Here is a 55,762-nt window from a genome sequence, read left to right on the forward strand (position 1 = left end):
CCGCGCCCACGCGCATCAGGGCAATCGCGCCGATCGCCTGCGACGGGGCGGTGACGATCGACATCGGCAGCATCGTCAGGTCGCCGTCGCGCGCAATGATGTCGGCGGCCGACACCACCTCGCCGGGCGCGAGCGTATGGGTGGCCACGTAGTAGGTCGCGTGAATCGACACGTGCGCCTGCAGCCAGACGGTCCACGGATGCGCGCCCGAGCAGCGCACGCCGACCGTGGTCTGTCCCCACAGACGCGCGCCATTCGGCATGAACGGCTGCAGCGCGTCGCAGGCGGCAAGGCCGCGCGGGAAGGCGGGCCTCACCGAGATATCGACCTGGCCGGGCAGACCGACCGCCTGCTGTTGCAAGAAGGCGAGCGCGGCGGCACGGATCGCGTCGCCGTCTTCCTGGCCGGCCGGCGCGGCCGACCATACCTGTGCGCCCGTTTGCACTCCGGCTTGCGCCGGCCGCGCCGCGGCGACGCGCGTGGGGACGGCGACGCGCTGCGCTGCGGCGGGCGTTGCGTGCGCCTGCATGGCCTGCAGCGCCTGGACCAGTTTCGCGCGCTGGTTGGCCTGTTCGAGATCGCGTGCCTGAAACGGCACGGCGGGCGCAGCTCCGCTGGGGACGCCCGGCGCGGCGGCGGCCGTCAGGCGCGGCGTGGCGGCCGGGCGCGGGGGGCTCGCCCCGCTGGCGGCCAGCATGGGCGGCTCGCCGCGCGACGTGAGGCTGTCGAGTTCCGCGCTGGCCGCCTGCGGGGCGGCGGCCGTCGACGGAATCGCATAGGCGGCGCGGCGCACGGTGGCCGGCGCGCCCGCGTTGACGATCACCGGCGTCACCTGGCTTGCGACCATCTGCTGATCGAGATTGACGCGTGTCAACCCCGGGTTGTTCGCGGCGCCGGCCGGCCGCTCGCCGGGGCCGGGGATCACGATCGCGCCGTTCTGGTTCGCCATTGCGCTGAAGCGGTCGGGCGCGCCTTGCGGGCTCACCGCGCCGAACGTCACATGCGGGTTCGCGCTGGCTGCCGCGTGCGCGCCGCCCGAGGTGGCCATGGCCGTCATCCGCGCGAGGTCGGCGGGATTCTGTTCGCCCGGTCCGGGAATCACGATCGCGCCGCCGCTGTCGGCGAACGCGGCCGGCGTCGTCCATGCGCCGGCCGCCGCGCACGCCAGCCAGAAGGCAGCGTGCCGCGCAACGATGCGGCGCAGTAGCTGGCGCACATCGGATTGGGCTCGGGACATCGACGATCTCCAGCGTAAGGCAACGGTACGAATCGCATTCTAGAGAGCACCCGCACTTCGCAAACGCCGAATAGAGGCGACCTTCCCCGGTTATTCCGACGATTGCCGGTTGCAGGCCGACCCTAAGATGCGTCTCATGCAAAAGGCCCTTCGCGGGGTGCGCAGCCAGAGCGCGCGGCGTTTGCGAAGGGTGCGGCGGAACCGCTTTCGGAGAATTTCATGCTCGACAAACTCGATGCCGAACTTGCCTTTGGCCGCCAGGCGCTCGATGTCCGTTCGTACCGGCAGGAGTTGCTGTCGTCGAACATCGCGAACGCGGACACGCCGGGCTACAAGGCGCGCGATGTCGATTTCGCCTCGTCGCTCGCCGGGGCGCTGAAGAAGACCGACGGCACGGGCGGCACCGCCGCCTCGAACAGCTCGACGCTGCCGCTGACGCAGCCGGCCGGCGTCACGTCCGGCATGTCGATGGCGACCACCGACGCGCGCGACATGGCGGGCCGCGCGACGCTCGCGGCGACCGGCGGCACGAGCGACGACTACGGCCAGCTGCAGTACCGCATCCCGGCGCAGCCGGCGCTCGACGGCAACACGGTGGACCTCGACACCGAACGCGTGCAGTTTGCCGACAACACGCTGCATTACGAATCGACGATGACCGAGGTATCGACGCAGATCAAGATGCTGCAGTCGGCCATTACATCGGGATCCTGACGAATTCATGACGACAGCCTGACGGGCAGAAAACGCAGGCCGCACGCACCGCCATCCATCACCGCTACAGGCAGTCATTACGCCGGCGCCGCCGGCACGAGAGGTCAGAGAAGCCATGCCATCCCTGATGAACATATTCAACGTCGCGGGCTCGGCGATGTCGGCCGAGTCGGAGCGGCTGAACGTCACCGCGTCGAACCTCGCGAACGTCGACAGTACGACCGGTCCCGACGGCAAGCCCTACGTGGCCAAGCAGGTGGTGTTCGCGGTCGACCCGCTGGGCGGGGCGCGCACCGCGTCCGGCCAGCAGGTGGGCGGCGTGAAGGTGACCGGCGTGGTCGACGACCCGACGCCGATGAAGACCGTCTACGACCCGGGCAACCCGGCTGCCAATCCGGAAGGCTACGTGACGATGCCGAACGTCGACCCGGTGGAAGAAATGGTGAACATGATCTCGGCCTCGCGCGCCTACCAGGCGAACGTCGAGACGCTGAACACCGCCAAGCAACTGATGCTCAAAGCACTCACGATCGGTACCTGAGGAGCCCCCCCGTGACCAGCTCAACCACAATCGGCAACAACGGAACGACCGTTTCGCAGACGCTGCTCGACACGATGAACGGCACGAGTTCGTCGACGAGCGCGACCGGCAGCTCGTCGACGAGCTCCACGACGTCGGGCGCGAACCTGCAGTCCACCTTCCTGCAATTGCTGATCACGCAAATGCAGAACCAGGATCCGACCAATCCGATGGACAGCTCGCAGATGACCTCGCAGCTCGCCCAGATCGATACGGTGACCGGCATCAGCCAGCTGAACACGTCGCTGTCGTCGCTGTCGACGCAGCTGAACGCGGGCCAGACCTCGCAGGCCGCGATGCTGATCGGCTCGACCGTGCTCGCCCCCGGCAGTTCGATCACCGTGACGAGCGGCAAGACCTCGGACTTCGGCGTGCAGCTCGCGGCCGCCGCGTCGGACATGAAGATCAACGTCGTCAATTCGTCCGGCAAGATCGTCAACACGATCGACCTCGGCGCGCAGCCGGCCGGCACGGTGCCGGTGTCGTGGACGCCGGTCGATTCGAGCGGCAACGCGCTGCCGGACGGCACTTACACGATCACCGCGACGGGCACCGTCAACGGCGCGGCCGGCACCGGCACCACGCTGACCGCGGGCACCGTCGAAAGCGTCGTGCAGGGGTCGAGCGGCGCGCCGAGCCTCGTGCTGTCGAACGGCAGCACGGCCGCGCTGACCTCGGTCGCCGCGGTGCTCTGACGGACCACGCAACCAGATTAGGACTTACCCGCTACGGAGAGCGTCATGGGTTATCAACAAGGGTTGAGCGGCCTGTCGGCTGCATCGAATGATCTGGACGTGATTGGCAACAACATCGCCAACTCGGACACGATCGGCTTCAAGAGCGGAACCGCCGTGTTCGCCGATCTGTATGCGAACTCGGTGGCGACGGCCGTGAACAACCAGATCGGCATCGGCACGCAGCTCGCCGAAGTGCAGCAGCAGTTTTCGCAAGGCACGATCAACACGACCGGCCAGGCGCTCGACGTGGCGATCAACGGCAACGGCTTCTTCCAGCTGTCGGACAACGGCTCGATGGTCTACTCGCGCAACGGCGTGTTCCAGCTGAACAGCAGCGGCCAGATCGTCAACGCGGAAGGCCTGCAGCTGATGGGCTACGCGGCCAACTCGGGCGGCATCATCAACACCGCGCAGACCGTGCCGCTCACGGTGCCCACCACCAATATCGCGCCGACGCCGACCACTGCGATCACCGCGCAGCTGAACCTCGACGCGCAGGACGGGCTGATGCTCGGCACGCCGTCCGTCAACGTGACGACCACCGGCTCGCTGACGAGCGACGGCGCGACGATCACCACCGCGTCGGCCGGCACCAACAACGACACGTATGTGGTCAACTTCACGTCGCCGACCGCCTACACGGTGACCGACCAGACGGCCGGCACGACCTCCGCCTCGCAGACCTTCACCGCGGGCGACGCGATCACGCTCGGCAACGGCGAGAGCGTCACGCTGTCGGGCACGCCCGCGAGCGGCGACGCGGTGACGGTCACGCCGAACCCGACCACGTTCAACGCGAGCAGCTCGTCCACCTACAACTACTCGACCTCGGTCCAGGCCTACGACTCGCTCGGCGGCTCGCAGACGGTCAACATGTACTTCGCGAAGACCGCGTCGGGCACGTGGAACATCTACGCGGGCGTGGCGGGCGGCACGGTGCAGCAGGTCGGCGAGGCGACGTTCTCGTCGAACGGCACGCTCAACAGCGTGCAGCAGGCCACCGTCAATCCGGTCACCGGCGCGGTCACGCTGAGCGCGGCGGCTTCCCCGGGCACGCTCAGCTTCACGATTCCGAACACCGACGGCTCGGGCACGCCGCAGACGCTCTCGCTCGACCTGACCGGCACGACCCAGTACGGCAGCACGGACGGCACCAACAACCTGACGCAGAACGGCTATGCGGCCGGCCAGCTGACGAACTTCACGATCGGCACGAACGGCGTGCTGACCGGCAACTACTCGAACGGCCAGACCGCGTCGCTCGGCCAGATCGTGCTCGCGAACTTCAACAATCCGAATGGCCTCGTCGATCTCGGCAACAACGAGTTCCAGGAGACCTCGCAGTCGGGCGTCGCGCAGATCTCGACGCCGGGCAGCACCAACCACGGCTCGCTGCAGGGCGGCGCGGTCGAGGAGTCGAACGTCGACCTGACCAACGAGCTGGTCAACCTGATCACCGCGCAGCGCAACTATCAGGCGAACGCGCAGACGATCAAGACCCAGCAGACGGTCGACCAGACGCTGATCAACATGTAAGAGCCGCCGGAGCCGAACGCATGACCGACCGTCTGATTTACACCGCGATGTCGGGCGCCGCCCAGGCGCTCGATCAGCAGGCCATCGTCGCGAACAATCTCGCGAACGCGTCGACCACCGGGTTTCGCGCCCAGCTGGAGACGTTTCGCGCGGTACCGTTGTCGTTCGGTGACGGCAGCTCGATCAACGACGACACGACCCGCACCTTCGTGCTGTCGTCCACGCCCGGGGCCGACTATACGCCCGGACCGATCCAGCGCACGGGCAATCCGCTCGATGTCGCGATCGAGGGCGACGGCTGGCTCGCGGTGCAGACGGCCGACGGCAACGAGGCCTACACGCGCGCCGGCAACCTGCACATCGACCAGAACGGCCAGCTCGTCACCGCGACGAACCTGCCGGTGCTCGGCACGGGCGGCCCGATTTCGGTGCCGCCCGGCGCGCAGATCACGATCGGCAAGGACGGCACGGTGTCCGCGCTCGCGGCGGGCGATCCCGCTACCGCGATCGCGCAGGTCGGCCAGCTGAAACTGGTCAATCCGCCGGCGGCCTCGCTCGTGCGCGGCGACGACGGCCTCTTTCGCACCAGCGACGGCAACCCGGCGGACGCCGACCCGAGCGTGACGCTCGTGCCGGATTCGCTCGAAGGCAGCAACGTGAACCCGGTGGCCGCGATGGTCTCGATGATCGACAACGCCCGGCAGTTCCAGATGCAGACGAAGATGCTCGAAAACGCGGACCAGAACGACCAGAGCGCCAACCAGTTGCTCAGTTTCAGCTAACCGGGCGCGCCGTCGCGTACCCAGGAGGACTCACGAAGTGAACCGCTCACTGTATATCGCCGCTACCGGCATGAACGCGCAGCAGTCCGAGATGGACGTCATCTCGAACAACCTCGCGAACGTCAGCACCAACGGCTTCAAGGGCTCGCGCGCGGTGTTCGAGGACCTGCTGTACCAGACGGTGCGCCAGCCCGGCGCCGATTCGACCCAGCAGACGCAGATTCCGTCGGGCATCCAGCTCGGCACCGGCGTGCAGCAGATCGCCACCGAACGCCTGTACACGCAGGGCAACCTGCAGCAGACCGGCAACTCGAAGGATCTCGCGATCAACGGCAACGGCTTCTTCCAGGTGCAGATGCCCGACGGCACGATCGCCTATACGCGCGACGGCTCGTTTCAGACCAACGCGCAGGGGCAGCTCGTCACGTCGAGCGGTTATCCGGTGATCCCGTCGATCACGATTCCGCCGAACGCGACGTCGCTCACGGTCGGCTCGGACGGCGCCGTGACGATCACGCAGCCGGGCACGAGCAATACGCCGCAGATCGGCTCGCTGCAGCTCGCGACCTTCATCAATCCGCCCGGTCTGAACGCGCTCGGCGAAAACCTGTTCGCGGAGACCGCGTCGTCGGGCACGCCGAACGTCACGCAGCCGGGCCTGAACGGCGCGGGCTCGCTCGAACAGGGCTACGTCGAGACGTCGAACGTGAACGTCGTGCAGGAACTGGTGAACATGATCCAGACGCAGCGCGCGTACGAAATCAACAGCAAGGCGGTGACCACATCCGACCAGATGCTGCAGACGCTCTCGCAGATGCAGATCTGAGCGGACGGACCAACCGGCGGTAGGGAAACACGATGTCGCAATTCCATTTCAATCCGGCTATCGGCGAGGCGCGCAGCGCGCTTCTCGCCACCGCCAGCGTGCTCGCGCTGGCGCTGGGCGGCTGTGCGCTCGCCCCGCGCCAGCCGATCGTGCAGCAGCCGATGACGGCCGTGCCGCCGATTCCGCCGCACGACCAGACACCCGGCTCGATCTACAACCCGGGCTATGCCGGCCGGCCGCTGTTCGAGGACCAGCGACCGCGCAATGTCGGCGACATCCTGACCATCGTCATTTCGGAAAACATCAACGCGACCAAGTCGTCGGGCGCCAACACGAACCGCTCGTCGGGCACCGCGTTCTCGACGACGAGCGCCGGCTTCCTCGGCGGCCTGTTCGGCAAGATGAACCTGAATTCGACGGGCTCCAACGTGTTTTCGGGCACCGGCGGCGCGAACGCGTCGAACACGTTCAACGGCGTGATCACCGTCACCGTGACCAACGTGCTGCCCAACGGCAACCTCGTCGTGAGCGGCCAGAAGCAGATGCTGATCAACCAGGGTAACGAATTCGTGCGCTTCTCGGGCGTGGTAAATCCGAACACGATTTCAGGGCTCAATTCCGTGTACTCGACCCAGGTCGCCGACGCGAAAATCGAGTATTCCGCGAAGGGCTATATCAACGAGGCGGAGACGATGGGCTGGCTGCAGCGTTTCTTCCTCAACGTCGCGCCGTGGTGATCATGCGTTCCGCTCTCCTGCGCCGCTTCGGCTTCGCCTGCCTGATCGCCGTGCTTGCATGCGGCGTGCTGCCGCGCACCGCGCGCGCCGAACGGCTGAAAGATCTGGTGGCGATCATGGGCGTGCGCGACAACCCGCTGATCGGCTACGGGCTCGTCGTCGGCCTCGACGGCACGGGCGACCAGACCACGCAGACGCCGTTCACGACGCAATCGCTCGCGAACATGCTCGCGAACCTCGGCATCTCGATCAACAACCAGTCGGCGGGCGCGGGCAACAACGCGACGTCCTCGCTCACCAGCATCCAGCTGAAAAACGTCGCGGCGGTGATGGTGACCGCGACGCTGCCGCCGTTCGCGCGTCCCGGCGAAGCGATCGACGTCACCGTGTCGTCGCTCGGCAACGCGCAAAGCCTGCGCGGCGGCACGCTGCTGCTCACGCCGCTCAAGGGCGCGGACGGCGCCGTCTACGCGCTCGCGCAGGGCAACGTGGTGGTGGGCGGCGCGGGCGCCTCGGCCAACGGCAGCCGGGTGCAGGTCAACCAGCTTGCGGCCGGACGCATCAGCGACGGCGCGCTCGTCGAGCGCTCGGTGCCGACCAGCGTGATGCAGAACGGCACGATGCAGCTCGAACTGAACGACATGGATTACGACACCGTGCAGCGCGTCGTGTCCGCGATCAACAGCGCGTTCGGCGAGGGTGTCGCGACGCCGCTCGACGGCCGCACGATCCAGCTGCGCGCGCCGACCGACCCGGCGCAGCAGGTGCAGTTCATGGCGCAGCTCGAAGACCTGCAGGTGACGCCGGCGCAGCAGGCGGCCAAGGTGATCCTGAACGCGCGCACCGGCTCGATCGTGATGAACCAGATGGTCACGCTCGACAACTGCGCGGTCGCGCACGGCAACCTGTCGGTGGTGGTCAACACGCAGCCGGTGGTCAGCCAGCCGGGCGCGTTTTCAAACGGCCGCACCGTGGTGGCGCGGCAATCCCAGATCCAGCTGAAGCAGGACAGCGGCGCGGTGAAGTACGTGCACGCCGGCGCGAATCTGGCTGACGTCGTGAAGGCGCTCAACGCGCTCGGCGCGACGCCGGCCGATCTGATGTCGATCCTGCAGGCGATGAAGGCGGCGGGCGCCTTGCGCGCCGACCTCGAAATCATCTAAGGAGCCGCGATGACGGGCGATCCCATTTCCGGTGGCAACGATCTCACGCAGCGCTTCGCGCTCGACGTCGACGGCTTCGACAGCCTGCGGGCCAAGGTCGCGGCATCGCCCGCCCAGGGCGCGAAAGTCGCGGCCCGCCAGTTCGACGCGACGTTCATCTCGATGATGCTCAAGAGCATGCGCGATGCGACGCCGCAGGACAGTCCGCTCGACTCGCGCGACACCGCGCAGTACACGTCGATGCTCGACGAGCAGCTCGCGCAGCAGATGTCGAACAAGGGGATCGGCGTGGCCGACGCGATGCTCAAGCAGCTGCTGAACAACGCGGACATCAAGGCGGGCGCCGGCGGCACCAGCGGCAGCGGTACCGGCGCGACGCTCGATGCGCTCGCGCGTGCTTACGACAATCCCGAAGCGAACGGCGAGCTCGCCGACGGCGTCGGCTTTTCCCGCAACAGCGCGCTCACGCCGCCGCTGCACGGCAACGGCTCCGCCAACGTCGACGCGTTCGTCGACAAGCTCGCCGCATCCGCGCAGGCCGCCAGTGAAAAGACTGGCGTGCCGGCGCGCTTCATCATCGGCCAGGCGGCGCTCGAATCGGGCTGGGGCAAGCGCGAAATCATGCGCCCGAACGGCAAGACCAGCTACAACGTGTTCGGCATCAAGGCGACCCCGGACTGGACCGGCAAGACGGTCGAGACGCTCACGACCGAATACCGCAACGGCCGCCCGCACCGCGTGGTCGAGAAGTTTCGCGCGTACGACTCGTATGACGAAGCGATGGCCGATTACGCGTCGATGCTGAAGAACAATCCGCGCTACGCGCAGGTGCTCAACAACTCGCACGATGCAGCCGGCTTCGCGATGGGCATGCAGCGCGCGGGCTACGCAACCGATCCGCATTACGCGCGCAAGCTGATGTCGATCATGCAGCGCATGAGCTGAAGGCGTGCCCGGGCCTGCGCATCGCGCAGGTCCGGGCCGGATGCGACGGGGCCATGTCGCACAAGAAGACGGTGCCGCCGGCAGCCCGCAGGCTGCCGGCGAAGCCGCCCAGGCCACTTCGCCGGGTGGTCCCGATGCCGCTTCTCGCGGCCCTTTTTCTCCGCCCGGATCGCGGTGCGAGCCCTTGCCGCACGGCGATTTAACGTTTGCGTCAAAAAAAACCCCCGGGATACCCTAAACTTTGGGTTCCGACTGCCGCTATTCAGTCAGATCTTAATACCGGGGTCACAGTCCCGGCCAGACGCGCGTCACGGGCCCGGCGCAGATCCTCGGGCGCGGGGCCGCGAGAAACATGCTTACCGGCAAGCCCATGGATACCTCAGAGACGAACGGCCAGACGGATGGCTCTTCCGAGCCCGGCAATGATTTCGGACGCCGCAACCCGCTCGAAATCGGTGTCCAGTTGCGCAACCTCGTCAATCGCGGCGATTTCCTGACGGCGCAGTACAAGGGGGGGCAGCTCGTTACCCGGATCCTCGACGTCGACGTGCGCGGGCGCACCTTCACGTTCGACTGGGGCGCGCTTGCCGACCAGAACCGCGGCCTCGTTGCGTCGCCGCGCTGCACGTTCCATGCGCAACCCGAGGGCGTGCGGGTCGAGTTCACCACCGCCTCGCCGCGCGAAACCCGCTTCGAGGGCCGCTCCGCGTTCGAGGCGGACTTTCCCGAGGTGCTGTACTACGTGCAGCGGCGCGAGTTCTTCCGCGTCGATGCGCCGCTGCTCGATCCGTACACGTGTACCGGCCGCCTGCCCGACGGCGAGCGTTTCCGCTTCGAAGTGCACGACCTGTCGCTCGGCGGCGTCGGCATGCGCACGACCGACACGCGCGCGGCCGAACTGCCGACCGGCTGCGTGCTGGAGGACTGCGAGCTCACGCTTGGCGCGCAGGGAACGTTGTCGCTCGATCTGGAGCTCGTGTCGTTTCGCGCGGTCGAATTGCCGAACGGCACGCAGCGCTACCAGCTCGGCATGCGCTTCGTGAGGCTGCCGGGCAGCGCCGAAAACACGCTGCAGCGGCTCATCACCCAGCTCGAAATGAAACGGCGCGCGCTCGCGCGTCCGTGATCCGCGCGGCGGGGCTTTGCGCGCCGCCGCCCGCTGTGCGTCAACCCTCAATTTTGCGGCGGCTGCGCCGTTATACAGGATGTGATGGCAACTCGGCGGGCGCGTTGCCAGTTCTTCAGGATGACGCATGTCCAGCAACCTCATCAATATCGGTCTCAGCGGGCTCAATGCCGCCCAGTGGGGACTGACGACGACCAGCGAGAACATCAGCAACGCGACCACGCCGGGCTACGATGTCGAGCGGCCCGTCTATGAAGAGAGCGCGGGCCAGTACACGGGATCCGGATATCTGGCCCAGGGCGTGTCGACCACGACGATCCAGCGTGCGTACAGCCAGTATCTGAACACCGAGCTGAACAACGCGCAGTCGCAAAGCGGCGCGCTGAGCGCAAACTACACGATGCTCTCGCAGCTGAACAACCTGGTCGGCAGCCCGACCTCGGGTATTTCCACTGCGATCACGAGCTATTTCACCGGGCTGCAGAACGTGGCCACCGGCGCGGCGAACAGCGCGACGCGGCAAACGGCGATCAGCGACGCGCAGACGCTCGCGAGCGAGCTGAACAGCGTCGGCGCGCAGTACGACCAGATGGGCCAGAGCGTGAACACGCAGATCTCGTCGACGGTGGCGCAGATCAATACGTACACCGCGCAGATCGCGACGCTGAACCAGCAGATCGCCGCCGCCAGCTCGCAGGGCCAGCCGCCGAACCAGCTGCTCGACCAGCGCGACGAGGCGCTGTCGAACCTGTCGTCGCTCGTCGGCGTGCAGGTCGTGCAGAATTCGAGCGGGGACAACGTGTTCCTCGCCAACGGCCAGCCGCTCGTCGCCGGCACGACGAGCTACAACCTCGGCAGCGCGCCGTCGCCGTCGAATCCGGCCGAGACCTCGGTGACTTACCTGGGCGCGGCGGGCACCACGCCGTCGGCCGCGACGACGCAGTACCTGTCGGACTCGGTGATGCAGAACGCGGGCGGCACGCTCGGCGGCCTGATCCAGTTCCGCACGCAGTCGCTCGATCCGGCGCAGGCGCAACTCGGCGCGATCGCCACCAGTTTCGCGTCGCAGGTGAACAGCCAGAACGAACTCGGCCTCGACCTGAACGGCAATCCGGGAACCGCGCTGTTCTCGGTGGGCACGCCGCAGACGATCGCGAACACGCAGAACACGGGCACGGCGTCGCTCAGCGTATCGTTTGCCAATGCGTCGTCGCCGACCACCGGCACCTACACGCTCTCTTACGAAAGCGGCACGTATACGCTCACCGACAACCAGACCGGCGACGTCGTCGGTTCGGCGGCCAACCTGTCCCAGCCGATCGACGGCCTGAACTTTTCGTTGTCCGGCACGATGAATTCCGGCGACTCGTTCACCGTGCTGCCGACGAGCGGCGCGCTCGACAGTTTCGCGCTCACCACCACCAGCGGCTCGGCCATCGCCGCCGCCTCGCCGGTGCTGGCGACGGCCAGTTCGAGCAACACGGGTAGCGCCACGATCAGCGAAGGCGCCGTGTCGGCCGGCTATTCGCTGCCGTCCGGCACGACCACGCTCACGTACAGCTCGACCTCGGGCGGACTGACGGGCTTCCCGGTTGGCTCGACGGTGACCGTGAACGGCACCAGCACGTCGATCACGTCGGCCACGACGGTGGTGCCGTATTCGCCGTCGAGCGGCGCGGCGATGACGATCTCGACCACGCCCGCGACCGCCGGCTCGATGAACGGCATCAGCCTGACGCTGAGCGGCACGCCGGCCAACGGCGATACGTTCACGATCGCGGCGAACAGCGGCGCGCAGAGCGACGGCCGCAATGCGACGATCATGTCGAACCTCGTCAGCGCAACCGCGTATGGCGGCGGCACGACGACGCTCACCACCGCGTATGCGAACTACGTGAATACGGTGGGCAACGAAACGAATGCCGTGAACGCGTCGAATACCACGCAGACTGCGCTCGTGTCGCAGATCACCTCGGCGCAGCAGTCGGTCTCGGGCGTGAACATCAACGAGGAAGCGGCGAACCTGCTGCAGTACCAGCAGCTTTATCAGGCCAACAGCAAGGTGATCCAGACGGCCGATACGCTGTTCCAGACCATTCTCGGCATCTTCCAGTGAGGCGTTGAGCCATGCGCATCTCCACTTCCCAGTACCTGAGCATGAATGTCCAGACGATGGACAATCAGCAGGCCGAACTGAGTCAGCTGTATGGCGAGATTTCGAGCGGCGTGGCGCTCTCGACGCCGTCGGACAATCCGGCCGGCGCGGCGCAGGCCGTGCAGCTGAGCATGCAGGGCGCGACGCTGTCGCAGTTCTCGACCAACCAGAGTTCCGCGCTCACCGAACTGGGCTCGGAAGACTCGACGCTGTCGAGCGTCGTGCAGAACCTGCAAAGCGTGAACACGCAACTGCTGAGCGCCGGCGACGGCACGCTGAACGACACGAACCGCAGTGCGATTGCCGCGACGCTGCAACAGCTGAACGAATCGCTCGTCACGCTCGCGAACACGAAGTCGCCGTCGGGCAACTATCTGTTCGGCGGCTTCCAGGGCGACGCGCAGCCGTTCACGCAGAACACCGCCGGGCAGATCGTCTATAACGGCGACAACGGCGTGTCGACGACGCAGATTTCGGAGTCCACGTCGGTGGCGACCGGCGATACCGGCGCGTCGGTGTTCCTGAGCGTGACGCCGGAAACCGCCAGCCCGGTCGCGTATGCGGCGTCGGCCAACACCGGTACCGGGGTCATCGGCTCGGTGAGCACCAGCAACGCGGCGAGCGCGGCCAATGGCGACACTTATGCGATCAACTTCACGGTGGCGGCCGGCGTGACCACCTACACGGTGTCCGATACGACGCCCGCGGGCGTGACGACCACGTCGACCGCGCAGCCGTACACCAGCGGCGCATCGATCGCGCTCGGCACGAGCGGGGAAAGCGTGACGATCACCGGCGCGCCGGCCAACGGCGACGCATTCACCGCGCAGCCGGCGACCCAGGTGCCGTCGACGATCGGCGGCACCAACATCTTCAGCACGATCCAGAACATGATCACCGCGCTGCAGACGCCGGCCGACACGCCGGCCGCGCTCGCGGCGCTGCAGAACTCGCTGGCCACGGGGCTCACGCAGGTGCAGAACACGCTGTCGAACGTGACGACGATCCAGGCGACCGTCGGCGGCCGCGAACAGCAGATCCAGGCGATGCAGACCGTCAACCAGAACCAGTCGCTGGCAAACACGACGTCGCTCGACGACCTGACGTCGGCCGATCTCGCATCGACGATCAGCAAGTACACGCAGACGCAATATTCGCTGCAGGCGTCGCAGCAGGCATTCGTGCAGGTGCAGCAGATGTCGCTGTTCCAGTACATCAACAGCTGACGCAGCGCGGCCCCGCAGAACGGCGGGGGCGGCGCAAGCGGCGGGGGCGGCAGGCAGCGCCCCCGTTTTTCGTGGCGCGCGTCGCGCTCGTACCGCGCCGCGCTAGTGCAGCGCCGCGGCCACGCGGCCCATTTCGTCAATGCCGCTGTCGAACAGCCGCGCGAAGAACGGAATCATGTTGGGAATCATCAGCTGGACGAGCAGCATGCCGACCAGCAGCGTGAGCGGAAAGCCGATCTGGAACACGCCGATTTGCGGCGCCGCGCGGTTCAGGATGCCGAGCGCGAGGTTCGCGATCAGCAACGCGGCCACCACCGGCAACGACAGCAGCAGCCCTGCCCAGAAGATCGTGCCGCCCCACTCGACGAGCGCGCGCCAGCCGTTCGCGCCGAACAGGTCGGCCGACACCGGCGCGCTCTGGAACGTCGCGATCAGCGCGCTCACGACCTGCAGATGGCCGTCGAACGCGAGAAACGCCAGCGTGGCGAACACATTCATGAAGCTCGATACGACCGCGCTCGACCCGTCCGCCTGCTGGTCGAAGAAGGTCGCGAAGCCGAGCCCCATGCCGAGCCCGATGAATTCGCCGGTCGCCTCGATCGCGTTGAAGATCACCTGCATCGTCAGCCCGAGCGCCGTGCCGATCAGCACCTGGTTTGCGATGATCCACACGCCGGCGCCCGAGTAGACCGGCACCTGCGGCATCGCGCCGAGCGTCGGCGCGACGATCAGCGTGATGAACGCGGACAGGCCGATCTTCACGGTGGTCGGCGTCGACACGTTGCCGAACACGGGCGCGGTCGCGACCAGCGCGAGAATCCGCACGAACGGCCACAGGAAGGCGGCGAGCCACGTGTTCAGCTGGGCATAGGTGACCGAGAACATGGCGTCGGGGCGGGGCGCGCGGCGTCGCTCAGTGGTTCATCGTCGCGATGTTGGCGAGCATCTGGTGCAGATAGTCGAGCATCGTCGTGAGCATCCACGGCCCGGCGATCACCAGCGTCACCGCGACGGCCAGCAGCTTCGGAATGAACGACAGGGTCGCCTCGTTGATCTGCGTGGCGGCCTGGAACAGGCTCACCAGCAGGCCGACGGCGAGCGCCACGAGCAGCAGCGGGGTGGCGAGCAGCAGCGCGACGTACATCGCCTGGTGCGCCATCGCCATCACGGTTTCGGGAGTCATGATGCGTCGTCCGTCGCGCTAGGAGAAGCTCTGCGCCAGCGAGCCGATCAGCAGCTGCCAGCCGTCGACGAGCACGAACAGCATCAGCTTGAACGGCAGCGAGATCGTCGTCGGCGACACCATCATCATGCCCATCGACATCAGCACGCTTGCGACCACCATGTCGATGATCAGGAACGGGATGAAGATCGTGAAGCCGATCTGGAACCCCGTCTTCAGCTCGCTCGTGACGAACGCGGGCACGAGCAGCGACAGCGGCACGTCTTCGGGCCCCTGCATCGGCGGCGCGTGCGAAATCCGCGCGAACAGCGCGAGATCGGTTTCGCGCGTCTGCCGCAGCATGAAGGTCTTGAACGGCGCGACGCCGCGCTGGAACGCCTGGTCCATCGGCAGCGTGCCTTCGGAGAACGGCTTGTAGCCGTCCTGATAGGCCTTGTTCAGCACCGGCGACATCACGAACAGCGTGAGGAACAGCGCGAGGCCGACCAGCACCTGGTTGGGCGGCGTCGTCGTGGTGCCGAGCGCCTGGCGCAGCAGCGATAGCACGATGATGATGCGCGTGAAGCTCGTCATCATCAGCACCAGCGCCGGCAGGAACGACAGCATCGTGAGCAGCAGCATCGTCTGCACGCTCAGCGAGTAGGTCGTGCCGCCGTTCGGACCGGGGCTCGTGTTGAACGCGGGCAGGCCGGCGGTCTGCGCATGCGACAGCGACGGCAGCGCCATCAGCAGCCACGGCAGCGCGCCGAGCGCGAGCGGCGCGACGCGCCGGGCCGCGCGCCGCAGCGCGGATGCGCGCGGGTGCGCAGCGCCGTGCACACCGGGTGCCGGGCGGGAGGCGGGCGGCGCGGCGGGGCCGCGCGGCGCGAATGAGCGATTCACCTGCATTTACGGATTCCTGCTGCCGGGCCGGTTGAAGCGCTTGCCGACTTCGCCCTTGAGCGCGGCGCGAAAGCGTTGGCCGAACGTGCCCGGCAGCGCGTCGGCGGGTGCGAGGTCGGCGGCGCCGTCGAGCAGGCCCGCCGGCATCGTGTGCAGCAACGTCACGTGGCCGGGCGCGGTGCCGAGCACGAGCCACGTGTCGCCGATCTCGACCACGGCGACGCGCTCCTTGCCGCCGAGCGAGGCGCCGCCGATGGTTCTCACGAGCCCGCCGCGGCCGCCGTGCTGCAGGCCGAAGCGGCGCGCGAGCCACGCGCAGGCGAACACGAGGCCGATCACGACGATGAGCCCGAACAGCGTCTGCATCACCGCGCCGATGCCGAGCGACGGCACGGCCGCGCCGGTGCCGACGCCGGAGGCGATCTTCGCGGCGTGATTGACCGCGTTCAGGTCCGCCGCGAACGCGCGGCCGGCCGGAACGACGGCGGCGAGCAGGACGGCGCGGGCGGCGAGACGTCTCATCGGTTCAGTTTCCGGATCCGTTCGGACGGCGTAATGATGTCGGTCAGCCGGATGCCGAACTTGTCGTTGACGACCACCACTTCGCCCTGCGCGATCAGGCAGCCGTTCACGAGCACGTCCATCGGCTCGCCGGCGAGGCCGTCGAGTTCCACCACCGAACCCTGCGCAAGCTGCAGCAGGTTGCGGATCGCGATCTTGGTGCGGCCGAGCTCGACCGTCATCTGGACCGGGATGTCCAGAATCATGTCGATGTCGTTGCGCGTCGTGTTCGGCGCCACCTTCGACAGCGGCTGGAACACGCCGGCCGCGGTCGCGCTGACCGCACTGTTGTCGTTCTGCTCGGCGAGCGCGCTCGCCCAGTCGTCGAGCGCCGCCGCGTCGTCGGCGTCGCTGCCGGACAGACCCGGCTCGCCGGCCGGCAACTCCTTCTCGGGCGCTCCGTTCAGCTCAGTCATAACTCCCCCCATCCTTCACTGTGTCGGTTGCGCTGATCATTTTCTGGACCCGCAACGCGTATTGACCGTTGAAAATACCGTAACCGCATTCCATCACCGGCACGCCGTCGACCTTCGCGGTGATGAACTCGGGAATGTTGATGGGCAGCACGTCGCCCTTGCGCATGTTCAGGATCTGTTCGAACGTGACCGGAATCTGCGCGAGATCGGCGCTCAGCTCCACTTCGGCGGCCTGCACCTGTTGCGACAGCACGCGCACCCAGCGGCGGTCCACGTCCATCGCCTCGCCCTGGATCGGCGAGGACAGGATGTCGCGGATCGGCTCGATCATCGAATACGGCATGCAGATATGCAGCGTGCCGCCCGTCGGACCGAACTCGATCGAAAACTGCGTGACGATCACGATCTCGTTCGGCGTCGCGACGTTCGCGAACTGCGTGTGCATCTCCGAGCGCACGAACTCGAACTGCAGCGGCCGCACGCTCTTCCACGACGTCGCGTAATGCTCGAACACGAGGTGCAGCAGCTTCGAGATGATGCGCTGCTCGGTCTGCGTGAAATCGCGCCCCTCGACGCGCGTATGGAAGCGCCCGTCGCCGCCGAACAGGTTGTCCACCACGAAGAACACGAGGTTCGGGTCGAACACGAACAGCGACGTGCCGCGCAGCGGCTTCACGTGGACCAGGTTCAGGTTGGTCGGGATCGGCAGGTTGCGCGTGAACTCGCTGTATTTCTGCACCTTCACCGGGCCGACGGAAATTTCCGCGCTGCGCCGCATGAAGTTGAAGATGCCCACGCGCAGCAGGCGCGCAAAGCGGTCGTTGATGATTTCGAGGCCGGGCATCCGGCCGCGGACGATGCGTTCCTGCGTCGCGATGTTGTACGGCCGCACACCGGCACGTTCGGACTGCTCCGACTCCGTATCGGTTTCGCCGGTCACGCCTTTCAGGAGGGCATCGACTTCCTCCTGGGACATGAACTCTTCGTGGCCCATTCCTCTTCCTCGTGCGTCCGTTCGCGGTTGATGATGGCAGCAGCCGTTGATTCAGGCGGCGATGCGCGCCGTTACTGCACGACGAAATCGGTGAACAGCACCGACTCGATCTGGATCGGCGGCGCGCCCTTGTCGGTCGGCTGCTCGATCAGCGTCTTCAGTTCGCTGGCGAGCGCGTGCTTGCCGTCGAGCGTCGCGAGATCCTCGGGATGCTTGTTCGACAGCGCGAGCAGCAGGCGGCTGCGGACCTCCGGCATGTGTTCGGTGAGCGTCTGCTGGTACTTCGCGTCGGCGAGCTTCAGCGTGAGTCCGATGCGCAGATAGTGCTGCTCGCCGTCGTCGGACAGCAGGTTCACCGTCATCGGTTCGAGCGGGAAGAACACCGGCAGCGCGGGCGGCACGGGCGCGGTCGCATGGGCGACGGCGGCCGGCGCATGGCGCGACAGGTAGAACCAGGTGCCGCCCCCGGCCGCCCCGGCGGCGATCAGCGCGATCAGCACGAACAGGATGATGCGCTTGAGCCGTCCCGGCGCGGCCGGCGGGACGGTGGCTTGCTGGTTTGCGGTCGTCGATGCCATGGATGCTTGCTTGCCTCAGTGCTGGTAGGGTGATTGTTGTTGAATTACGCGCGCGGCGATGGGCCGAAAAGAAGCCGTAATACCGGGTATCTCTGGTATTTGGCGCGCCGCGGAGCTGCCGGGCCGTATTCCGCCGCTTCGGCCCCCACCTGGCCGCAGGCGGCACGCGAGGCCGGCCTTCGTGCAGCGCCGCCCCGCGCGGCGCCGCGAAAGCAACAGGCGCGCCGCCTCCTTGCTGGAGCGGCGCGCCTGTCGAAGGCCGCGGCGGTGGCGTCAGGCGAACGTGTCGACGAGGCCGACCGTGCGCGTGAGCGGCGTGCTTGCGACGCTCGCGCTCGTGCTCGTGTCGCCGCCGCTGTCGAAGGCGGTGGCGCCGCTTGCGCCGCTGCCGCCGCGGGCCGCCTGCTGCTGGGCCTGCTGACCGGTCTGGCCGGCGAAGCCCGTGCTGACGCTCGCGCTGCCGAGCCCGATGCCGTTCTGCTCCATCGCCTCGCGCAGCTTCGGCAACGCCGCTTCGACCGCGTCGCGCACCTGCTGATGCTGCGAGACGAACAACGCATGTGCATGGTTATCGGCCACCTGCAGCACGACCTGAAGCGGACCGAGATCCTTCGGGTTCAGCGTCAGTTCGGCGCTTTGCTGATGCGCGTTCGACAGGAACACGACCTTCTGGCCGAGCGCGTCCTCCCAGTCGCTGCTGCCGACCTGCGGCGCCAGCGTGTTCGCGGCCACGGCGGCCGCGGCCGGGTTCTGGGTCGACGCGATGCTGCCCGATGCGGCCGCGCCGGCGGCGCTCGCCGCGGCCGCCTGGCTCGCCTGTAGCGCTGCGTCGCTGGCGTTCGTGTTCTTCAGATCGGTCTGGCTCGCCGCCTGCGCGTTGCCGGCCGCCGCGAGCGCGTCGGCGGCGCTTTTCGCGGCGGCGTCGGTGCCGGCCGGCGTGGCGCTCGCGTTGGCATCGAGCTTGTCGCCCGTCTTGTTGAGCGCGTCGCCGAACACCGTGCCGCCCTTGCCGTTCGAGGACGTGCGCAGCGAGAGCGCGCCGTCGGTGCCTGCGCCCGTGTTCGTGCTCGTGGCGCCCGCGCCGACGTTCGCCGCTTGCGCGGGCACCGCGCCCTGCGCGCCGTTCAGCGCCGCGAGCGCGGCCTTCAGCGCGGCGTCGATCGACTTCGGATCGGTGGCGGCGAGGCCTTTCGCGTGCTGCTGGACGTTCGTCCCGAGACCGGTGGCGCCGGCCGCGCCCGCGACCGCCTGGGCGGCATCGGTTGCGTTTGTGCCGGTGGCGCCGTCGGCGCCGGCTTGTGCCTGCAGCTGCGCTTGCGCCTGCAACTGCGCGGCGACTGCGGCGGCGGCCGCCGATGGATCGGTGGCGCTACCGTTGCCGGCCTGCCCCTGACGGGTCTTGCCTGTGGCCGCCTGCTGCGTGCCGCCCGCGGCGGTGCCCGAGGTCGCGCCGCTGTACGCGCTGCTCGGCGTGCCGTTCGCGGATGCGCTGTTCGGGGCGCCGTTCGCGGCGCTGTTCGCCGGTGCGCTGGCCGTCGTGCTGGACGACTGCCCGCTATCCGGCTGCGACGCATCGGACGAGCTGCCCGAGGACGCCGTCGCGGGAGCCGGCGGCACCGGTGCGGACGGCGCGGCGGCCGGCGGCGCCGGCGGGGCGGACGGGGCCGGCTGCACCGCGGCGCTGCTGTTTTGCGCGTCGATGCTCTGCTGCAGCGTCTGCGAGAACTGCAGCGCGTTCGCGGTGCTGACGGCATTGGCATCGGTCGCGTCCGTGGCGTTGCCCGACGAGCCGAACAGCGAGCTGATATACGAAAGTGGCGACATGGCTGATCCTGTCTATCCGGTAAGTCCGGTTGAATGCCGGCGTGGGCCGGTCAAGCGGTTCAAGCGGTTCAAGCGGTTCAAGCGGTTCAAGCGGGTCAAGCGGTTCAAGCTGGTCAAGCGGGTCAAGCGGGTCAAGCGGTTCGGGCCGGGGGCGCGCGGCGCCGGCGGAGCGCCGGTTGTCCCCGGTGGCCTTCAGGTGCCTTCGCTGCGCAGGCGCAGCGCGCGGGCCGCGTGCTCGTCCGCGTCGCGCTGCTCGCGGCGCGCGGTCTGGCGCGCCTGCACGGCTTCGCCGCGGGCCTGCAGCACCTCGTATGAGCCGAGCTTCTGCTTGTGCCGCTGCCAGTCGGGCTTCGCGTTCTCGACGCGCGTATGCGCGGCGGCCAGCATCCTGCGCTGCTGCTCGATTGCCGCATCGAGCGTGTCGATGAACGCCTGGAAGTTGCGCATGTTGCCGGCCGGCATTCCCGACAGCGCGGTCTGCGTGAAGCGCGTGTGATATTCGTCGCGGTAGCGCACGAGCGCGTCGAGCTGCGCCTGTGCGTCGGCGGCCTCGCGCTGCGCGCGGCCGAGCCGCTGCGCGGCCGCGTCGACGTCGTCTTGCGCGAGATCGATCAGCGTCTTGATCGGAAGGTGGTTCGCCATCGTCAGCCTCCTTGGGCAAACAGCGCGTCGAGTCGTTGCAGGCTCGCGCCGAAATCGGCGCATTCCCGATAACCTTGCTGCAGAAACGCTTCCATGCGCGGATACAGCGCGATCGCGCGATCGAGCAGCGCGTCGCGGCCGCTCGCGTAGGCGCCGACGTTGATCAGATCGCGGTTGCGCTGGTAGCGCGACAGCATCTGCTTGAACACGCGCGTTTTCTCCAGATGCCGGTCGTCGATCAGCGCGGTCATCGCGCGGCTGATCGACGCTTCGATATCGATTGCCGGATAGTGGCCCGCCTCGGCAAGCGAGCGCGACAGCACGATGTGGCCGTCGAGAATCGCGCGGGCCGCGTCGGCGATCGGGTCCTGCGGGTCGTCGCCCTCGGTGAGCACCGTGTAGAACGCCGTGATCGAGCCGCCGCCCGCCGGCCCGTTGCCGGTGCGCTCGACGAGCGCCGGCAGCTTCGCGAACACCGACGGCGGGTAGCCCTTGGTCGCGGGCGGCTCGCCGATCGCGAGCGCGATTTCCCGCTGCGCCATCGCGTAGCGGGTGAGCGAATCCATCAGCAGCAGCACGTGCTTGCCCTGGTCGCGGAAATATTCGGCGAGCGACGTCGTGTAGGCCGCCGCCTGCATCCGCAGCAGCGGCGACACGTCCGCCGGCGCGGCGACCACCACCGCGCGCGCGAGGCCGTCCTCGCCGAGGATCTGCTCGATGAACTCCTTCACTTCGCGGCCGCGCTCGCCGATCAGGCCGATCACGATGACTTCGGCGCTGGTATAGCGCGCCATCGTGCCGAGCAGCACCGACTTGCCGACGCCCGAGCCCGCGAACAGGCCCATGCGCTGGCCGCGCCCGACGGTGAGCAGCGCGTTGATCGCGCGCACGCCGACGTCGAGCACCTTGTGGATCGGCTCGCGGTTGAGCGGGTTGATGGTCGGCGCCGACAGCGGCGTGTCGCGCGTCGAGGCGAGCGGGCCGAGCCCGTCGAGCGGGCGGCCGGACGCGTCGAGCACGCGGCCGAGCAGTTCCCAGCCGACCGGCAGGCGCTTCGCGCCGGCCATCGGATCGGCCACCGGCGCGCTTTCGAGCGGATAGACGCGCGCGCCGGGCAGCAGGCCGATCACCTCGGTGGTCGGCATCAGGAACAGCCGCTCGCCGGAGAAGCCGACGACTTCGGCTTCGGCCATCGGCAGCGAGCTGCCGGGCGGCAGTTCGATCATCACTTCGGCGCCCACCGACAGCCGCAGGCCGACCGCTTCGAGCACGAGGCCGGCCGCGCGCGTGAGACGCCCGCACGCGCGCAGCGGCCGCGCGATCGCATTGCGCGCGCGCAGGGCGTCGAGCTGCGCGCGCCATGCCTGCAGATGCGGATTGGCCGCCCGCGCGGGATCCGGCGCGAAGTCCGGCGGTGCGGCGGCGTGGGCGGCGTGAGGCGCGTGGGCAGCGACACCGGCAGCGCCGGCGCGGGCCGCGGCGTCGCCGGGGCGGGGGGATAACGAGGCGACGCCTGGCGTCTTCGCGATGTCTGCCTCGCCGGCATGCGCGCCGGCATGCCCGCCCATCGCGGCCCCGTGCGGCGCCGGCCGGCCGGGGCGCGACACGGCGGCCGCATCCGCCTGTGCGGCATGCCCGTCCGCATGCGACGCGGGATGCGATGCGGAATGCGCCTCGTACACCGCTTCGTGCGGCGCGGGCGGATGCGACCCGAAGGAGGCGAGCGCCAGCTCCTGTTCGAGCGGCGTCAGGTCGCTCGCGCGGATCTCCTCGGGCGTCGGCTTCACCATGTGCGTTCTCTGCCGAGCGCGGCGGCGACGCGCTCCCAGCGGGTATCGATGCCGGCGTCGATTTCGCCGGAGCCGGCGTGCGCGCGGCAGCCGCCGCGCTCGACCGCCGGGTCGGTGCGCACGGACCAGCCGCGCGCCTGCAGTTCCTCCATCAGATAAGCCTCGACGACCGGCAGATCCGCCGGGCTCACGACGAGGTGCGGCGCGCCGGTCAGCGCGGGCTCGGCGGCGAGCACCTCGCGCGCGGCGGCGATCAGCGCGGCCGGATCCTGCTGCACGTGCTGGCGCACGACCTGCTGCGCGATGTCGAGCGCGAGCGTGACGAGCATGCCGGCGACGTCCTGCTGCGCGCCGTCGAGCGCGCTCTTGAAGGTTTCGGCGAGCGCCGCGAGGCGCGCCGCTTCCTCGCGCGCTTCGGTCTGCCCCTGCGTGAAGCCCTGCGCGTGACCCTGCTCGTAGCCCGCCTGGTAGCCGAGCGCCTGGCCCGCCACGTGTCCCTGCGCGAGGCCCTGCGCGTGCGCGGCGTCGCGCAGGCGCTGCAGTTCGGCCTCGAACGCGCCGTCGTCGACGGGCGGCTCGGGGGCCGGCGGCGCCGGGTCGAACGACGCCATCTCCCAGCGCTGATACGCCGACAGGCTGCCCTTGCCGGCGGGGTTCTGGTCAGACATACGCATCTTCCGCCTTGCCGCCGATCACGATCTGGCCGCTCTCGGCGAGGTTGCGCACGATCTGCAGGATGCGCCGCTGCTGCGTTTCCACTTCGGAGACGCGCACCGGACCGCGCGCGTCGAGGTCTTCGGCGAGCAGCTCGGCGGCCCGCTGCGACATGTTGGACAGGAACTTCTGGCGCAGCGCGGGCTGGGCGCCCTTCAGCGAGATGATCAGCGTCTCGGACTCCACTTCCTTCAGCAGCAGCTGGATCGCGCGGTCTTCGAGGTCGAGCAGGTTCTCGAACACGAACATCTGGTCGATGATCTTTTGTGCGAGCTCCGCGTCGTACTGGCGCACGTTTTCGAGCACGCCTTCCTCGTGGTTGCTCGACATGAAGTTGAGGATTTCAGCCGCCGTGCGGATGCCGCCCATCGGGCTGCGCTTCAGGTTGTCGCTGCCGGAGAGCAGGCCGGTGAGCACGTCGTCCAGCTCGCGCAGCGCGGCCGGCTGGATGCCGTCGAGCGTCGCGATGCGCAGCAGCACGTCGTTGCGCAGCCGGTCGGTGAAGCAGGCGACGATTTCCGACGCCTGGTCGCGGTCGAGGTGCACGAGGATCGTCGCGATGATCTGCGGGTGCTCGTTCTTGATCAGCTCGGCGACCGCGCCCGAATCCATCCACTTCAGGCCTTCGATGCCGCTCGTGTCGCTGCCCTGCAGAATCCGGTCGATGATCGCGCCGGCCTTGTCGTCGCCGAGCGCCTTGGTCAGCACCGAGCGGATGTAGTCGCTCGAATCGAGCGACAGCGCGGTGTGCTGCTCGGCTTCGCGCACGAACTCGTGCAGCACGTCGTCGATCTGCTCGCGCGTGATGTTCTTCAGCGCGGCCATCGCGATGCCGATCTTCTGGACCTCGCGCGGCCCGAGAAACTTGAATACCTGCGCAGCTTCCTCCTCGCCGATCGACATCAGCAGGAGCGCGCTCTTCATGACGCCTTCAGCGCTCATCGGACACCCAGCTCTTGACGACAGTTGCGACAATCTTCGGATCCTGGCGCGCGATGTTGCGCGCGAATTCCAGGTTCCGCTCGTATTTGTACTTGTCGCTCTCGTGCGACGCCAGATCGGTCACGGCGCTGCCGGCCGCGTCGGCGCCGGCGCGCTCGGCGTCCGGGATGCCGTCGAGCAGCACCGGCTCGTCCGGCGACGGCAGCGCGGCGACCGGCTCCGGCGGCGGCGGGAACGCGCGGCGCAGCGCCGGCTTCACCATGACGAAGTACAGGAACAGCGCGACGATGCCGATGCCCACGTAGGTCGCGACCTGGCGCGCGAGCGCGATCATGTCCGGCGTGCGCCACCACGGCACGTTCGCGAGCGGATCGATCTCGGTCGTGAACGGGCTGTTGACGATGTTCACCGAGTCGCCGCGCTGCGCTTCGAAGCCCATTGCGTCCTTCACGAGCTGGTCGACCTGCGCGAGCTTCGCGGGCGGCAGCGGCTGCATCGTCGTGTGGCCCTTCGCGTCGGTCACCGGCACGTAGTTGATCACCACCGCCACCGAGAGCCGCTTGATGCCGCCGACCGCCTGCTGCACGTGGCGCACGGTCTTGTCGAGCTCGTAGTTGGTGGTCTGGTCCTTGCGATCGCTGATCGGCGTGGACGGCGCCGCGCCGCTCGCGCCGTTGGCCGCATCGACCGGTGCGGAGGCCGGCTGCGGCGGCTGGTTCGACAGCGCTCCCGGCACGCCCGACGCGACGCCGCCGGCGACTTCGGTGTCGGTGCTGGTCTGCTGGCTGCGGATCGAGGTCTGCTGCGGCGTGCTGTTCGGGCCGTAGTTTTCCGAGGTCTGCTCGATCTGCGAGAAATCGATGTCGGCGCTCACCTGCGAATGCGCGTTGCCCGCGCCGAACAGCGGCGCGAGGATCGCATCGATGCGCTGCTGGGTGCTGTTTTCGATCTGCTGTACGTACTTGAGCTGGTTCGCGTCGAGACCGGCGGCCGACGGCTGCTGCGTGAGCAGATTGCCGTCCTGGTCGACGACCGTCACGCCGCGCGCCGGCATGTCGGGCACCGCCGAGGCGACCAGGTGCGTGATCGCGACCACCTGCCCCTCGTCGAGCACGCGGCCCGGGTACAGGTGCAGCAGCACCGACGCGCTGGGCGCCTCGCGCTCGCGCACGAACACGGTGGGCTTGGGAATCGCGAGGTGCACGCGCGCGGACTGGACCGCCGAAATCGCCTCGATCGTGCGTTCGAGTTCGCCTTCGAGCGCCCGCTGGTAGTTGACCTGCTCGGCGAACTGGCTGATGCCGAACTTCTCGTTGTCCATCAGCTCGAAGCCGACCGAGCCGCTCTTCGGCAGCCCCTGGGCGGCGAGCCGCAGGCGCATCTCGCGCACTTCGTCGGCCGGCACGAGAATCGCGCCGCCGACATCGGAGAACTTGTAGGGCACGTTGGCTTGCTGCAATGCGGCAATGATCGCGCCGCCGTCCTGATCCGACAGGTTGCTGTAAAGCACGCCGTAGCTCGGCGCGCGGGCCCACATCAGCAGTCCGGCGACCACCGCCACCAGCACGGCGACCGCGAAGATCAGCGGTGCGCGCGGGTTGCCGCGCATCTGCGCGAGGCCGGACAGCCGCTGCGAGAAATTGCCGCCGAGCCCCCCCGCGCCGAGGTCCGCACCGGCGGCCTGGCCGGCGCCGGCCGCGCCGGCGCCCGCCTGCGCGCTGGCGAGGCCCACGCGGGCGTCGGGGTTGATCAACGAGTTGGCTGACGAATCCATGCGTCGGGTTTCTCCGGGGGAATGCCTTGGCTCGGGCCGTCGCGCCGGGCTCGGCAGGCGGACGGACAGAGACTTTCACGAGTGAAATTATCCGGCGCGGCAGGCTGGCCGATTGCCCGAATAGAAGCGGGTTTCCCCCCTAGTTTCGCCCGTGCGCGAATTGACCCGCTGCTATGCTTTCGGTCAGATCGGCAGGCGTGGCCGCGCCTGCCCACTCATCCTCGGGAGAGAACATGACCATGCCTGTGAACGCGCTGTCTTCCGCACTGCAACAAATGCAGGCGATGGCTGCCGAAGCGTCCGGCGGCGCCGAGTCCCCGGCGCAGTTGTCCGGCGCGGCGACCGCCAGCGGTTTTGCAGGGGCGCTGAAGGCCTCGCTCGACAAGATCAGCGGCGACGAGCTGCACGCGACCGGCGAGGCGCAGGCATTCGAGGTGGGCGCGTCGAACGTGTCGTTGAGTGACGTGATGATCGACCAGCAGAAGGCGAACCTGAGCCTGCAGTTCGGGCTGCAGGTGCGCAACCGGCTGGTGTCGGCCTACGACGACATCATGCAGATGTCGGTCTGACGCCCGCGGGCCGCCGCGCCCGCGCGCTGCCCGTCTTCCTGACAAGCGGATTAAAGCTTTCCGGCTCGCCATCCGATATCCCGGCTACAGGTCCGTTACCGGACAGCCGCTCCGAGCGCGGAAACGCGCGCCGGCGAGCCGTCTCACCCTATCCGAATCCGCCCGACAGGAGAGTCACCGATGTTTTCGCCAGGCCACGCTGGAGCCAACGCATATGCACGAGTCGGCGTCGAGACCGGGGTGCTGGGCGCGAGCCCGCATCGTCTGGTGGTGCTGCTCTTTCAGGGGGCGCGTCAGGCGATCGCGCAGGCGCGCATGCACATGCAGCAGAGCGGCGTGAAGGCGGCGGCGGCGCGCGGCGAGGCGATCAGCAAGGCGATCCGGATCGTCGAAAGCGGCCTGCAGGCGTCGCTGAACCGGGAAGCCGGCGGCGAAATCGCCGAGCGGCTACATGCGCTCTACGGCTACATGGCGCGGCGGCTGCTCGAAGCAAACGTCAAGCAGAGCGAAGCGATGCTGATCGAAGTGGACGGTCTGCTCGGCACGCTCGAAGAAGCATGGATCGGGATTGCCCCGGAGGTTGCGCGGATGGCATCACAGCCGGCCGTTGCGAACATGAGATGAGTTCGAACTCGGAATATTTTGCCCGCTACGAGGCGATCGCGGCGATCTCGGCGCGCATGCTGGTGGCGGCGCGCTGCGCGCTGTGGCACGACCTCGTGCCGCTGCAGGAAGAATACCGGATGCTGGTGGACGCGCTGAAGGAGGCGGAAACCGGCGTGCGCCTCGACGACATCGAGCGCGCCCGTAAATTCGACCTGCTGCGGCGCATTCTCGCCGACGACGCCGCCATCCGCGATCTCGCGAATCCGCGCATGATGACGCTGTCCGCGCTGTTTGCCGGCCGCCCGGCGCGGGTCCTCAAAGAGCTGTACGGCGCGGGCTAAGCGCGCCCGGGCGCGCAGCGGGCCCCGCATGCCGCGCGTGGTCCGCCATTACCCAGGGGAGGCGGCATGAACGGAATCGACTCGGCCATCGCTTCGCTGCTCGCGAGCCGGGTCGACAGCCTGCTGAACATCGCGCCGGGCGCGACCACGGCGCAGACGAGCGCCTCCGCGCTGGATGGCGAGACGCCCGTCACGCCGGGTGCGGTCGAGCTGGGCGCGACGCCGGCCTCGGCGCAGACGCAGCTCTCGGCGGTTGCGCAGACCCTCAATGCCATCGCTCTGTCCGGCGGCGACGCGACGCCCGCGCTGCGCGGCGAAGCGCCGATCTGGCCGTCCGCGCCGTCGCTCGACATCGAAATCGACGCGTTGCCGCTGTTCGATACGCTGTTTGCGCAGCATGTGCCGGCGGGCGGCGCGGCCAGCGGTTCCGCGACCGCTGCTGCATCGGCGTCCGAATCCGCGTCGGCCGGCGCATCGAACCCCGCTTCCGCGGACCCGCAGGCCGCCGGCGGCGCGGCGGCGGCGACCCGGATCGCGGCGTCGCCGCTGCCGGTCGATGCGCTTGTCGCGGCGCTCGAACAAACGGTGTCCGGCAGCGGACTGTTCTACGAATCGCATCTCGCGCAATGGCTGGCCGGCCAGTTGACGCCGGACCAACTGGCCGGCGAGCCGCAAAACCGGCTGCTCGATGCCGACGCGCAGCTTTCGCTCGACTGGTCGTCCGACGCGAGCCCAGGCGGTGCGGCGGCGTTCGCCGCGACGGCCGCCGGCCGCGCCGGCGTGACCGACGCGAACGCGGGCCGCGGCGGCGCCGCGCCGTCGATCGAATCGCCGCAGGCGGCGCGCTTTGCGGCCGGCGAAGTGCTCGCGCAGTCGTTCAGCGAGCTGGCCGGGCAGCCGCTGCACGCTGCGCTGCACGCGGTGGCGGGCACCGCGGCCGACGCGCCGGCGCACACCGCGCAGTCGATGGCCGGCGCGGTCAACGCGGCGACGGTCCCGCTCGTGCGCCAGCAGCTCGACCTGCTCGCGACGGGGCAGTTCCGCTGGAGCGGCGAGGCGTGGCCCGGCGCGAAGCTCGACTGGACGATCCAGCAGGACGGCGACGAATGGCAGCGCAGCGGCGGCGGCGCGAGTGCCGGCGAGGACTATCCGTGGCGCACGCGGCTGACGCTGTCGCTGCCGCGCCTCGGCACCGTCGACGCCGAGCTGGTGCTGACCGGCAACCGGCTCGCGGCGCGAGTGCTCGCGAGCCCGCTCGGCGCGGCCTGGCTGAACGCGCAGAGCGACGGCTTCCGGCAGCGGCTTGCCGCGGTCGGCATCGATCTGCACGGGCTGTCGATCCGCGAGATCGGCGGCGGCGCGCCGGGCGCGGCGTCGGCGGCGCAAAGCGCCGCGGACGTGCAGGCGGCCGTCTCCGCCTACGCGCGCGCGGTGCCGCCGGGCGCGAACGCGGCCGGGAACCGGCGCGGCGCGCGCCCGGCGCGTCCCGCGGCGGCCCCGACGGATTTCGACTGGGACATCTGAATGAGCCGCAGGCATCGCAAGAGCGCGGCAGCGCTCGTCTACGAGCCGTACGGCGCCGAGCGCGTGCCGCGGGTGGTCGCGAAGGGGTACGGGCTCGTCGCCGACATGATCGTGCAGCGCGCGAAGGAAGCGGGGCTGTACGTGCACGAATCGCCGGAAATGGTGTCGCTGCTGATGCAGGTCGACCTCGACGCGCGCATTCCGCCGGAGCTGTATCAGGCGGTGGCCGAACTGCTTGCGTGGCTGCACCGGCTGGAAAGCGGCGCGATCGACATACCGGCGTCTCCGGCGGCCGATGACGCCGTCCCCGCGCGCGGCTCGGCGCCGGAGCGGGACGCCGCCGCGCTGGCCGGCGACGACGATCCCCCGCGCCTCGATCACGATGCCGGCGACGTGTGACGCTGCGCGCGGCTTGGGGCGTATGGCATAACGCTTGTGGCGTGTGGCGTGTGGCGTGTGGCGTGTGGCGTGTGGCGTGTGGCGTGTGGCGTGTGGCGTGTGGCGTGTGGCGTGTGGCGTGTGGCGTATGGCTTACGGCGCAGGTCGCAGGTCGCAGGTCGCAGGTCGCAGGTCGCAAGTCGCAAGTCGCAAGTCGCAAGTCGCAAGCCGCAGGCCACAAGCCACAAGCCACAAGCCGCACGCCGGCCGGCTATAACCGCATCATCAGCTTCAGCAGCGCGTTGACGCGCGCGCCGTAAGGCGGCGCGATCAGTCCGCGCGCGTTCCAGCGCGCCTGGGTGAGCACCGGCTTCATCTTCGAAAACGTCTCGAAGCCCTCGTAACCGTGATACGCGCCCATTCCGCTCGCGCCGACGCCGCCGAACGGCAGGCTCTCGCAGGCGAGGTGCATCAGCGTCTCGTTGACCGCCATCCCGCCGGCAATCGTTTCCTGCTCGACGCGGCGCACCGTTGCCGCGTGATCGTCGAACAGGTACAGCGCCAGCGGTCGCGGCCGCGCGTTCACGTAGGCGATCGCGTCGTCGAGCGTGTCGTACGGCACGAGCGGCAGCAGCGGCCCGAAAATCTCCTCCTGCATCAGCGCGCAGTGCTCCGGCGCCTGCGTGACGGCGGTCAGCGGAAAGCGCCGCGTCGCCGCGTCGGCGCCGCCGTCCGCGAGCGGATGCAGTTGCGCGCCGGCACCGGCGGCTTCGTCGGCGAGGCGTTCGAGCCGCGCGAAGTGCTGCCCGGTGATGATCGACGTGTAGTCGGCATTGCGTGCGAAATCCGGGTACATCGCGGTCATGCGCGCGCGCGCCCGCGCGACGAACGCGGCCTCGGTGCCGCGCGGCAGCAGCACGTAGTCGGGCGCCACGCAGGTCTGCCCCGCGTTCAGCGTCTTGCCGGCGACCAGATTGTCGACCGCGTTGTCAAAGCGTGCCTGCGGGCCGATGATCGCGGGCGACTTGCCGCCCAGCTCCAGCGTGACCGGCGTCAGATGCGCCGCCGCGGCGCGCATCACTTCGTGGCCGACGCGCGTCGAGCCGGTGAACAGCAGATGGTCGAACGGCAGCGCGCTGAACGCGGCGGCGAGCGCGGCGTCGCCGTTGACGACCGTGACGTGATCGCGCGCGAAGGTCTTCGCAATCAGCTTCTCGAACAGCGCGGACGTGTGCGGCGTGAGCTCCGACATCTTGATCATCGCGCGATTGCCGGCCGTGAGCGCGCTCACGAGCGGCCCGGCCGCGAGCAGCACCGGATAGTTCCATGGCGCGATGATGCCCACTACGCCGAGCGGCTGCGGCATCACCTTCGCGCGCGCGGGCAGCAGCCACTTGTTGGTGCGGCGCCGCTGCGTCCTCATCCAGCGCTTGCCGTGCCGCAGCGCGCCGTCGATTTCCTCTTTCAGCACGAGGAATTCGGCGAGCAGCACCTCCTGTTTCGCGCGGTTGCCGAAGTCCGCGTGCATCGCGTCGGCGAGTGCGTCGCGATGGTCGAGCAGCATCGCGCGCAACGCTTTCAGGTGTGCGGCGCGCGTGTCCCATGACGGATACGGCGCCTGCAGATACGCGAGTCGTTGCTCGCGCAACAATGCGTCGAGCGCGCCGGCTTCCGGCAGATCGTTTTTCATGCCCCCTCCCTTGATGAATGTCCGGGCGTGTGCGCCGCCATGCCGGATGTCCCGCCGGTTCGCGGCGCGGGCGCGGTGCCGTGCGGGCCTACGCGGGAAAGGCCCGCTCGACGAGCGCCGCGTGATCGAAGCGGGCCGGCAGCGTGCCGTATACACGGCCGCTTTCGCCGCAGCCGTCGGCAAGCCGCGTGGCGATGAACGCGTCGGCGACGGCGGCCGGCGCGTGCTGCACGAGCAGCATCGCCTGCGCGAGCAGCACGATCTGCTGCGCGATGCGGCGCGCCGATGCTTCGCGCGTCTCGGGCGCGATCCGCAGCATCGCGACGAGCCGCCCGAGCGCGGCGGCGAGCGCCGGATGGCCCTGCGACTGGGCCTGCCATGCGGCGAGCAGCGCCTGCGCCGCATCGGCCTCGCGCTCCAGCGCGCGCAGCACGTCGAGACACATCACGTTGCCCGAGCCTTCCCAGATCGAGTTGACGGGCGCCTCGCGATAAAAGCGCGCCATCGGGCCTTCCTCCACGTAGCCGTTGCCGCCCCAGACTTCCATGGCCTCGCCGGTGAATTCGAGCGTGCGTTTGCAGACCCAGTACTTCGCGGCGGGCGTGACGATGCGCCGCCACGCGCGTTCCTCGGGGTGCGTATCGGCCTGCTCGAACGCGCGCGCGATGCGCATGAACAGCGCGGTCGCGGCTTCCGATTCGAGCGCGAGGTCCGCGAGCACGTTGCGCATCAGCGGCTGATCGACGAGCGGCCGGCCGAACGCGCTGCGGTGCCGCGCATGATGGATCGCCTGCACGAGCGCCGCGCGCATCAGCGCGGCGCTGCCGATCACGCAGTCGAGCCGGGTGTAGTTCGCCATTTCGATGATCGTCGGCACGCCGCGCCCCGCCTCGCCGACGAGGATGCCGTACGCGTCGAGAAACTCGACCTCGCTGCTCGCGTTCGAGCGGTTGCCGAGCTTGTTCTTCAGCCGCTGCACCTGCACCGCGTTGCGGCTGCCGTCCGGCGCGAAGCGCGGCACGTAGAAGCACGAGAGCCCGCCCGCGTCGTCCGTGCGCGCGAGCACGAGATGCGCGTCGCACTGCGGCGCGGAGAAAAACCACTTGTGACCGACCAGCCGGTATTCGGCGCCGCGGCCGCCTGCCCCCGTCGCGCGGGCGCGGGTCTGGTTGCTGCGCACGTCCGAGCCGCCCTGTTTTTCGGTCATGCCCATGCCGATCATCGCGGTGCGCTTCTGCGCGAGCGGCAGGTCGCGCGGGTCGTGCTCGCGCGAGAAAAGCCGCTCGCGCAGCGTCTCGAACAGCGCCGGCTCGCGCTGCAGCACCGGAATGCTCGCGAAGGTCATCGTGAGCGGACACAGCGAACCGGATTCGAGTTGCGCGTGCAGAAAGTAGCCGGCGCAGCGCGCGGCCATCGCACCCGCTCGCGGCTCGGCGAACGGCAGCGCGTGCAGGCCTTCGCGGCGCAGCAGCGCAAGCAGCGTGTGCCAGGCCGGGTGAAATTCCAGCGTATCGACGCGCTCGCCGCGCGGGCTGAACGTGGCAAGCTCCGGCGCATGCCGGTTCGCGAGATCGGCGAGTGCGAGCACGTCGGGGGCGCCGAGCGCCGCGCCGTCGCGCAGCAGCGCGTCGCGGTGCCAGCCGGCGCCGTCGCGCTCGACGGCCGCCGTCAACACTGCATCGCTCGCGAACAGGTTGTAGTTCGCGAGCGGGGGAACCTGATTCGTCACTTCATGCGTCATGCCGCGTCCCTGCCACTTCATGGACTGTCTCCGTTGCGTCTGCTGCTTTTGTCTGCGCTTTCATTGCTGTTTCGGTGCCGGTGCGGCGCCGCTTCGACCCGCTGGCCGCCCCGCTGGCCGAGCCGCCGTTTCAGCGCTGCGCGCCGGGCCGCGCGGCGCGGTTCTCGCGTGCCGCGCACGCTGTTTGAACGCGGCGCGTGCGGGTGTCGCGCAGTGTCCGCGCGCGGTGCGCACCCGGTTTTATCATAGGGGCGCGGCAGCCGTTCCGTTTAGAGGGATCGCTCTGTCACGAAGCTGCCACCGCGTCCGCGCGGTCCCTACAATGCGCTCAAAGCACACGTAGACAAGTGTGCACCGAACGGTCGTCGCGGACCACGCGGCCGCCATCAGGGAGGAGCGCATGCAGTACGACTACATCATCGTGGGCGCGGGCTCGGGCGGCTGCGCGCTGGCGGGCCGGCTCGCGGACACCTGCCCGGACGCGACGATCGCGCTGATCGAAGCGGGCCCGCACACGGACCGCAATCTGTTCGTCAACATGCCGGTCGGCGTGGCCGCCGTCGTGCCGAACCGGCTGAAGACCAACTACGGCTACGAGACCGCGCCGCAGCCGGGGCTCGCCGGCCGGCGCGGCTTTCAGCCGCGCGGACGGGGATTCGGCGGCTCCAGCGCGATCAACGCGATGATCTACACGCGCGGCCATCCGCTCGATTACGACGAATGGGCGCAACTCGGCTGCGACGGCTGGGCCTGGGCGGACGTGCTGCCGTACTTCCGCCGCGCGGAAGGCAACCAGCGCGGCGCCGATGCGTGGCACGGCGCGGACGGTCCGCTGACGGTCAGCGACCTGCGCTTTCGCAATCCGTTTTCGGAGCGCTTCGTGCGGGCGGCGCTCGAAGCCGGACACCGGCTCAACCCGGACTTCAACGGCGCCGATCAGGAAGGCGTCGGCTTCTACCAGGTCACGCAGCGCGACGGGCAGCGGTGCAGCGTCGCGAAGGCTTATCTCTACGGCCGCACGCGCGCCAATCTTCATCTGGTTGCCGATGCAAGCGTGCTGCGCGTGCGCTTCGACGGCCGGCGCGCATGCGGCGTCGAGGTGGCGCGCGGCGGCCGCGTCGAAACGCTCGACGCGCGCGCCGAGGTGATACTCGCGGCGGGCGCGTTCAACTCGCCGCAACTGCTGATGTGCTCCGGCATCGGAGCGGCCGCGCATCTGCAGGCGCGCGGCGTGCCCGTGTTGCACGACGCACCGCAGGTGGGGCAGAACCTGATCGACCATATCGATTTCACGTTCAACAAGCGGGTCGCATCGATCGAGCCGACGGGTTTTTCGGTGCGCGGCATCGCGAGGATGCTGCCGCAGTTCGTCACGTACCTGCGGCACGGCAGGGGGATGCTGACGAGCAACGTCGCCGAGGCGGGCGGCTTTCTGAAGAGCCGGCCGACACTCGATCGGCCCGATCTGCAACTGCATTTCTGCGCCGCGCTCGTCGACGATCACAACCGCCGCATGCACTGGGGCCACGGCTACTCGCTGCACGTGTGCGTGCTGCGCCCGCACAGCCGCGGCGCGGTGACGCTGGCGAGCCCGGATGCGCGGATCGCGCCGGTGATCGATCCGCGTTTTCTGAGCGATCCGCGCGACCTGGATCTGCTCGTCGACGGCGCGCGGATCGCGCGGCGCATCCTGGCCGCGCCGTCGCTCGCGCTGGGCGGCGGCGAGGAGCTGTACACCGCGCCGGATCAGACCGACGCGCAACTGCGCGAGACGATCGCCGCCCACGCGGACACCATTTACCATCCGGTCGCGACGTGCAGGATGGGGAGCGACCCGGCGTCGGTGGTCGACACGCAGTTGCGCGTGCGCGGGGTCGCGGGGCTGCGCGTTGTCGATGCGTCGGTGATGCCGACGCTGATCGGCGGCAACACCAATGCGCCGACCGTGATGATCGGCGAGCGGGCCGCGGCGTTCATCGCGGCTGCGCGCCGCGGCGACGGCGCGCAGGCACGGGCGCCGGCGACGGCGTTCGCGGGCGCGTCCTGAGCTGGGGCGTCCGGGGCGCGGCGACGGGCCGAGCCGGGCATGGCCGCGCGCCGGCGCATGGCAGGCGCTGCGCTACGTGCCGGACGCGATCCCCGAAATGCCGATCTCCGGCCAGTGCGACAGCGCGTCGCCGCTCTGGTCGGGCAGCGTTTCGCGCGCGACGCCGAGCCACGCGCGCGCCGCGTGCGACAGATAGCCGTTGCGCCGCCAGCCGATCGCCATTTCCCACGGCACCTCGGGCTCGACCACCGGGCGGCAGCTGAACTGCGCGGCGTCGAGCCGCCGGCAGTACGGCGCGGGCAGCAGCGCGATGCCGACGCCCGCGAGCACCAGCGCCGCCATGAAATCCCAATGGCCGCTGCGCCCGACGATCGTCGGCGCGAAGCCGGCCGCGCGGCATGCGTTGAGCACCACATCGTTCAGCGCAAGGCTTTCGCCGTAGAACACGAACGGCTCGGCGGCGAGATCGGCAAGCCGCACCTGCTGCACCGCGTCCCAGCGCGCACCGCGCCGCGACACGAGCCAGAGCACCTGACGGGTCATCGGCAGCACGTCGATGTGCTCGCGATTGACCGGCTGCAGCACGCCGCCCAGCTCCAGCTCGCCGGCGATCAGCGCCGCCTCGATCGCCCGCGACCCCTGCTCGAACAGCTTCAGTTCGATCTTCGGATAGCGCTGGCGGAATGCCGCGATCGCGGGCGTGAACAGCGAGCCGCCCATCGGCGGAATGCCGATCTTCAGCTCGCCGCGCCCGAGCGTGTCGAGATCGTCGAGTTCGGCCTGCAGTTGTGCATGCGCGGCGAGCACGTCCTGGCCGCGCTGGTAGACGATACGTCCCGCGTCGGTCAGCACCATCTGACGGCCGTCGCGCAGCAGCAGCGGCGAGCCGATCTCGTCTTCGAGCGATTTCACCATCTTGCTGATGGTCGGCTGCGTGACGAACATCTGCTCGGCCGCCGCGGTAAAGCTGCGCTGGCGCACGACCTCGACGAAATAGCGGAGGGCACGAAGTTCCACGATCCCGGACTCCAGAATTCCCGAATGGAATGATTTGGATGATAGTAAGTCATTATATTTATGCTGCAACGCAACCTATACTGTCTTTCATCAAAAGTCACCCAGGGATTGCCATGAGCTCGCACCTGTTTTCCCGTTTTGCCCGCGGCCGTCGCATCGCCGGGCTGGCGCGCGTGCTCCGGATTGCCGCGCAAAGCGCCGGGCTGGCCGGCGTATGGTTCGTTTCGGATTTCGCCGCGCGGCATCTGCATCTGCCGGTGCCGGGCGGCGTGGTCGGCCTGGCGGCGCTGCTTGCGCTGCTGCTGTGCGGCGGCGTCGCGCCGCGCTGGGTGAAGGCGGGCGCCGACTGGCTGCTCTCCGACATGCTGCTGTTCTTCATTCCGGCCGCGGTGGCGGCCGTCCAGTACGGCGGGCTGCTGCGCGCCGACGGCTGGCGGCTCGCGCTCGTCGTGATCGGCGGCACGCTGATGGTGATGGTCGCTGTCGCTTGCGCGGTCGAGCAGGCGGCGCGCCTCGAACGGCGGCTCGCGCTGCGCCGCGTGCAGCTTGCGCGCCCGCCGATGCGCTTCTGAGGTCGCTCGGACCGGCGCTCGCGCCGGCCGACCGGTTTTTCACGCCACGTTGCCGGCCGCCGTGCCGGGGTTTGCCATGAGCACCGTCTATTCGTCCCTGTTTGCCGACCACGCGTCGCGCGTGATCGCGGCCGGCTGTCTCGTGTTGACCGTCGCGCTGTATTTCGCCGCCAAGGCGCTCTACGCGCGCTTTCGCTCGCCGTGGCTCACGCCGCTCGTCGCGGTGCCGGCGGTGCTCGCGGCAATCGTGCTGGTCGCCCACATCCCGTACCCGGTCTATTTCGAGGACACGCGCTGGCTGATGTGGCTGCTCGGACCGGCGACGGTCGCATTCGCGGTGCCGATCTACGAATACCGCGCGCTGCTGCGGCGTCACTGGATTTCGCTGACGGTCGGCGTGACGGTCGGGATCCTGGTGGCCGTGAGCGGCTCGCTGCTGCTCGCGAAGCTGCTGCATCTGTCGCCGCAGCTGCAGCGCTGCCTGATGACGCGCTCGGTCTCGACGCCGTTCGCGCTCGCGGTCAGCGACCGGATCCATGCGCCGAAGGACCTGACCGCGCTGTTCGTGATCGCCACCGGCGTCTGCGGGATGCTGTTCGGCGAGCTCGTGCTGGCGCTCGTGCCGCTGCGCACGCGGCTCGCGCGCGGCGCGCTGTTCGGCGCGGCGGCGCACGGAGTGGGCACCGCGAAGGCGCGCGAACTCGGCAGCGAGGAGGGCGTGGTCGCGAGCCTGACGATGATGATCGCCGGCGTCGTGATGGTGCTGCTCGCACCGATGCTCGGGCTCCTGCCGGTGTGATGCCCGGCGCGGCGCGCGCGCGCCGCTGCCACGCCGATTTGCTACAATCGCGCTCGTCCTCGAGGAGCGTTGCGACGGGTACCGCGAATCCGCATTCGCCGGCACGCCCGCCAGGCTCGAAGACGGTCAATCGGCAGGGGAGCGCGCTGCGCGCCTCACCCACCGCATCGAACGGCGCTCACGTCACATTTCTAGTCTTTTTTAGAAAGGAGGGCGTGATGAACGCCGCAGTTTACGCATCGAACCACTCGCAGGACTTTGCCGTTGCCGACCTGTCGCTGGCCGACTGGGGCCGCAAGGAGCTCGACATCGCCGAGACCGAAATGCCCGGCCTCGTGCAGATCCGCGACGAATACAAGGCGCAGCAGCCGCTCAAGGGCGCGCGCGTCGCCGGCTCGCTGCACATGACGATCCAGACCGGCGTGCTGATCGAGACGCTGAAGGCGCTCGGCGCCGACGTGCGCTGGGCCTCGTGCAACATCTTTTCGACCCAGGATCACGCGGCCGCGGCGATCGCGAAGGGCGGCACGCCGGTGTTCGCGTTCAAGGGCGAATCGCTCGACGAGTACTGGGAATTCACGCACCGCATCTTCGAATGGCCGAACGGCGAGTTCGCCAACATGATTCTCGACGACGGCGGCGATGCGACGCTGCTGCTGATTCTCGGCGCGAAGGCCGAGAAAGACCGCGCGGCGATCGCGAAGCCGGCCAACGAGGAAGAAACCGCGCTCTTCAAGGCGATCGCGCGCCATCTCGAAGCCGACCCGGTGTGGTACTCGACGCGCCTTGCGCATATCAAGGGCGTCACCGAGGAAACCACCACCGGCGTGCATCGCCTGTACCAGATGGAGAAGGAAGGCCGCCTGCCGTTCCCGGCGATCAACGTGAACGACTCGGTCACGAAGTCGAAGTTCGACAACCTGTACGGCTGCCGCGAGTCGCTCGTCGACGGCATCAAGCGCGCCACCGACGTGATGATCGCCGGCAAGATCGCGGTGGTGGCCGGCTACGGCGACGTGGGCAAGGGCTGCGCGCAGTCGCTGCGCGGGCTCGGCGCGACCGTGTGGGTCACCGAAATCGATCCGATCTGCGCGCTGCAGGCGGCGATGGAAGGCTACCGCGTCGTGACGATGGAGTACGCGGCCGACAAGGCCGACATCTTCGTCACCGCCACCGGCAACTATCACGTGATCAACCACGATCACATGAAGGCGATGCGCCATAACGCGATCGTCTGCAACATCGGCCACTTCGACTCGGAAATCGACGTCGCGTCGACGCGCCAGTACAAGTGGGACAACATCAAGCCGCAGGTCGACCACATCATCTTCCCGGACGGCAAGCGCGTGATCCTGCTCGCCGAGGGCCGCCTCGTGAACCTCGGCTGCGCGACCGGCCACCCGTCGTTCGTGATGTCGAACTCGTTCACGAACCAGACGCTGGCGCAGATCGAGCTGTTCACGCGCGGCGAGAAGTACGAGAACAAGGTGTACGTGCTGCCGAAGCAGCTCGACGAGAAGGTCGCGCGTCTGCACCTTGCGCGCATCGGCGCGAACCTCACCGTGCTGTCGGACGATCAGGCGAGCTACATCGGCGTGGACAAGCTCGGCCCGTTCAAGCCGAACCACTACCGCTACTGATGCCCGGCGCGCGCGCGTCGCCCGCGCGCGCGTCGTCCTCATTCCCGGATATCAGCCCACAAGGAGCTTGACATGACCGTGCTGCTGACCTGGCTGATCAACGCGCTCGCGCTGCTGATCATCACTCACCTCGTGCCTTCGATTCACATCCGCAGCTTCGGCACCGCGCTGATCGTCGCGGTGGTGCTCGGCCTGATCAACGCCGTGCTGCGGCCGGTGCTGATCCTGCTGACGCTGCCCGTGACGATCCTCACGCTCGGACTCTTCATCCTCGTCGTCAATGCACTGTGCTTCTGGCTGTGCGCGTCGCTGCTGAAGGGGTTCGAAGTATCGGGGTTCTGGTCCGCGTTCTTCGGCTCGATCCTGTACAGCATTGTTTCGTGGCTGCTGTCCGCGCTCGTCCTCGGCAACCGCAGTCTGGGCTGAGACGGGCATTCACTCAGGAACAGCAATCGAGTCATGAATCCGATCGAACTCTCATTCGAGTTCTTCCCGCCCAAAACGCAGGAAGGCGTCGACAAGTTGCGCGCGACGCGCGCGCAACTCCTGCCGCTTGCGCCGAAGTTCGTCTCCGTGACGTTCGGCGCCGGCGGCTCGACGCAGCAGGGCACGCTCGACACCGTTGTCGAGATCGCCAGGGAGGGGCTGGAAGCGGCGCCGCATCTGTCCTGCATCGGCTCGTCGAAGAGCAGCCTGCGGGCGATCCTCGGCGAATATCGCGCGCACGGCATCCGCCACATCGTCGCATTGCGCGGCGATCTGCCCTCGGGCATGGGCGAGGTCGGCGAGCTGCGCTACGCGTCGGAGCTGGTGAGCTTCATTCGCGCGGAGTTCGGCGACTGGTTCCGCATCGAGGTCGCGGGCTATCCCGAGTACCATCCGCAGGCGCGCTCGCCGCGGCACGACCTAGAGAACTTCGCGCGCAAGGTGAAGGCCGGCGCCGATTCGGCGATCACGCAGTACTTCTTCAACGGCGACGCGTATTTCCGCTTCGTCGACGAAGCGCGCAAGCTCGGCGTGGACGTGCCGATCGTCCCCGGCATCATGCCGATCACGAACTTCTCGCAGCTGATGCGCTTCTCCGAAATGTGCGGCGCCGAAGTGCCGCGCTGGGTGGCGCGCCGCCTCGAAAGTTTCGGCGACGACCGCGAAGCAATCCGCGCGTTCGGCCTCGACGTGGTCACCGACCTGTGCCGGCGCCTGATCGACGCGGGCGTGCCCGGCCTGCATTTCTACACGCTCAACAGCGCGGCGGCGCCCCGCGCGATCTGCGAACGGCTCGGCTTCTGAGCCGCCGCGCGCCGCGCGGCCCGGCGGCCGCGCGGCGCCGCACGCGTTTCCCGCAGAGGTGCAAGCCTCTATTGATACGGGTAATTGGGCTGTCTATGATCGAGGCGCAGCCAATTCGGCTGACGTTTGGAGATCAAAATGACAGTGCTTCTCGCGCGGTTCGCTGTTCTCCCGTCCACCCGGCGCGCGCTCGCGCGCCTCGCATGCGCTGCCGTCTGCATCGCGCCGCTAGCGGCGCCGGCGGCCACGCTGCCCGATAAAACCCTCGTCTACTGCTCCGAAGGCAGCCCCGCGGGCTTCGATACCGCGCAGTACACGACGAGTGTCGAATTTACCGCAGGGTCCTACACTGTCTACAACCGCCTCGTCGAATTCAGGCACGGCGGCACCGATATCGAGCCGGGGCTCGCGCAGTCATGGGACGTGTCGCCGGACGGCCTGCAGTACACGTTCCATCTGCGCCACGGCGTGAAGTTCCAGACCACGTCGTACTTCAAGCCGACTCGCGACTTCGATGCGGACGACGTCGTCTTCACGTTCGAGCGCATGCTCGACCCCGATCAGCCGTTCCGCAAGGCGTATCCGGTGTCGTTCCCGTACTTCAGCGACCTGGGGCTCGCGAAGAACATCGCGAAGATCGAGGCACCCGATCCGTACACGGTGCGCTTCACGCTGAAGCAGGTCGACGCGCCGTTCCTGCAGCAGATCGCGATGCCGTTCGCGTCGATCCTGTCGGCCGAATATGCCGGCCAGCTGCTGAAGGCGGGCAAGGCGGCCGACATCAACCAGTATCCGGTCGGCACCGGTCCGTTCATCTTCCGCAGCTACACGAAGGACGAAACGATCCGCTTCGACGGCAACCCCGATTACTGGAAGCCGGGTGTCGTGAAGCTGAGCCGGCTGATCTTCTCGATCACCGTCGATCCGGCGATCCGGCTGCAGAAGCTCAAGCGCGGCGAATGCCAGGTGATGAGCTATCCGCGGCCCGCGGATATTCCCGAGGTGAAGGCCGATCCGTCGCTGGCGCTGCCGAGCCAGGTCGGCTTCAACCTCGGCTTCATCGCGTACAACACGACGAAGAAGCCGCTCGACAACGTGCTGGTGCGCCGCGCGCTCGACATGTCGATCAACAAGCCGGCGATCATCGAGTCGGTGTATCAGGGCGCGGGGCAGATCGCGACCAATCCGATGCCGCCGACCCAGTGGGGCTACAACACGAGCCTGAAGGATGCCCCCCGCGACCTCGCGAAGGCGAAGGCGCTGCTCGCGCAGGCCGGCTACCCGAACGGCTTCGACATCTCGCTGTGGGCGATGCCGGTGCAGCGGCCGTACAACCCGAACGCGCGGCTGATGGCCGAGATGATCCAGGCGGACTGGGCGAAGATCGGCGTGCGCGCGAAGATCGTCACGTACGAGTGGGGCGAGTACATCCGCCGGGGTCACGAGGGCGATCATCAGGCGATGCTGATCGGCTGGACCGGCGATTACGGCGATCCCGACAACTGGCTCGGCGTGCTGCTCGGCTGCGACGCGGTGAACGGCAGCAACTTCTCGAAGTGGTGCTACAAGCCCTTCGACGACCTGATCACTGCCGCGCGCAGCACCACGGACCTCGCGCAACGCACGAAGGATTACATGGAAGCGCAGGTCATCTTCAAGCAACAGGTGCCGTTCACGCCGATCGCGCACTCGACCGTGTATCAGCCGATCTCGAAGCAGGTCACGGGGTTCAGGATCGATCCGTTCGGTCCGACGCAGTTCCTCGGAGTTGGCCTCAAATAGGCACGGACCGGCGCGCCGCCCGCGCGGGCGCTGCGCGCCGCCTCGTGTCGCAGCCGGCTTTGCGCACGGCTGCGCGCGCGTGAACACCGGGCTTTTCCTCCGCTTGTTGCGTCCGGCGATGCTCAAGTAATATCGCGGAACGCTGGTGCAAGCCAGCTCCGAACCTGGAGGAAACATGAAGAAGAACCCCCTGTTGCGCGTCGCGCGTTTGACCACGCTCGGCGTCGCCGCAGCGGTATCGTTGGCGGGCGCCGGTGCGGCGCACGCCGCGATTCCGAACAAGACCCTCGTGTACTGCTCAGAAGGCAGTCCCGCGGGTTTCGATCCGGCCCAATACACGACGGGCACGGACTTCACGGCCAATACGTTTACCGTTTTCAACCGCCTCGTCGAATTCCAGCGCGGCGGCACGAAGGTCGAGCCGGGTCTCGCGCAATCGTGGGACGTGTCGCCGGACGGCAAGACGTACACGTTTCATCTGCGCCACGGCGTGAAGTTCCAGACCACCGCCTACTTCAAGCCCACGCGCGACTTCGACGCGGACGACGTCGTGTTCACGTTCGAGCGCATGCTGAACCCGAACCTGCCGTTCAACAAGGCCTATCCGGCGCAGTTTCCGTACTTCTCGGACATGGGCCTCGACAAGCTGATCGAGAAGGTCGAGAAGGTCGATCCGTACACGGTGCGCTTCACGCTGCGCGAGGTGAACGCGCCGTTCATCCAGAACATGGCGATGGAGTACGCGTCGATCCAGTCCGCCGAATATGCGGATCAGCTGCTGAAGGCGGGCAAGGCGGCCGACATCAACCAGAAGCCGGTCGGCACGGGTCCGTTCATTTTCCGCAGCTATACGAAGGACGCGACGATCCGTTTCGATGGGAATCCTGACTACTGGAAGCCGAACGACGTCAAGCTCTCGAAGCTGATCTTCTCGATCACGCCGGATGCGGGCGTGCGGGTGCAGAAGCTGAAGACCGGCGAGTGCCAGGTGATGAGCTATCCGCGCCCGGCCGACATCGCGCCGCTGAAGACACAGGCGAGCCTCGCGATGCCGTCGCAGCCGGGCTTCAACCTCGGCTACCTCGCGTACAACGTCACGCACAAGCCGCTCGACAACGTGCTGGTGCGCCGCGCGCTCGACATGGCGATCAACAAGAAGGCGATCATCGAATCGGTGTACCAGGGCGCGGGCCAGCTCGCGACGAATCCGATGCCGCCGACCGAATGGGCGTACGACAAGAACCTGAAGGCCCAGTCCTACGATCCGGCCGCGGCGAAGGCGCTGCTCGCGAAGGCGGGCTTTCCGGACGGCTTCGACATCTCGCTGTGGGCGATGCCGGTGCAGCGGCCGTACAACCCGAACGCGCGGCTGATGGCCGAGATGATCCAGGCGGACTGGGCGAAGATCGGCGTGCGCGCGAAGATCGTGTCGTTCGAGTGGGGCGAGTACATCAAGCGCGCGCATGCGGGCGACGACGACACGATGCTGATCGGCTGGACCGGCGACAACGGCGATCCCGACAACTGGCTCGGCACGCTGCTCGGCTGCGATGCGGTGAACGGCAACAACTTCTCGAAGTGGTGCTACAAGCCGTTCGACGACCTGATCCAGAAAGCCCGCTCGACCAACGACCAGGCCGAACGCACGAAGCTCTACATGAAGGCGCAGCAGATCTTCGCACAGCAGTTGCCGTTCTCGCCGATCGCGCACTCCACGGTGTACCAGCCCGCCAGCAAGAAGGTGACCGATCTGCGCATCGAACCGCTCGGCTACCTGCGTTTCGACGGCGTCGGGATGCAGTGACCGCGCGCGCGTGAACCGCGCGGCCCGCCACGGGGCGGTCCGCGCGGCGTGCGAAGCAGGCTTTCATACGGTCAGGAAACTGGTCGAAATGGTCCGGCGACCGGGGTCACGAGCCCTCGTCGCCGGTTGTGTTTTGCGTTCATCCAGACCCAGGGGACAAACCATGTTCCGCTTCGTTTTGCGCCGTGTAGGCATGGTGATACCGACGTTCATCGGCATCACGATCCTCGCGTTCGCGCTGATCCATCTGATTCCCGGCGACCCCATCGAGGTCATGATGGGCGAGCGCGGCGTCGATCCGGCGATGCACGCCGCGGCGATGCACCGGCTCGGGCTCGACGAGCCGCTGCCGCTGCAATACATCCACTATGTGTGGCGCGCGCTGCACGGCGATCTCGGCGTGTCGATCATCACCAACACGACGGTGATGAACGAGTTTCTCGCGCGCTTTCCCGCCACCGTCGAACTGTCGCTGTGCGCGATGCTGTTCGCGCTGGCGGTGGGGCTGCCCGCCGGCGTGTTCGCCGCACTGCGGCGCGGCACGGTCGTCGATCACGGCGTGATGGGCACCGCGCTGACCGGCTATTCGATGCCGATCTTCTGGTGGGGCCTGATCCTGATCATGGTGTTCTCGGTCGATCTGGGCTGGACGCCGGTCTCGGGCCGCATCGCCGTCGAATACGACATTCCGCACGTCACCGGCTTCATGCTGATCGACTCGCTGATGTCGAGCGATGCCGGCGCCTTCCGCTCCGCGGTGAGCCACCTGATCCTGCCGGCCATCGTGCTCGGTACGATTCCGCTCGCGGTGGTGGCGCGCATGACGCGCTCGTCGATGCTCGAAGTACTGCGCGAGGATTACATCCGCACCGCGCGCGCGAAGGGGCTGCGGCCGTCGCGCGTGATCGTCGTGCACGCGCTGCGCAACGCGCTGATTCCGGTGGTCACCGTGATCGGCCTGCAGGTGGGCACGCTGCTTGCCGGTGCAGTGCTGACCGAGACGCTGTTTTCGTGGCCCGGCGTCGGCAAATGGCTGATCGATGCGATCAGCCGGCGCGACTATCCGGTCGTGCAGGGCGGTATCCTGCTGATCGCGACGCTCGTGATCGTCGTCAACCTGATCGTCGATCTGTTGTACGGTATCTTGAACCCGCGCATTCGCCATACGAGGTAACACCGTGGCCGACATCCAAAATACCGTCCCCCGCTCCGTCACCCCGCCGGGCGGCCGGGCGCTCGCCGCGCGCGAATTCTGGGCGAACTTCTCGCGCAACCGCGGCGCGGTCGCGGCCGGCGCGGTGGTGCTCGCGCTGGTCTTCATCGCGCTGTTCGCGCCGTGGATCGCGCCGCACAGCCCGATCGAGCAGTATCGCGACTCCGTGAAAATCCCGCCTGCATGGCTCGACGGCGGCAACTGGAAGTTCATCCTCGGCACCGACGAAGCCGGCCGCGACATCCTGTCGCGGCTGATGTACGGCGCGCGCCTGTCGTTCTGGATCGGCTTCGTGTCGGTCGTGCTCGCGCTGATTCCGGGCATCGTGCTCGGGCTCGTCGCCGCGTTCTTCCCGAAGTGGGCCGACACGCCGATCATGCGCATCATGGACGTGCTGCTCGCGCTGCCGTCGCTGCTGCTCGCGGTCGCAGTGGTCGCGATCATCGGGCCGGGGCTCACCAACACGATGCTCGCGATCGCCATCGTCGCGCTGCCCGGTTACGTGCGGCTCACGCGCGCGTCGGCGCTCGGCGAACTGCAGAAGGAGTACGTGACCGCGTCGCGCGTCGCCGGTGCGGGCACGCTGCGGCTGATGTTCTCGCAGGTGCTGCCGAACTGCACCGCGCCGCTGATCGTGCAGGCGACGCTCGGCTTCTCGTCGGCGATTCTCGATGCCGCCGCGCTCGGCTTTCTCGGCCTCGGCGTACAGCCGCCGGCGGCCGAGTGGGGCGCGATGCTCGCCGCGGCGCGCGATTACATCGACAGCGCGTGGTGGATCGTGACGATGCCCGGCCTGTCGATCCTGATCTCGGTGCTCGCGATCAATCTGCTCGGCGACGGGCTGCGCGACGCGCTCGATCCCAAACTGAAACGGATGGCCTGACATGAGTACTCTATTGACCATCCGCAACCTGTCGGTGAACTTCGGCGGCCTGCCGGCGGTCGACCGGATCAGTCTCGACGTCGCGCCGGGCGAGGTGCTCGGCGTGGTCGGCGAATCCGGCTCCGGCAAGAGCGTGACGATGATGGCGCTGATGGGCCTCATCGACGCACCGGGCAAGGTGAGCGCCGACGAGATCACGTTCGACGGCCGCGACCTGCTGAACGCGAGCGCAAAAGCGCGGCGCGGCATCGTCGGCAAGGACATCGCCATGGTGTTCCAGGACGCGCTGACAAGCCTGAATCCGAGCTACACGGTCGGCTACCAGATCAAGGAGGTGCTGAAACTGCACGAAGGATTGCGCGGCGCCGCGCTGCACCAGCGCGCGCTCGAACTGCTCGACCAGGTCGGCATCCCGGATGCGAAGAACCGCATCGGGTCGTTTCCGCACCAGATGTCGGGCGGCATGAACCAGCGCGTGATGATCGCGATGGCCGTCGCCTGCAATCCGAAGCTGCTGATTGCCGACGAGCCGACCACCGCGCTCGACGTGACGATCCAGGCGCAGATCATGGAGCTGCTCGTCACGCTGCAGAAGGAGCGCGGCATGGCGCTCGTGCTGATTTCGCACGATCTCGCCGTGGTCTCCGAAGTCGCGCAGCGGGTCGCCGTGATGTACGCGGGCGAGATCATCGAGACCAACGCGGTGCCCGCCATCTTCGCCACGCCGCGTCATCCGTACACGGAAGCGCTGCTCGCGGCGATTCCCGAGCACAATGTGGGCGCGGTGCGGCTCGCGGCGCTGCCGGGCATGGTGCCCGGGCGCGACGACCGGCCGAAGGGCTGTCTGTTCGCGCCGCGCTGCAAGTACGTGGTGGACGACTGCGCGAAGGCGCGTCCGGCGCTCGTGCCGTCGCCCGGCCAGGCCGAAGCGGCGCGGGTGCGCTGCATCAGGCCGCTGCACATGACCGCGCAGGCGCGGCACGACACGCAAGGAGGCGCACGATGAACGCCGTACCCGAAGCACCGCGCGAGACCGGGCACGCGGGCGAGCACGTGCTCGTCGCCGAGCGGTTGTCGAAGCACTACGACGTGCGGCGCGGCCTGTTCGGCCAGGGCACCGTGAAAGCGTTGAACGGCGTGTCGTTCTCGCTGGAGCGCGGCCGCACCCTGGCGGTGGTCGGCGAGTCCGGCTGCGGCAAGTCCACGCTCGCGCGCCAGCTGACGATGATCGAGGCGCCCACCGCCGGACGGCTCGCGATCGACGGCGAAGACGTCGCGGGCGCGGACCACGCGCGCGTGAAGGCGCTGCGTCAGCGGGTGCAGATGGTGTTCCAGAACCCGTTCGCGTCGCTCAATCCGCGCAAGACCGTCGAGCAGACGCTCGGCGAGCCGCTCGCGATCAACACGGCGCTCTCCGCCAGCGAGCGCGCCGAGCGGATCGCGCAGATGATGCGCACGGTCGGCTTGCGGCCCGAACATGCGAGACGCTATCCGCACATGTTTTCGGGCGGCCAGCGGCAGCGGGTCGCGATCGCCCGCGCCATGATCCTCGATCCGCAGATCGTCGTCGCCGACGAGCCGGTGTCGGCGCTCGACGTGTCGATCCAGGCGCAGATTCTCAATCTGTTCATGGATCTGCAGGAGACGTTCAGGACCAGCTACGTGTTCATCTCGCACAATCTCGCGGTCGTCCAGCACATCGCCGACGACGTGATGGTGATGTACTTCGGCGGGGTCGTCGAACTCGGCGACAAGCGGCGCATCTTCGCCAAGCCGCGGCATCCGTACACGCGGGCGCTGATGTCCGCGACGCCGTCGATCTTCGAGGCCGACCGCCAGATGAAGATCAGGCTGCAGGGCGAAATGCCGTCGCCGCTCAATCCGCCGTCGGGCTGCACGTTCCATCAGCGCTGTCCGTATGCGGTCGAGCGGTGCCGCGAGCAGGTGCCGCAGCCGCGCGAGGTGGATGGCCGCCAGGTGTCGTGCCACCGTGCTGAAGAGGTGGGGGACATGGATGCCTGAAGGGTTGGCGGCGCGTCGTGCTGCGCGCCGCCTGCGCGCGGCCGGCCCTCGGGCCGCGTTCGCGCAGCCGGGAGCGGCGGGGTGGCGGTGGGTCGCGGTGCTTGCCGGACTCGTCGCGGCCATGCTGTGGCTGGCGGGGGCGGCTCATGCCGCCGGCGCCGCCGCGCGCGTGGCGCTCCGGCCGGCGGTGCACGCGCCCGCGTTGCCGGTGCCGCAGGACCAGCCCGCCGGCACGCTGCCCGGCTTCCATACGCCCCCGGATTACTCCGCGACGGTGACCGGCGGGCCGGTGCGCACGCAGCCGGCCCATATGCCGTTCTATGTCGCGACGCGCGGCACCACGACGATCTATGTCCTCGGTACGCTGCATATCGGCGACCCGGCCGACTATCCGCCCAACCAGCCGTTCCGGCCGCCGATTCTGGCGGCGCTCGCAGCGTCGCCGACGCTCGCGCTCGAACTGTCGCCGGACGATCTGCTCGTCTCGCAGGACGACGTGACGAAATACGGCGTGTGCCGCTACGAGTGCCTGCCGCACCTGCTGCCGCCGGCGCTGTGGCACAAGCTCAAAATGCGCATGCGCGGCAACCCGGCCGCGCTCGACGAAATCAAGCGGATGCGGCCGTGGCTCGCGTCGCTGCTGGTCGAAACCTACGACGCGCTGAGCGCCGGCCTGCAGACCGAATACGGCACCGAGGCGCAGTTGCAGAACGTCTATTTGCGCACGCGCGGCAAGATCGTCGGGCTGGAGACGCTCGCCGAGCAGATGCGCGCGTTCACGAGCCTGTCGCTCGCGCAGCAGCGCGAAATGCTCGCGCAGGATCTCGTGCAGACGCCCGCGCAGAATGTGGCGGACATCCACACGCTGCTGCACCTGTGGGAGGTAGGCGACGCCGATGCGATCGCCGCCTGGCAGGCAGCCAGATCGGAGAAGCTCGAACGCAACCGGCGCGTATCGGAGTCGATCGACAACAAGATCCTCTACGAGCGTAACCGCCGCTTCGTCGCGCGGATGATCGCGATTGCCGCGCCGAACCGGCCCCTGTTCGTCGCAATCGGCGCGCTGCACCTCGGCGGCCCGAAGGGCGTGCTGCAGCTGTTGCGGCAGCACGGCTTCGTGGTCGTGCCGGGGTGAGACGGCCGCGGCGCTAGCGGAACATCAGCGCGTTCAGCAGCACGATGTTCACCGCGAGCAGCATCAGGCCGGTCGGCACCTGAACCTTGATCACCGCGTTCTTGTCCGGCAGTTCGAGCAGCGCGGCGGGCACCATGTTGAAGTTCGCGGCCATCGGCGTCATCAGCGTGCCGCAGTAGCCCGAAAACATCCCGATTGCGACCATCACGGCCGGATTGCCGTGGAATACGCCGACGAGGATCGGCACGCCGACGCCGCCCGTCATCACCGGAAACGCGGCGAAGCCGTTGCCCATCACCATCGTGAAGAGCGCCATGCCGATGCAGTAGACCGCGACCGCGACGAAGCGGTAATCGAGGTCGATATACGCGGTCGTCACGTGCGCCACCGCCTTGCCGACGCCCGCATCGGAGAACACGAGGCCGAGCATGCCGAGCATCTGCGGCAGCACGGCGGCCCAGGAGAGCGCATCGACGAGACGGCGCGTTTCCTTCATCGACTGGCCGACCGAGTCGCGCGTCATCCAGCAGGCGAGCGCGAGTGCGATCACGCAGCCGATGCCGAAGCCGATCAGCGTGACGTTCTTCAGCTCGAACAGCGGCACGCCGCCGAATACCAGATGGCTCGCCGCCAGCGTGATCACCACGGTGACGACCGGAATGGTCAGCGCAGGCACGAACAGCTTGTTGCCGAGCCGCCGCGCGCTCGCCTGGCGGGCTTCGAGCGACAGCGTTTTCTCCTTGCCGGCCGTCACGCCGCCGAACCCGGCGATCAGCGCCATGGCGATCACGAGCACGCCGACCACGTCGGACGGCAGCCGGTCGCCGACGAGAAAGATCACCGCATAGATGATCCAGAAGCCGCCGGCCGCAAAGCGGCGCGGGTGCTCCCTGTCGGCGAGGATCATGCCGCCGACGACCAGCAGCACGATGCCGAGCAGCCAGAACAGATAATCGATTGTGAGCGTCATGCCTGGTCTCCTTCGCGGCGGGCGGACACCGGTGCGTCGGTGGAGCGCTCGCTCGCGGCGCCCTTGCCGAGCAGTTCGCGGTCGAGCTTGCGGTCGAGCAGATAGAGGCGCGTGCCGTGGATCACGAACGCGCAGATTGCGGTGGGAATGCCCCAGACCGCGACGTGCATCGGCTGCACGTTGATACCCGCTTCGCGCAGGAAGGTGGTCATCAGCACGATCGCGCCGAATGCGACGAAGATGTCTTCGCCGAAGAACAGCCCGACGTTGTCGGCCGACGCGGCGAAGGCGCGCAGCCGGTAGCGCACGGCGTCGGTGAGCTTGCCGTAGCGGGTTTCGGCCGCGCCCTCGGCCATCGGTGCGATCAGCGGACGCACCATCTGCGGGTGGCCGCCGAGACCGGTCAGCCCGACCGAGGCGGTCAGCTCGCGCACCAGCAGGTAGACGATCATCAGACGCCCGGCGGTCGCCGCGCGGATGCTGGCGATCCACGTCTGCGCGCGCTCGCGCAGGCCGTGCCGTTCGAGCAGGCCGATCACCGCGAGCGGCAGCAGGATGATCAGCGGAATGTTGCGGGTCTTCACGAAGCCGCTGCCGATCACCTGGAGCATCCGGTCGAGCGGGAAATGCGCGGCGAGCGGCGTGATGATCGCCGCGGCGGCGACAATTAGCATCGGGTTAAAGCGCAGCACGAAGCCGGCCACGATGACGGCGACGCCGATCAATGGCCATAAGTTGACTGCTGTCTGCATGGGAAGGATCTCCAGTCTAGTTGGCTAACCGCGCCGGGATGGCGGCGCTCCCGCGCGGCGGTACATGCCGTCCATGTACGCGCCGCGCTTTTCGCTTGCGCGGCTCTTGGCGGCCGCGTGGGGCACTGCAACTGCATGCTGCAAAAACGGCGGGTGTGACTGCCGCTGCGGACAGCGCAGCGGATGACGCATGACGACGGCCGGCACCGCGTGTGCGCTCACCGCGGCGAAGCCGCGCACCGCGCGTGCCGCACGCGGCGCGTGCGCGGCGGCGCGTTGCCGCGACGCCCGTGCCGCCAGCCTCTCACGCGCGCGCCGCGCTGGCGGCGTGCACTTCGACGCCGGCATCGACGAGCGCCGCGCGAATGCGGCGCGCGAACGCGAGCGCATGCGGGCCGTCGCCGTGCAGGCAGATGGTTTGCGCGCTGAGCGGCACCCAGTGCCCGTCGACCGAGCGCACGCGCTGATCGCGCACCATCGCGAGGGTGCGCGCGAGCACTTCGTCTTCGTCGTCGAGCAGCGCGCCGGGCTCCTTGCGCGGCACGAGCGAGCCGTCGGCGCGATAGCCGCGGTCCGCGAAGACCTCCTCGACCGCGACGAGCCCCGCTTCGCGCGCTGCGTTGACGAGCCCGCTGCCGGCGAGCGCGAACACCGCGAGCGACGGATCGAAGTCGTGTACCGCGGCGGTGATCGCATCGGCGATCTTCGGATCGCGCGCCGCCTGGTTGTACAGCGCGCCGTGCGGCTTCACGTGCGCGACCCGGCCGCCTTCGGCCTGCGCGATCGCCGACAGCGCGCCGAGCTGGTACAGCACGCCCGCGTAAATCTCGCTGGCGGGCAGGTCCATTTCCTTGCGGCCGAAATTTTCGGGGTCGTTGAAGCTCGGGTGCGCGCCGATCGAGACGCCCTTTTTCACGGCCCAGCGCACGCATTCGCGCATCGCGTTCGCGCCGCCCGCGTGCCAGCCGCACGCGATGTTGGCCGAGCTCACCAGGTCGAGCAGTGCTTCGTCGGAGCCACAGCCTTCGCCGAGATCGGCATTCAGATCGATTTCCATGATGTCCTCTAGCGGTGTTACGACGCCGCGCGCGCCGCTTCGCGCGCGCAGCGTTCCTCGTGCATGGCGATCGCGGCGTCGATCTGGCGCAGATATGCGCGCTCGTCGAGCAGCGCGCGCCGCGCGTCCTGCGGCGTCGCCGGGATGAAGCGGATGGCCGTGTTGAGCCGCACCTGCGCGAGCTTCCACAGGTCCGCTTCGATGACCGCGCCGATCTTCGGATAGCCGCCGGTCGTCTGCGCGTCGCTCAGGAGCACGATCGGCTGGCCGTTCGGCGGAACCTGGATCGTGCCGGGTATCACCGCGTGCGACAGCAGATCGGCCTTGCGGGGGCGCTTCAGTTCGGTGCCGGCGAGGCGGTAGCCCATCCGGTTGCTGTTCGGCGTGACGAGCCATTCGTCGGCCCAGAACGCCCGCTGGGCGTCGGCGCCGAAGCTGTCGTACTCGGGGCCTGGCAGGACGCGGATCGGCATGGCCCAGGCGAGCCCCGACGGATGGCGTCCGCGCCGCGGCGCTTCGTGCGCGAGCCCGAACTTGCACCAGCCAGGCGCTTTCACGCCGAACTCCGGCGCATCGAGGCTCACGCCGCTCGCGGCGCGCGGCGCCGGCGCGCCGAGCGGCAGCCGGTCGCCGTCGCGCAGCGCGCGGCCGCCGAGTCCGCCGAAGCGGCCCGCCAGATCCGTGCTGCGCGATCCGAGCATCGGCAGCACGTCGATGCCGCCGGCGATCGCGACGTAGCCGCGCATGTCGCGCTTCGCCGCCTGCAGCGTCAGCGTCTGGCCGGCCTTGACCGGCAGGCTCCACCACGCGTGCACCGGCTTGCCGTCGAGCGTCGCGCCGAACTCGGCGCCGCTGATCGCGACGCGCGTGGCGCGCGCAAAGCGCAGCACGACCGGTCCGAAGGTGATTTCGAGGCCGGCGGCCTCCGGCGCATTGCCGACCAGCCGGTTGCCGACCTGCAGCGCCAGCCGGTCGAGCGCGCCGCCGCGCGCGACGCCGAGATGCCGGTAGCCTTGCCGGCCGAGATCCTGCACCGTGGTGAGCAGACCCGCGCGAATGACGTCGATCATGCGTGGATCCCCGCGACGGTGAAGCGCACCCGGTCGCCCGGCTGCAGCAGCGTGGGCGGCGTGTTCGCGGGATCGAACAGCGGCACGTCGGTGCGCCCGATCAGTTGCCAGCCGCCCGGCGCGGCGGCCGGATAGATGCCGGTCTGCTCGCCGCCGATGCCGACCGAGCCGGCCGGCACTTCGAGCCGCGGCGCGGCGCGGCGCGGCGTGTGCAGCGCCGCGGCGAGCCCGCCCATATAGGCGAAGCCGGGCTGGAAGCCGATGAAGAACACCACGTATTCACCGCCCGAATGGCGTGCGACCACCTCGCGCGCCGTCAGTCCGGTGTGGCGCGCGACCTCTTCGAGATCGGGACCGAACTCGCCGCCGTACTGCACCGGCACGTCGATTTCGCGGCTCTGCGCGGTGTGCTGCGCGGCGGCTTCCCACGCGTCGCGCAGCGCGTGCGCGAGCGCCTCGCCGTCCCCGGCGAGCGGGTCGAACACGATCGTCAGGTTGTTCATGCCGGGCACCACGTCGACGACGTGCGGCCAGCCGCGCGCCTCGCCGGCGACGGTCCAGACGCGCCGCTGGCATTCGAGGGTGGCGGGCGGCGGGGTTTCGCATACGACTGCGCTATCGCCGAGCGGAAAAATTCGCGGTGGCTTCATCGGACTTCATCGAGGGTTCACAGGAGCGCGCGGGCGAAGCCGGCGCGCTGCGTGGCGAAACGGGACGGAACAGCACGCGCTCAGGCACGTTCGCCGGCAGATTCTCAAGCTTGTTGTCGGCATGGCGGACATGCTCCATGAGTGTGAGACTATATTATCAATAAAATATCGACAATTTATGAATAAGCGTTTTCGCCAGGGCGCCCGAAGCGCGCGGGCCGTCGTACACTGCGGCCAGGTTCAATCCGTCCAGCGAGAGAGTCACCCGATGTCGCGCCAGCCGACCAAAATCGTTTCCTCCGAACACCTCGTCTCCGAGTCGAGCGCCGAACTCTCCGAGTTCGAGTACGCGCTGATCATGGCCGGCAACGCATTCAACCGCTGGATGGTGCGCTGCATGTCGGCGGCCGGCGCCAAGGACATGACCGCCATCGAGGTGTCGCTGCTGCATCACGTGAGCCATCGGGAGCGCCGCAAGAAGCTGGCCGACATCTGCTTCGTGCTGAACATCGAGGACACGCACATCGCGACCTACGCGTTGAAGAAGCTCGTAGCTAGAGGGTATGTAAAAAGCGAAAAGACCGGCAAGGAAGTGTTCTTCTCGGCGACCGAGGCCGGCCGCGCGCTTTGCATGAAGTACCGGGACGTGCGCGAAAGCTGCCTGATCGCGACGCTAAAGGAAAGCGGCCTGACGAACCAGCAGATCGGCGAGGCGGCGCAGCTGATCCGCAACGCATCGGGCCTGTACGACACCGCGGCGCGCGCCGCGGCGTCGCTCTAGCGCGCCGGCGGCCTCAGGCCTGCGCGGGGCGCGGATAGCTGCCCGCTTCGGTGAGGATCAGGTCGAGCGGAATGTCGTGCGCTTCGTGCGCGAGCCCCGCGACGCGGCAGGCCTCGAACGCGATGCCGATCGTCACCGGCTTGCGCGGCGCGGGCCACGCGGCGAGCGTGCGATCGTAGTAGCCCCCGCCGTAGCCGAGCCGGTAGCCCGCGTCGTCGAACCCCACGCAGGGCACGAACAGCAGGTCCGGCACGACGGACGGCGTGCCGTCCGGTTCGGGGATCCGGTGATGGCCGGTGCGCATCGGCGTGTCCGGCGCCCACGCGTGAAAGCGCAGCGCTTCGCCGCGCGCCGCGACGACCGGCAGCGCGGCCGAGCGATCCGCGCCGGGCGCGAGCCACAGCGCGATCGCGGCGCGCGCGTCGAACTCGCCGGCGAGCGGCCAGTAAAAGCCCACGCACGACGGCTCGTACCGACTCAGCACGGTGAGCATGCGGCGGCTGATCGAGGGCGCGAGCGAAGGCTCGCGAGCCGCTTGCAGACGGGCTTCGAGGAGCATTGCACGGAGCGCGCTTTTCGATTTCGGGACGGGGTTGCGTGCTATGCTTGGGCTCAATTCGCGCTCCAGAAACAACGATGTCAAAACGCCTCTTCCGAGTATATCGCGCGGTCGGTCTCGTGCTTGCGGCCGCCTCGCTCGTCGCCTGCACCACCGCTTCCGCCGTCCGGCTCGCTCCCCCCGCGCAGATGTCCAGTGACGACCAGACCTTCCTGCAGCTGCGCGATGCGGCGCGCGACAACGACGCGGCGCGCGCCGCGCAACTCGCGGCGATGATCCCGGACTATCCGGCGCCCGGCTATGTCGAGTACTTCGCGCTCAAGCCGCAGTTGTTCGACTCGGGCGGCCACGCGCGCGTCGACGCGCCCGACGCGCCGGTGCTCGCGTTCCTGCAGAAGTACGACGGCCAGGCGATCGCCGACCGGCTGCGCAACGACTACCTGCTGGTGCTCGGCGCACGCCACGACTGGAGCGACTTCGACGCGCAGTACGCGCGCTTCGTGCTGAACGACGACACCCAGGTGAAGTGCTATGCGCTCGAATCGCGCGCCGCGCGCGGCGAAAACGTCGCGGACGCGGCGCGCGCGCTGCTCGTCAATCCGCGCTGGTACGGCGACGGCTGCGTCGATCTGGTCACCGCGCTCGCGATCAACCAGCAGTTCAGCGCCGCCGACGTGTGGCAGCAGATCCGCCTCGCCTACGAGCAGAACTATCCGAACACCGGCAGCCGGATGCTCGACGCCCTCGGCAACCAGCGCCCCGACCCCACGCTGTTCGGGCAGGCGACCGATGCGCCGCCGCTGCTG

At 68.5% G+C, this 55,762-nt stretch carries 55 protein-coding genes and 1 riboswitch (2 of these 56 only partly in view); of the genes, 32 read left to right on the forward strand and 23 right to left on the reverse strand.

Going from position 1 to position 55,762, the window contains the following annotated elements:
* On the reverse strand, positions 1 to 1,237 hold the 5' portion of the coding sequence (flgA, locus tag AC3AP7_RS17110; RefSeq protein WP_475767066.1) for a flagellar basal body P-ring formation chaperone FlgA. The gene continues 218 nt to the left of window position 1, outside the view; 1,237 of the gene's 1,455 nt are visible here — the first part of the coding sequence; it begins with the start codon at positions 1,235 to 1,237; its stop codon lies beyond the left edge, outside the window.
* 219 nt (positions 1,238 to 1,456) lie between these two features.
* Between flgA and flgB the strand changes: the two genes are divergently transcribed.
* The 12 genes from flgB to flgL all read left to right on the forward strand — a co-directional run bounded on the left by flgB (position 1,457) and on the right by flgL (position 13,764).
* Positions 1,457 to 1,951, forward strand: coding sequence for a flagellar basal body rod protein FlgB (flgB, locus tag AC3AP7_RS17115; protein ID WP_475767064.1), 495 nt, complete (start codon positions 1,457 to 1,459; stop codon positions 1,949 to 1,951).
* A gap of 115 nt (positions 1,952 to 2,066) precedes the next feature.
* Positions 2,067 to 2,492 carry a flagellar basal body rod protein FlgC gene (gene flgC / locus AC3AP7_RS17120; RefSeq protein WP_475767062.1) on the forward strand — a complete coding sequence of 142 codons (426 nt, stop codon included), beginning with the start codon at positions 2,067 to 2,069 and terminating at the stop codon, positions 2,490 to 2,492.
* Positions 2,493 to 2,503: 11 nt separating this feature from the next.
* Positions 2,504 to 3,226, forward strand: coding sequence for a flagellar hook assembly protein FlgD (locus AC3AP7_RS17125; protein ID WP_475767059.1), 723 nt, complete (start codon positions 2,504 to 2,506; stop codon positions 3,224 to 3,226).
* A gap of 45 nt (positions 3,227 to 3,271) precedes the next feature.
* The gene (locus AC3AP7_RS17130; RefSeq protein ID WP_475767056.1) at positions 3,272 to 4,804 is read left to right on the forward strand and encodes a flagellar hook protein FlgE; all 1,533 of its coding nucleotides are present in this window, start codon (positions 3,272 to 3,274) and stop codon (positions 4,802 to 4,804) included.
* A 20-nt stretch (positions 4,805 to 4,824) separates the two neighbouring features.
* Positions 4,825 to 5,586: a flagellar basal-body rod protein FlgF gene (gene flgF / locus AC3AP7_RS17135; RefSeq protein ID WP_475767054.1), complete on the forward strand. Its 762-nt coding sequence runs from the start codon at positions 4,825 to 4,827 to the stop codon at positions 5,584 to 5,586.
* Positions 5,587 to 5,623: 37 nt separating this feature from the next.
* Positions 5,624 to 6,412 carry a flagellar basal-body rod protein FlgG gene (flgG, locus tag AC3AP7_RS17140; RefSeq protein WP_475767052.1) on the forward strand — a complete coding sequence of 263 codons (789 nt, stop codon included), beginning with the start codon at positions 5,624 to 5,626 and terminating at the stop codon, positions 6,410 to 6,412.
* A gap of 32 nt (positions 6,413 to 6,444) precedes the next feature.
* Positions 6,445 to 7,149, forward strand: a complete 705-nt coding sequence (flgH, locus tag AC3AP7_RS17145; protein WP_475767049.1) for a flagellar basal body L-ring protein FlgH — start codon at positions 6,445 to 6,447, stop codon at positions 7,147 to 7,149.
* 2 nt (positions 7,150 to 7,151) lie between these two features.
* Complete coding sequence (locus tag AC3AP7_RS17150; protein WP_475767046.1) at positions 7,152 to 8,312, forward strand: flagellar basal body P-ring protein FlgI; 1,161 nt, start codon at positions 7,152 to 7,154, stop codon at positions 8,310 to 8,312.
* 9 nt (positions 8,313 to 8,321) lie between these two features.
* Positions 8,322 to 9,257, forward strand: a complete 936-nt coding sequence (flgJ, locus tag AC3AP7_RS17155; RefSeq protein WP_475767043.1) for a flagellar assembly peptidoglycan hydrolase FlgJ — start codon at positions 8,322 to 8,324, stop codon at positions 9,255 to 9,257.
* 370 nt (positions 9,258 to 9,627) lie between these two features.
* Positions 9,628 to 10,383, forward strand: a complete 756-nt coding sequence (locus tag AC3AP7_RS17160; protein ID WP_475767041.1) for a flagellar brake protein — start codon at positions 9,628 to 9,630, stop codon at positions 10,381 to 10,383.
* Between the two features lie 127 nt (positions 10,384 to 10,510).
* Complete coding sequence (gene flgK, locus AC3AP7_RS17165; protein ID WP_475767038.1) at positions 10,511 to 12,499, forward strand: flagellar hook-associated protein FlgK; 1,989 nt, start codon at positions 10,511 to 10,513, stop codon at positions 12,497 to 12,499.
* 11 nt (positions 12,500 to 12,510) lie between these two features.
* Entirely contained in the window at positions 12,511 to 13,764 is a 1,254-nt protein-coding gene (gene flgL, locus AC3AP7_RS17170; RefSeq protein WP_475767035.1) for a flagellar hook-associated protein FlgL, read from the forward strand.
* A 102-nt stretch (positions 13,765 to 13,866) separates the two neighbouring features.
* Here the strand turns inward: flgL and fliR are convergent, their stop codons facing one another.
* From fliR to fliF, 13 genes are all read right to left on the reverse strand, one after another.
* Entirely contained in the window at positions 13,867 to 14,649 is a 783-nt protein-coding gene (gene fliR, locus AC3AP7_RS17175) for a flagellar biosynthetic protein FliR (RefSeq protein WP_475767033.1), read from the reverse strand.
* Positions 14,650 to 14,677: 28 nt separating this feature from the next.
* Positions 14,678 to 14,947 carry a flagellar biosynthesis protein FliQ gene (gene fliQ / locus AC3AP7_RS17180; RefSeq protein WP_475767031.1) on the reverse strand — a complete coding sequence of 90 codons (270 nt, stop codon included), beginning with the start codon at positions 14,945 to 14,947 and terminating at the stop codon, positions 14,678 to 14,680.
* A gap of 18 nt (positions 14,948 to 14,965) precedes the next feature.
* Positions 14,966 to 15,835, reverse strand: coding sequence for a flagellar type III secretion system pore protein FliP (gene fliP / locus AC3AP7_RS17185; protein ID WP_475767029.1), 870 nt, complete (start codon positions 15,833 to 15,835; stop codon positions 14,966 to 14,968).
* A complete protein-coding gene (gene fliO, locus AC3AP7_RS17190) occupies positions 15,836 to 16,351 on the reverse strand; it encodes a flagellar biosynthetic protein FliO (protein ID WP_475767027.1) in 516 nt (171 codons plus the stop codon).
* Positions 16,348 to 16,806 (reverse strand): flagellar motor switch protein FliN, encoded by a 459-nt coding sequence (gene fliN, locus AC3AP7_RS17195; protein ID WP_475767025.1) that lies wholly within the window; start codon positions 16,804 to 16,806, stop codon positions 16,348 to 16,350. The genes fliO and fliN overlap by 4 nt, the downstream gene beginning before the upstream one ends.
* Positions 16,799 to 17,800, reverse strand: a complete 1,002-nt coding sequence (fliM, locus tag AC3AP7_RS17200; RefSeq protein ID WP_475767023.1) for a flagellar motor switch protein FliM — start codon at positions 17,798 to 17,800, stop codon at positions 16,799 to 16,801. Before fliM ends, fliN begins: the two co-directional genes overlap by 8 nt.
* 71 nt (positions 17,801 to 17,871) lie before the next feature.
* Positions 17,872 to 18,378 (reverse strand): flagellar basal body-associated protein FliL, encoded by a 507-nt coding sequence (fliL, locus tag AC3AP7_RS17205; protein WP_475767020.1) that lies wholly within the window; start codon positions 18,376 to 18,378, stop codon positions 17,872 to 17,874.
* A gap of 273 nt (positions 18,379 to 18,651) precedes the next feature.
* Positions 18,652 to 20,202: a flagellar hook-length control protein FliK gene (locus AC3AP7_RS17210; RefSeq protein WP_475767019.1), complete on the reverse strand. Its 1,551-nt coding sequence runs from the start codon at positions 20,200 to 20,202 to the stop codon at positions 18,652 to 18,654.
* 192 nt (positions 20,203 to 20,394) lie between these two features.
* Entirely contained in the window at positions 20,395 to 20,844 is a 450-nt protein-coding gene (gene fliJ / locus AC3AP7_RS17215) for a flagellar export protein FliJ (protein ID WP_475767017.1), read from the reverse strand.
* A 2-nt stretch (positions 20,845 to 20,846) separates the two neighbouring features.
* Positions 20,847 to 22,634 (reverse strand): flagellar protein export ATPase FliI, encoded by a 1,788-nt coding sequence (fliI, locus tag AC3AP7_RS17220; protein WP_475767014.1) that lies wholly within the window; start codon positions 22,632 to 22,634, stop codon positions 20,847 to 20,849.
* Positions 22,628 to 23,308 (reverse strand): flagellar assembly protein FliH, encoded by a 681-nt coding sequence (fliH, locus tag AC3AP7_RS17225; protein ID WP_475767012.1) that lies wholly within the window; start codon positions 23,306 to 23,308, stop codon positions 22,628 to 22,630. The genes fliI and fliH overlap by 7 nt, the downstream gene beginning before the upstream one ends.
* Entirely contained in the window at positions 23,295 to 24,290 is a 996-nt protein-coding gene (fliG, locus tag AC3AP7_RS17230) for a flagellar motor switch protein FliG (RefSeq protein ID WP_475767010.1), read from the reverse strand. The genes fliH and fliG overlap by 14 nt, the downstream gene beginning before the upstream one ends.
* Positions 24,280 to 26,064, reverse strand: coding sequence for a flagellar basal-body MS-ring/collar protein FliF (gene fliF / locus AC3AP7_RS17235; protein ID WP_475767008.1), 1,785 nt, complete (start codon positions 26,062 to 26,064; stop codon positions 24,280 to 24,282). The genes fliG and fliF overlap by 11 nt, the downstream gene beginning before the upstream one ends.
* Before the next feature lie 233 nt (positions 26,065 to 26,297).
* Here fliF and fliE point away from each other — a divergent pair, with 233 nt between their 5' ends.
* The 5 genes from fliE (at position 26,298) to AC3AP7_RS17260 (ending at position 29,503) form a co-directional block, all read left to right on the forward strand.
* Entirely contained in the window at positions 26,298 to 26,633 is a 336-nt protein-coding gene (gene fliE / locus AC3AP7_RS17240) for a flagellar hook-basal body complex protein FliE (protein WP_475767005.1), read from the forward strand.
* 180 nt (positions 26,634 to 26,813) lie between these two features.
* Positions 26,814 to 27,257, forward strand: coding sequence for a flagellar export chaperone FliS (gene fliS / locus AC3AP7_RS17245; protein WP_475767002.1), 444 nt, complete (start codon positions 26,814 to 26,816; stop codon positions 27,255 to 27,257).
* The gene (locus AC3AP7_RS17250) at positions 27,254 to 27,580 is read left to right on the forward strand and encodes a flagellar protein FliT (RefSeq protein ID WP_475767000.1); all 327 of its coding nucleotides are present in this window, start codon (positions 27,254 to 27,256) and stop codon (positions 27,578 to 27,580) included. Before fliS ends, AC3AP7_RS17250 begins: the two co-directional genes overlap by 4 nt.
* A gap of 66 nt (positions 27,581 to 27,646) precedes the next feature.
* The gene (gene fliK / locus AC3AP7_RS17255) at positions 27,647 to 29,104 is read left to right on the forward strand and encodes a flagellar hook-length control protein FliK (RefSeq protein WP_475766997.1); all 1,458 of its coding nucleotides are present in this window, start codon (positions 27,647 to 27,649) and stop codon (positions 29,102 to 29,104) included.
* Positions 29,105 to 29,503, forward strand: coding sequence for an EscU/YscU/HrcU family type III secretion system export apparatus switch protein (locus AC3AP7_RS17260; RefSeq protein ID WP_475766994.1), 399 nt, complete (start codon positions 29,105 to 29,107; stop codon positions 29,501 to 29,503). It begins immediately after the preceding gene.
* A gap of 250 nt (positions 29,504 to 29,753) precedes the next feature.
* Here AC3AP7_RS17260 and AC3AP7_RS17265 read toward each other — a convergent pair whose 3' ends face one another.
* The gene (locus tag AC3AP7_RS17265) at positions 29,754 to 31,172 is read right to left on the reverse strand and encodes a coniferyl aldehyde dehydrogenase (RefSeq protein ID WP_475766991.1); all 1,419 of its coding nucleotides are present in this window, start codon (positions 31,170 to 31,172) and stop codon (positions 29,754 to 29,756) included.
* An 88-nt stretch (positions 31,173 to 31,260) separates the two neighbouring features.
* A complete protein-coding gene (locus tag AC3AP7_RS17270; RefSeq protein WP_475766989.1) occupies positions 31,261 to 32,934 on the reverse strand; it encodes an isovaleryl-CoA dehydrogenase in 1,674 nt (557 codons plus the stop codon).
* A 379-nt stretch (positions 32,935 to 33,313) separates the two neighbouring features.
* Between AC3AP7_RS17270 and AC3AP7_RS17275 the strand changes: the two genes are divergently transcribed.
* Positions 33,314 to 34,960 (forward strand): GMC family oxidoreductase, encoded by a 1,647-nt coding sequence (locus AC3AP7_RS17275; RefSeq protein ID WP_475766987.1) that lies wholly within the window; start codon positions 33,314 to 33,316, stop codon positions 34,958 to 34,960.
* 72 nt (positions 34,961 to 35,032) lie between these two features.
* On the opposite strand, the gene AC3AP7_RS17280 is transcribed toward AC3AP7_RS17275, so the two are convergent.
* Positions 35,033 to 35,977: a LysR family transcriptional regulator gene (locus AC3AP7_RS17280; RefSeq protein ID WP_475766985.1), complete on the reverse strand. Its 945-nt coding sequence runs from the start codon at positions 35,975 to 35,977 to the stop codon at positions 35,033 to 35,035.
* A 113-nt stretch (positions 35,978 to 36,090) separates the two neighbouring features.
* On the opposite strand from AC3AP7_RS17280, the gene AC3AP7_RS17285 reads away from it, so the two are divergent.
* The 12 genes from AC3AP7_RS17285 to AC3AP7_RS17340 all read left to right on the forward strand — a co-directional run bounded on the left by AC3AP7_RS17285 (position 36,091) and on the right by AC3AP7_RS17340 (position 49,117).
* Positions 36,091 to 36,549: a CidA/LrgA family protein gene (locus tag AC3AP7_RS17285; RefSeq protein ID WP_475766982.1), complete on the forward strand. Its 459-nt coding sequence runs from the start codon at positions 36,091 to 36,093 to the stop codon at positions 36,547 to 36,549.
* A gap of 76 nt (positions 36,550 to 36,625) precedes the next feature.
* Positions 36,626 to 37,348 carry an LrgB family protein gene (locus AC3AP7_RS17290; RefSeq protein WP_475766978.1) on the forward strand — a complete coding sequence of 241 codons (723 nt, stop codon included), beginning with the start codon at positions 36,626 to 36,628 and terminating at the stop codon, positions 37,346 to 37,348.
* A gap of 55 nt (positions 37,349 to 37,403) precedes the next feature.
* Positions 37,404 to 37,535: riboswitch (S-adenosyl-L-homocysteine riboswitch) on the forward strand.
* 31 nt (positions 37,536 to 37,566) lie between these two features.
* Positions 37,567 to 38,988 (forward strand): adenosylhomocysteinase, encoded by a 1,422-nt coding sequence (gene ahcY / locus AC3AP7_RS17295; RefSeq protein ID WP_475766975.1) that lies wholly within the window; start codon positions 37,567 to 37,569, stop codon positions 38,986 to 38,988.
* A 72-nt stretch (positions 38,989 to 39,060) separates the two neighbouring features.
* Positions 39,061 to 39,414: a phage holin family protein gene (locus tag AC3AP7_RS17300; RefSeq protein ID WP_475766971.1), complete on the forward strand. Its 354-nt coding sequence runs from the start codon at positions 39,061 to 39,063 to the stop codon at positions 39,412 to 39,414.
* Between the two features lie 33 nt (positions 39,415 to 39,447).
* Entirely contained in the window at positions 39,448 to 40,278 is an 831-nt protein-coding gene (gene metF, locus AC3AP7_RS17305) for a methylenetetrahydrofolate reductase [NAD(P)H] (RefSeq protein ID WP_475766967.1), read from the forward strand.
* A 138-nt stretch (positions 40,279 to 40,416) separates the two neighbouring features.
* Entirely contained in the window at positions 40,417 to 42,060 is a 1,644-nt protein-coding gene (locus tag AC3AP7_RS17310) for an ABC transporter substrate-binding protein (RefSeq protein WP_475766964.1), read from the forward strand.
* 175 nt (positions 42,061 to 42,235) lie between these two features.
* On the forward strand, positions 42,236 to 43,864 hold the full coding sequence (locus AC3AP7_RS17315) for an ABC transporter substrate-binding protein (protein WP_475766961.1): 1,629 nt from the start codon (positions 42,236 to 42,238) through the stop codon (positions 43,862 to 43,864).
* Positions 43,865 to 44,027: 163 nt separating this feature from the next.
* On the forward strand, positions 44,028 to 45,038 hold the full coding sequence (locus AC3AP7_RS17320) for an ABC transporter permease subunit (RefSeq protein ID WP_475766958.1): 1,011 nt from the start codon (positions 44,028 to 44,030) through the stop codon (positions 45,036 to 45,038).
* A 4-nt stretch (positions 45,039 to 45,042) separates the two neighbouring features.
* Positions 45,043 to 45,960 carry an ABC transporter permease subunit gene (locus tag AC3AP7_RS17325; protein ID WP_475766956.1) on the forward strand — a complete coding sequence of 306 codons (918 nt, stop codon included), beginning with the start codon at positions 45,043 to 45,045 and terminating at the stop codon, positions 45,958 to 45,960.
* A 1-nt stretch (position 45,961) separates the two neighbouring features.
* A complete protein-coding gene (locus AC3AP7_RS17330) occupies positions 45,962 to 46,966 on the forward strand; it encodes an ABC transporter ATP-binding protein (RefSeq protein ID WP_475766953.1) in 1,005 nt (334 codons plus the stop codon).
* Positions 46,963 to 47,982, forward strand: a complete 1,020-nt coding sequence (locus AC3AP7_RS17335; RefSeq protein ID WP_475766951.1) for a peptide ABC transporter ATP-binding protein — start codon at positions 46,963 to 46,965, stop codon at positions 47,980 to 47,982. Before AC3AP7_RS17330 ends, AC3AP7_RS17335 begins: the two co-directional genes overlap by 4 nt.
* Before the next feature lie 4 nt (positions 47,983 to 47,986).
* On the forward strand, positions 47,987 to 49,117 hold the full coding sequence (locus tag AC3AP7_RS17340) for a TraB/GumN family protein (protein ID WP_475767878.1): 1,131 nt from the start codon (positions 47,987 to 47,989) through the stop codon (positions 49,115 to 49,117).
* Between the two features lie 13 nt (positions 49,118 to 49,130).
* Here the strand turns inward: AC3AP7_RS17340 and AC3AP7_RS17345 are convergent, their stop codons facing one another.
* The 5 genes from AC3AP7_RS17345 to pxpB form a co-directional block, all read right to left on the reverse strand.
* The gene (locus AC3AP7_RS17345) at positions 49,131 to 50,087 is read right to left on the reverse strand and encodes a DUF979 domain-containing protein (RefSeq protein WP_475766949.1); all 957 of its coding nucleotides are present in this window, start codon (positions 50,085 to 50,087) and stop codon (positions 49,131 to 49,133) included.
* Positions 50,084 to 50,839 (reverse strand): DUF969 domain-containing protein, encoded by a 756-nt coding sequence (locus AC3AP7_RS17350; protein ID WP_475766947.1) that lies wholly within the window; start codon positions 50,837 to 50,839, stop codon positions 50,084 to 50,086. Before AC3AP7_RS17350 ends, AC3AP7_RS17345 begins: the two co-directional genes overlap by 4 nt.
* Positions 50,840 to 51,143: 304 nt before the next feature.
* On the reverse strand, positions 51,144 to 51,896 hold the full coding sequence (gene pxpA, locus AC3AP7_RS17355) for a 5-oxoprolinase subunit PxpA (RefSeq protein WP_475766945.1): 753 nt from the start codon (positions 51,894 to 51,896) through the stop codon (positions 51,144 to 51,146).
* Between the two features lie 17 nt (positions 51,897 to 51,913).
* A complete protein-coding gene (locus tag AC3AP7_RS17360) occupies positions 51,914 to 52,966 on the reverse strand; it encodes a 5-oxoprolinase subunit C family protein (protein ID WP_475766943.1) in 1,053 nt (350 codons plus the stop codon).
* Complete coding sequence (gene pxpB, locus AC3AP7_RS17365) at positions 52,963 to 53,616, reverse strand: 5-oxoprolinase subunit PxpB (RefSeq protein WP_475766940.1); 654 nt, start codon at positions 53,614 to 53,616, stop codon at positions 52,963 to 52,965. The genes AC3AP7_RS17360 and pxpB overlap by 4 nt, the downstream gene beginning before the upstream one ends.
* A gap of 268 nt (positions 53,617 to 53,884) precedes the next feature.
* Here pxpB and AC3AP7_RS17370 point away from each other — a divergent pair, with 268 nt between their 5' ends.
* The gene (locus tag AC3AP7_RS17370) at positions 53,885 to 54,397 is read left to right on the forward strand and encodes a winged helix DNA-binding protein (protein ID WP_475766937.1); all 513 of its coding nucleotides are present in this window, start codon (positions 53,885 to 53,887) and stop codon (positions 54,395 to 54,397) included.
* A 13-nt stretch (positions 54,398 to 54,410) separates the two neighbouring features.
* Here AC3AP7_RS17370 and AC3AP7_RS17375 read toward each other — a convergent pair whose 3' ends face one another.
* Positions 54,411 to 55,025: a 5-formyltetrahydrofolate cyclo-ligase gene (locus tag AC3AP7_RS17375; RefSeq protein WP_475767876.1), complete on the reverse strand. Its 615-nt coding sequence runs from the start codon at positions 55,023 to 55,025 to the stop codon at positions 54,411 to 54,413.
* An 8-nt stretch (positions 55,026 to 55,033) separates the two neighbouring features.
* On the opposite strand from AC3AP7_RS17375, the gene AC3AP7_RS17380 reads away from it, so the two are divergent.
* Positions 55,034 to 55,762, forward strand: partial view of a lytic transglycosylase domain-containing protein gene (locus AC3AP7_RS17380; RefSeq protein WP_475766934.1) — the 5' portion only. The gene runs 1,242 nt beyond the window's last position; 729 of the gene's 1,971 nt are visible here — the first part of the coding sequence; the start codon lies at positions 55,034 to 55,036; its stop codon lies off the right edge, out of view.

It is taken from the genome of Paraburkholderia sp. PAMB 6770, from assembly GCF_057748135.1.

Excerpts from the sequence above, each read along its gene's own strand:
- metF (WP_475766967.1), top strand. The coding sequence starts at position 39,448 with ATGAATCCGATCGAACTCTCATTCGAGTTCTTCCCGCCCAAAACGCAG.
- fliL (WP_475767020.1), bottom strand. The coding sequence starts at position 18,378 with ATGGCATCGACGACCGCAAACCAGCAAGCCACCGTCCCGCCGGCCGCG.
- AC3AP7_RS17330 (WP_475766953.1), top strand. The coding sequence starts at position 45,962 with ATGAGTACTCTATTGACCATCCGCAACCTGTCGGTGAACTTCGGCGGC.
- flgH (WP_475767049.1), top strand. The coding sequence starts at position 6,445 with ATGTCGCAATTCCATTTCAATCCGGCTATCGGCGAGGCGCGCAGCGCG.
- flgF (WP_475767054.1), top strand. The coding sequence starts at position 4,825 with ATGACCGACCGTCTGATTTACACCGCGATGTCGGGCGCCGCCCAGGCG.
- AC3AP7_RS17345 (WP_475766949.1), bottom strand. The coding sequence starts at position 50,087 with ATGACGCTCACAATCGATTATCTGTTCTGGCTGCTCGGCATCGTGCTG.
- AC3AP7_RS17310 (WP_475766964.1), top strand. The coding sequence starts at position 40,417 with ATGACAGTGCTTCTCGCGCGGTTCGCTGTTCTCCCGTCCACCCGGCGC.
- AC3AP7_RS17160 (WP_475767041.1), top strand. The coding sequence starts at position 9,628 with ATGGATACCTCAGAGACGAACGGCCAGACGGATGGCTCTTCCGAGCCC.
- ahcY (WP_475766975.1), top strand. The coding sequence starts at position 37,567 with ATGAACGCCGCAGTTTACGCATCGAACCACTCGCAGGACTTTGCCGTT.
- AC3AP7_RS17300 (WP_475766971.1), top strand. The coding sequence starts at position 39,061 with ATGACCGTGCTGCTGACCTGGCTGATCAACGCGCTCGCGCTGCTGATC.
- pxpA (WP_475766945.1), bottom strand. The coding sequence starts at position 51,896 with ATGGAAATCGATCTGAATGCCGATCTCGGCGAAGGCTGTGGCTCCGAC.
- flgB (WP_475767064.1), top strand. The coding sequence starts at position 1,457 with ATGCTCGACAAACTCGATGCCGAACTTGCCTTTGGCCGCCAGGCGCTC.
- fliM (WP_475767023.1), bottom strand. The coding sequence starts at position 17,800 with ATGGGCCACGAAGAGTTCATGTCCCAGGAGGAAGTCGATGCCCTCCTG.
- fliJ (WP_475767017.1), bottom strand. The coding sequence starts at position 20,844 with ATGGCGAACCACCTTCCGATCAAGACGCTGATCGATCTCGCGCAAGAC.
- fliG (WP_475767010.1), bottom strand. The coding sequence starts at position 24,290 with ATGAGCGCTGAAGGCGTCATGAAGAGCGCGCTCCTGCTGATGTCGATC.
- fliE (WP_475767005.1), top strand. The coding sequence starts at position 26,298 with ATGACCATGCCTGTGAACGCGCTGTCTTCCGCACTGCAACAAATGCAG.
- AC3AP7_RS17290 (WP_475766978.1), top strand. The coding sequence starts at position 36,626 with ATGAGCACCGTCTATTCGTCCCTGTTTGCCGACCACGCGTCGCGCGTG.
- fliP (WP_475767029.1), bottom strand. The coding sequence starts at position 15,835 with ATGCAGGTGAATCGCTCATTCGCGCCGCGCGGCCCCGCCGCGCCGCCC.
- AC3AP7_RS17250 (WP_475767000.1), top strand. The coding sequence starts at position 27,254 with ATGAGTTCGAACTCGGAATATTTTGCCCGCTACGAGGCGATCGCGGCG.
- fliI (WP_475767014.1), bottom strand. The coding sequence starts at position 22,634 with ATGGTGAAGCCGACGCCCGAGGAGATCCGCGCGAGCGACCTGACGCCG.
- fliQ (WP_475767031.1), bottom strand. The coding sequence starts at position 14,947 with ATGACTCCCGAAACCGTGATGGCGATGGCGCACCAGGCGATGTACGTC.
- AC3AP7_RS17335 (WP_475766951.1), top strand. The coding sequence starts at position 46,963 with ATGAACGCCGTACCCGAAGCACCGCGCGAGACCGGGCACGCGGGCGAG.
- fliH (WP_475767012.1), bottom strand. The coding sequence starts at position 23,308 with ATGCGTATGTCTGACCAGAACCCCGCCGGCAAGGGCAGCCTGTCGGCG.
- AC3AP7_RS17275 (WP_475766987.1), top strand. The coding sequence starts at position 33,314 with ATGCAGTACGACTACATCATCGTGGGCGCGGGCTCGGGCGGCTGCGCG.
- AC3AP7_RS17320 (WP_475766958.1), top strand. The coding sequence starts at position 44,028 with ATGTTCCGCTTCGTTTTGCGCCGTGTAGGCATGGTGATACCGACGTTC.
- AC3AP7_RS17350 (WP_475766947.1), bottom strand. The coding sequence starts at position 50,839 with ATGCAGACAGCAGTCAACTTATGGCCATTGATCGGCGTCGCCGTCATC.
- AC3AP7_RS17210 (WP_475767019.1), bottom strand. The coding sequence starts at position 20,202 with ATGTCGCCACTTTCGTATATCAGCTCGCTGTTCGGCTCGTCGGGCAAC.
- AC3AP7_RS17270 (WP_475766989.1), bottom strand. The coding sequence starts at position 32,934 with ATGAAGTGGCAGGGACGCGGCATGACGCATGAAGTGACGAATCAGGTT.
- AC3AP7_RS17315 (WP_475766961.1), top strand. The coding sequence starts at position 42,236 with ATGAAGAAGAACCCCCTGTTGCGCGTCGCGCGTTTGACCACGCTCGGC.
- fliS (WP_475767002.1), top strand. The coding sequence starts at position 26,814 with ATGTTTTCGCCAGGCCACGCTGGAGCCAACGCATATGCACGAGTCGGC.
- fliR (WP_475767033.1), bottom strand. The coding sequence starts at position 14,649 with ATGTTCTCGGTCACCTATGCCCAGCTGAACACGTGGCTCGCCGCCTTC.
- fliO (WP_475767027.1), bottom strand. The coding sequence starts at position 16,351 with ATGAGACGTCTCGCCGCCCGCGCCGTCCTGCTCGCCGCCGTCGTTCCG.
- fliK (WP_475766997.1), top strand. The coding sequence starts at position 27,647 with ATGAACGGAATCGACTCGGCCATCGCTTCGCTGCTCGCGAGCCGGGTC.
- fliF (WP_475767008.1), bottom strand. The coding sequence starts at position 26,064 with ATGGATTCGTCAGCCAACTCGTTGATCAACCCCGACGCCCGCGTGGGC.
- flgK (WP_475767038.1), top strand. The coding sequence starts at position 10,511 with ATGTCCAGCAACCTCATCAATATCGGTCTCAGCGGGCTCAATGCCGCC.
- pxpB (WP_475766940.1), bottom strand. The coding sequence starts at position 53,616 with ATGAAGCCACCGCGAATTTTTCCGCTCGGCGATAGCGCAGTCGTATGC.
- AC3AP7_RS17360 (WP_475766943.1), bottom strand. The coding sequence starts at position 52,966 with ATGATCGACGTCATTCGCGCGGGTCTGCTCACCACGGTGCAGGATCTC.
- AC3AP7_RS17130 (WP_475767056.1), top strand. The coding sequence starts at position 3,272 with ATGGGTTATCAACAAGGGTTGAGCGGCCTGTCGGCTGCATCGAATGAT.
- AC3AP7_RS17370 (WP_475766937.1), top strand. The coding sequence starts at position 53,885 with ATGTCGCGCCAGCCGACCAAAATCGTTTCCTCCGAACACCTCGTCTCC.
- flgC (WP_475767062.1), top strand. The coding sequence starts at position 2,067 with ATGCCATCCCTGATGAACATATTCAACGTCGCGGGCTCGGCGATGTCG.
- flgL (WP_475767035.1), top strand. The coding sequence starts at position 12,511 with ATGCGCATCTCCACTTCCCAGTACCTGAGCATGAATGTCCAGACGATG.
- AC3AP7_RS17265 (WP_475766991.1), bottom strand. The coding sequence starts at position 31,172 with ATGAAAAACGATCTGCCGGAAGCCGGCGCGCTCGACGCATTGTTGCGC.
- fliN (WP_475767025.1), bottom strand. The coding sequence starts at position 16,806 with ATGACTGAGCTGAACGGAGCGCCCGAGAAGGAGTTGCCGGCCGGCGAG.
- AC3AP7_RS17150 (WP_475767046.1), top strand. The coding sequence starts at position 7,152 with ATGCGTTCCGCTCTCCTGCGCCGCTTCGGCTTCGCCTGCCTGATCGCC.
- flgJ (WP_475767043.1), top strand. The coding sequence starts at position 8,322 with ATGACGGGCGATCCCATTTCCGGTGGCAACGATCTCACGCAGCGCTTC.
- AC3AP7_RS17260 (WP_475766994.1), top strand. The coding sequence starts at position 29,105 with ATGAGCCGCAGGCATCGCAAGAGCGCGGCAGCGCTCGTCTACGAGCCG.
- AC3AP7_RS17285 (WP_475766982.1), top strand. The coding sequence starts at position 36,091 with ATGAGCTCGCACCTGTTTTCCCGTTTTGCCCGCGGCCGTCGCATCGCC.